Here is a 56,527-nt window from a genome sequence, read left to right on the forward strand (position 1 = left end):
GCCGATGATAGTGGACGGACGTCTGTGAAAGTAGGTCATCGTCAGGCTTTTATTCCGCAAAACCCCACAGGTAACCCCTGTGGGGTTTTGTCTTTGGGGCTGCCGCACTGCGCGGGCAGCCCGTGCCCATGAAAAAACCCCTCGCCGGAACTGCCGCGAGGGGTTTTTGTTTTTGCTCCTACGAATAGCCGCCGACTGGCCCGGGCCGTCGCCTACTGCGGCATGTATTGCTGCCGGTCGATCCCGTGGCGCTGCAGTTTGTCGTAGAAGGTCTTGCGGGGAATGCCCAACGATTCGAGCGTGGCCTTGACGTCGCCTTGGTGCGCTTCGAGGGCTTCCCGGATGAGCTGCGCTTCGAAACGTTCCATTCTCTCGGGCAGGCTTTGCGTCGCGCCTGCCGCCGCGGGCACTTCGGGCGCCGGGCCGTTCAGCACGCCCAGCACTACACGTTCGGCGAAATGCGCAAGCTCGCGCACGTTGCCGGGCCAATCATGCGTCATTACGTATTGCTTGATGGATGCAGGCATTTCGGGAATGTCGCGTTGGAAGCGGCGCGATGCGTGGCCCAGGTAATGGGCGAACAGCAGAGGAATATCTTCCCGGCGTTCGCGCAGGGGCGGTATGCGGATCGTGACCACGTTGAGCCGGTAGAACAGGTCTTCGCGGAACTTGGCCCGTATCGCGGGGCTGCCCAGGTCTTCCTTGGTCGCGGCGACCACGCGCAGATCCAGGTTGCGGACGTCGTTGCTGCCCAGGGGGGTGATCTGGCGCGATTCCAGAACGCGCAATAGCTTCACCTGGATGGGCAGAGGCATGCTTTCTATCTCATCCAGGAAGAGGGTGCCGCCGCTGGCATGCTCGATGCGCCCGATGCGCTTTTTCTGCGCACCGGTGAATGCGCCGGCTTCGTGGCCGAAGAGCTCGCTTTCGATGACGCTTTCCGGCAGCGCGCCGCAGTTGATCGCGACCAGCGGGCGGTCGCGGCGGCGGCTCAGGCGATGCAGCGCGGTCGCTACGACCTCCTTGCCGGTTCCGGTTTCGCCTTCGACCAGCACGTCCACGTCGGCGTCCGCGATGTGGCGCAAGGTCTGCTTGATGCGTTGCATGGCCGGTGTAGCGCCGATGAACGGAACTTCGTCCGCCTCGACGGCGAAAGCGGCTTCCCGCAAGCGGCGGTTCTCCAGCACGAGATGGCGCTTTTCCGCCGCGTGGGTGATTGCCGTGATCAGCCTGTCGGCCGCATAGGGTTTGGCCAGGAAATCGTAGGCGCCATCGTGCATGCATTGCACGGCGGTCGCGATGTCGCCGTGGCCGGTAATGAAGATGACGGGAATGTCGGGATCGATATCGCGCACGCGGCGAAAGAGCTGCAGGCCATCGATGTCGGGCATGCGGATGTCGCTCACGACCACCCCGTCGAACGCGCGCGTCAGGGCGGGCAGCGCCGCGCGCGCGCTGGCATGGGCCTCGACGGAAATGCCGTGCAGCTTGAGCGTCTGGGCATTGGCGCGGCGCAGTTCATCGTCATCGTCGATGAACAGGGCGTGGGGCCGGAAAGGCTGGCGGAGATCGTCGTCGGGCGGCGCCGGCGGGGAGAGGGGTAGTTCAGGGGCTTGGGTCATGAGGGGGGCTCGAAGCGATGTCCCGGCCGGGCGCCTTGCGCAGGCTCAGGATGAAGACGGCTCCGCTCTCCGGCGCTTGCGGGGCGGAAGCGAGGTCGGCGGGGCCGGCCACGTCCAGTTCGCCGCCGAACTCGGCGACGATGTCGCGACAGATGACCAGGCCCAGTCCCAGGCCTTCCGGCTTGGTCGTATGGAAAGGGGTGAACAGGCGGGCCCGGGCCTGCGCGGACAGGCCCGGGCCGTTGTCGCTGACCAGAATCCTGACGGTGGCGCCGAGGTCCTGCTGCGTGACCGCGATGCGCCCGTCCTGCCGGCCCTCCAGGGCTTCCAGCGCGTTCTGCAGCAGATTGACCAGCACCTGTTCGAGCGGAATGCGATTGGCCTGCACCAGGTAGTTCTGCGCTTCAGGGGGCCGGTGCAATACGACGCCCTGGCGCCGGGCCCTGGGGCCCACCAGCAACAGCGCGCCTTCCAGGCAGTCCTTCAGGCTGGTCGGCCCTACCGAGGCGCCGGCCTTGCGCGAAAAGGCGCGGAGTTCCCCGGTGATGTGGCCGATGCGTTCGGTCAGCGCGGCGATGGCGCCCAGGTTTTCCTGCGCGGAGCCGTCGTCGTGCCGCCGCAGGAATTCGGCCGCGTTGTCGGCGTAGGCGCGTATCGCGGCCACGGGTTGGTTGATCTCGTGGGCGACGCCGGCCGCGACCTGGCCCAGCAGGGCGAGCTTGCTGGCCTGGACCAGTTCCTCCTGCATGGTGTGCAGGCGCGCGGCGGTGCGCTGGCGTTCGTCCATTTCGTCGACGAGCTGTTCGTTCACGCTGAGCAGCTGGGAAGTGCGTTCATCGACCAGGGCCGTCAACTGCTCGTGTATGGCCGCCTGCTGTTGCGCGCGTTCGCGCTGGCGATGGCGGCGCAGCAGAACGATGCCGACGATCGCGGCAAGCGCGCTCTGAGCCAGCAGGGCGCCCAACTGCGCGTTGGCCGTCGCCTGACTGATGGCCTGCTGCACGGGCGATAACAGGTGCAGCGTCCAGCCGGGGGATTCGACGATGGGCAGTGTCGTGTGCAAAAGCGGCGCGGAAGCCGGAACATGAGGCAACGCCGTGTCGGGGCGGACCAGTTGACCGGTGCTGACTGCCAGCAATGGCGGTTGCAGGGGCAGGGGCTGGAAGGGGGCATCCCCGAATTGCAGGCTGGTGCGCAGCGTCTGCGCCAGATCCGGAGGCAATGGCGCCAGCACGTCGAAGCGCCAGTCGGAGAGGCTGCCCAGCAACACCACGCCGTGTTCGTCGGTAACGAATATGGGAGCGTTGGACTGGCGCCAGTCGGCCTCCAGTTCGCGGAAATCCACTTTCAGCACAACCACGCCCAGCATTGCGCCGTCGACGTCGTCGACCCGCCGCGCGAGGTACAGGCCTGCCTCGTGGCTGATGGTGCCCAGCGCGAAGTGCTCGGCCGAGCCCCGCGTGACCGATCCCTGGAAGTACGGGCGGAATTGGTAGTCCACCCCGACGAAGGTGGCGGGCTCCCGCCAGTTGCTGGCGGCGATCGCGAGGCCCTTCTTGTCCAGCACGTAGATCGCGGATGCGCCGACGCCGCGGCTGAGGGCGTCTAGCTTTTCGTCCAGCGAGGCGATCAGGCCCGGCGTGGGGGTTTGCAACGCCGCGCGCACGTCGACGTCGCGGGTGAGCACGAAGGGCAGCGCCCTGAATTTGTCGAGATTGTTGCGCAGCAGGGCGGCGTTCACCTGGGCTGCGCTGCGCGCTTGCGTCGCCGCATCCTTCAGGGCGCCGTCACGCGCCCAGAGGGTCGCGGCGTGCAGGATGCCCGCCACGATGCCCACGCAGAGCAGGACTCCCGCCGCGCGCCACGGCCAGCCGAGCCTGCGCCACATGGAACCGGGCGAGGGCGGGGATTCCCGCAGCGGGGCGGCCGGGGACGGGGAAGAAACGGGGCGGGGCATGATGTGTGCGGGTTTTCGCACATTCTATATCTTTTTTGTGCGGAATTTCGCCTTCTTGGCCTGGGGTGGGTCTTGGGGGGAGACGAAAACTCCTTACCAATCAATGGCTTGCATTTGGGTTTCAAAAACCCGGGCGTCTGGCACACCTCTTGCATAAGCAAGGGCAAGCCGCGCGGCGCCTCTGCGCGGTGACACTGGCCTGCGGCGCGCCGCGGGCCATAAAACAGATAACGCCCCGTCGCCCGCCGCGCAATGCCGCCCGGAGCAAGGGGCCTTGGTGGGGACAAAACCCAATGATCGACGTGGATCAAGTCGCGCCCGCGCGCAAGCTCAAGTTCTATCAAATCCTTTATGTGCAGGTGATTTTCGCCATCGTTGTCGGGGTGATCCTCGGCGCGCTGAAGCCAGAGCTCGGCCAACAGATGCAGCCGCTGGGCGATGCCTTCATCAAACTGGTGAAAATGATCATCGCTCCGGTGATCTTCCTGACCGTGGCCACCGGCATTGCCGCGATGAGCGACCTGAAGAAGGTCGGCCGCGTGGCGGGCAAGGCCATGCTGTACTTCCTGGCCTTTTCCACGCTTGCGCTGATCGTGGGCATGATCGTCAGCCATATCGTCCAGCCTGGCTCGGGCATGCACATCGATCCCAGCACCCTGGACCAGAAGGCGGTGTCGGGCTATGTGGCCAAGGCGCATGACTCGACCATCACCGGCTTCCTGATGAACGTGATCCCCACGACCATCTTCAGTCCGTTCGTCGGCGGCGATATTCTGCAGGTGCTGTTCGTGGCGGTGCTGTTCGGGATCTCGCTTGCCATGGTGGGCGAGCGCGGCAAGCCGATACTGACGTTCATGACGGCGCTGGCCCAGCCGGTCTTCAGACTCGTCGCCATCCTGATGAAGGCCGCGCCCATCGGCGCCTTCGGCGCCATGGCGTTCACCATCGGCAAGTACGGCATCAAATCCATCGTCAATCTCGCCATGCTGGTGGGCACGTTTTACGCGACGTCCGTGCTGTTCGTGGTCGTCGTGCTGGGGCTGGTCGCCCGCTACAACGGCTTTTCCATCCTGAAACTGGTGCGCTATATCCGCGAGGAATTGCTGCTGGTGCTGGGCACGAGTTCCTCGGAGGCGGCGCTGCCCACCTTGATGCAAAAGATGGAGCGCGCGGGATGCTCGAAGTCGGTCGTGGGGCTGGTGGTTCCCACCGGCTACTCGTTCAATCTGGACGGCACCAACATTTACATGACGATGGCCGCGCTGTTCATCGCGCAGGCTTGCGATATCCCGCTCTCGCTGGGCGACCAGATCCTGCTGCTGCTGGTTGCGATGCTGAGCTCCAAGGGCGCCGCGGGTGTGACGGGCGCAGGTTTCATCACGCTGGCCGCCACGCTGTCGGTGGTGCCCTCCGTGCCGGTCGCCGGCATGGCGCTGATCCTGGGCGTGGACCGCTTCATGTCGGAATGCCGCGCGCTGACCAACCTGGTCGGCAACGCGACCGCCGCGGTGGTCGTGGCCCGCTGGGAAGGCGAGTTGGACAAGGAGCAGCTGCACGCCGCGCTGGAAGGCGAGGTCCAGGCGCCTGCGCCGGCGGCGCAGGCGCCCGCCGCCGAAGCGCCGGTCATCCTGGGAGAACCCCTGCGCCAGGCCTGAGGGCGCGCGCATGAAAAAACCCGCGGCCGTATGCGGTCCGCGGGTTTTTTTCGTCGGGCCGTGTCAGGGTGTCCGGATCCCCGCTGCGCGCAGCAGATTGGCGGTTTCGAACACGGGCAAGCCCATCACGCCGGTGTAGCTGCCGGCGATGCGCGAAATAAAGGTGCCGGCGAGGCCCTGGATCCCATACGCGCCGGCCTTGCCGAAGGGCTCGCCGCTGTCGCAATAGCGGCCGATCTCGTCGTCGGCCAGTTCGCGCATGCGGACTTCGGTAATGGAAACGTCTTCGAGCAGGCGGTCGCCGGTCCAGACCGCGACGGCGGTGCGCACTTCGTGCGCCGCGCCGGACAGCGCACGCAGGATCCGCATGGCGTCGTCCCGGTCAGCGGGCTTGCCCAGCACCTGGCCTGCCAGGATCACCGTCGTATCGGCCGCCAGCAGCGGCAGGCGCGGCAGGCCGCGCTCGTGCATCCAGTCGCGGCCGCGCAGGGCCTTGTCGCGGGCCGTGCGCAGGACGTAGTCGGCGGCGCTCTCGCCCGGGTGCTGGGGCTCGTCCTCGCCGGGAGGGGCGGGCACGAGCAGCACTTCGTGGGACAGGCCGATCTGCGTCAGCAGTTCGCGCCGCCTCGGGCTGGCCGAGGCAAGGTAGAGGCGAGCGGGAGAGGCTTGGGTGGCGGCGGTGTCGGTCATGCGGGAGTGGGAGGGGCGCCAGCGCGGCCGGCTAGGCGCGATGATAGGGATGGTTGGTCATGATGGCCCAGGCGCGGTAGAGCTGTTCGGCCAGCACCACGCGGACCATGGGATGCGGCAGGGTAAGGGAAGACAGGCGCAACTGCCCGCTGCACGAGGCTTTCAGGCCGGCGTCCAGGCCGTCGGGGCCGCCGACCAGGAAGGCGACGTCCTGGCCGCCCGCCCGCCATTGCTCAAGCTTCTGCGACAGCGCCATGGTGGTGAGATCGCGGCCGCGCTCGTCCAGCGCCAGGCGCAGCGCGTTGGCAGGCAGCGCGGCTTCGATGCGCTTGGCTTCCGCCGCCATCATCTGCGCGGGCGTCTTGCCGGTAGTGCGGGGTTCGGGCTTGATCTCGCGCAGTTCCAGCGCGCAATCGGCCGGCAGGCGTTTGGCGTAGTCGTCCCAGGCGGTCTGCACCCAATCCGGCATCCGCGTGCCCACGGCAACGACGATGAGCTTCACGGCGGGCTCAGTAATCCGTGCCGTCGTAGGCGGTGTCGCCGCCGATTGGCGCGGGGCGGGTGGATTCGGGCAGGAGCTTCACGCGCACCGGCTTGTCGCCCCAGATTTCTTCCAGGTTGTAGTACTGGCGGATGGCGGGCTGCATGATGTGCACGACCACGTCGCCCAGGTCGACGACGACCCATTCGCCGGTGTCCTCGCCTTCGATGGTGATCCCGGAAAGGTTGAGCGCGCGCCCGCGGTCAGCCACGCTGGAGGCCAGGGCGCGGGTTTGCCGGTTGGAAGTGGCGCTCGCAATCACGACGCGATCGAACAGGCTGGTCAGATGCGTGGTGTTGAAAACCTTGATGTCTTGCGCCTTGACGTCTTCGAGGGCGTCGATGACGGCGCGTTGGAGTTTTTGTATATCCATAATTGCAAATATAACCCGCGCGCGGTCAGCAGGATGCTGGCTCCGAGGCGTTTTCGGCGCCCGGCGGGTGGGGTTATCGATAAAGATGGTGCGCCGCAATGTACGCGGCGACGGGAGCGGCAAGCAGGCCCTCGGCGGACTCGCCCCGCGCCAGGCGCTGGCGTATCTCGGACGCCGACACCGGCATGGGGGCAAAAGGCAGTTCCTGGAGTTCGCGGCCCAGCGCGCGCAGATGTTCGGCAAGTTCCGGCGGGGCGCTTAGCGGGGTGCCGGGGCGGGTGGCGACGGCCAGGTCCACCAGGCTGGCGATTTGCCGCCAATCGCGCCAGGTGCAGAAATTGGCGAGCTGGTCGGCGCCCAGCAACCAGACGTAGCGCGCGTCCTGGGGCAGGGCGCGCAGCGTGTCTATCGTGTAGGTGGCGCCGCCGCGCTCGATTTCGATCGGATTGAGGGCCAGGCCCGCGTGGCCGGCGATCGCCAACTGCAGCATGTCGCGGCGTTGCTCCGCGGTGGCGTGCAGCGCCGCGCGCTGCCAGGGATTGGCCGCCGGGATCAGTTGCACTTCATCCAGGCCCAGGGCCTGCAACGCGGTCTGCGCGAGCGCGATGTGCGCGACGTGGACGGGGTCGAAGCTGCCGCCCAGGAGCCCGATGCGCTTCAAACCCAGTCCCGCGGTTTGAGGTAGGCGGCCAGTTCGGCCTCGGGCGTGCCGGCTTCAGGATGCCAGTCGTAGCGCCATTGCGCCATCGGAGGCATGGAAAGCAGGATCGACTCGGTGCGCCCGCCGGACTGCAGCCCGAACAGCGTGCCGCGGTCGAACACCAGGTTGAATTCGACATAGCGGCCGCGGCGATAGGCCTGGAAATCGCGCTCGCGCTGGCCGTAGGGCATGCCGCGGCGGCGTTCCACGATCGGCATGTAGCCGCCGAGGAAGGCGTCGCCGACCGAGCGGGTCAGGCCGAACGAAGCGTCGAAGCCAGGGGCGTTCAGATCATCGAAGAAGATGCCGCCGATGCCGCGGGTTTCGTTGCGGTGCTTGAGGAAAAAATACTCGTCGCACCAGCGCTTGTAGCGCGGGTAGTAGTCGGCCCCGTGGCCGGCCAGGGCGTCCCGGCACACGGTGTGGAAGTGGCGGGCGTCTTCCTCGAAGGGATAGTAGGGCGTCAGGTCGAGGCCGCCGCCAAACCAGAAGACGTCGGCTTCGTCGTGGCCGGGGCGGGCGGCCGCGATGAACATGCGCACGTTCATGTGCGTCGTGGGCACGTAGGGGTTGCGCGGATGCAGCACCATGGACACGCCCATGGCCTCCCAGGAGCGGCCGGCAAGCTCCGGCCGGTGCGCGCTGGCCGAGGGCGGCAGCTTGGATCCCTTGACGTGGCTGAACAGCACGCCCGCCCGTTCGAACAGTTCGCCGCCTTCCTGCAGCCGCGACAGGCCGCCTCCGCCTTCGGGGCGCACCCATTCATCGGCGCGGAAGGCGGAGCCCTCCGCGTCTTCCAGGGCGCCGACGATGCGGGCCTGCAAACCGGTGAGGTAGTCCCTGACTGCGGAAACGGGCAAGGCGGTCATTGGCGGTCCGGCTAGGCGTTGGACTTGGATTTCTGCTGCGAGGGCTTGAGCGCGCGCCAGCCGATATCGCTACGGTACTGGCGGCCGTCGAAATGGATGCCGTCGATCGCTTCGTAGACGCGGTCGCGGGCCATCTTGACCGAGTCACCCAGGGCCGTGACGCACAGCACGCGGCCGCCGGAGGTCTTGGTTTCGTCGCCGTCGATCTTGGTGGCCGCGTGGAACACCATGCAGTCCTCGGCGTCGGCGGGCAGGCCGCGGATGACGTCGCCGGTGCGGGGCGTGTTCGGGTAGTTGTGCGCGGCCAGCACCGCGCCCAGCGCGGTGCGGCGGTCCCAGGTGATGTCGGCCTGGTCGAGCGTGCCTTCGACGGCGTGTTCCAGGGCGTCCAGCAGGTCGCTCTTCACGCGCATCATGATGGGCTGCGTTTCCGGATCGCCCATGCGGCAGTTGAATTCCAGGGTCTTGATCTCGCGGTCGGGATCGTCGCCGGGGGCGATCATCAGGCCGGCGTACAGGAAGCCGGTGTACGGGATGCCGTCGCGCGCCATGCCCTGCACGGTGGGCAGGATGATTTCGCGCATGATGCGATGGTGCAGTTCCGGGGTGACGATGGGCGCGGGCGAATAGGCGCCCATGCCGCCCGTGTTGGGCCCCTGGTCGCCGTCCTGCAGGCGCTTGTGGTCCTGGCTGGTGGCCAGGGCCAGCACGTTGCGGCCGTCGCACATGACGATGAAGCTGGCTTCCTCGCCCACCAGGCATTCCTCGATGACGACACGGGCGCCGGCCGCGCCCATGGAGCCATCGCCCAGCATGGCGTCGACCGCGGCATGCGCCTCTTCCAGCGTCGCCGCGACCACGACGCCCTTGCCCGCGGCCAGGCCATCGGCCTTGATCACGATGGGAGCGCCTTCCTGGTCTATATAGGCGTGCGCCTTGGCCGGATCGGTGAAGGTTTCGTAGCGGGCGGTGGGGATGTGGTGCCGGACCATGAAGGCCTTGGCGTAGTCCTTGGAGCTTTCCAGCTGCGCGGCGGCCTTGGTCGGGCCGAAGATCTTGAGCCCGCGGGCGCGGAAGACGTCCACGACGCCCGCGGCCAGCGGCGCTTCCGGGCCGACGACGGTCAGGGCGACGCCTTCGCGCTGCACGAAATCCGCCAGTTCCTCGGCATTGGTGAGCGGGATGTTCTCCATCTGCTCGGCGCGCTGCGTGCCGCCGTTGCCCGGGGCGACATACACCTTGTGTACGCGCGGGGAGCGGGCCAGCCGCCAGGCGAGGGCATGTTCGCGGCCGCCCGAGCCAATTACCAGGAGTTTCATGTTGGGTGATTCTGAAGGTTGCCACTCGGGGCCGGGATGGCCTGGCCCCGATTTACACCCCGGCGCCCAGGCGCCGGGGCAGGAGGATTTACTGCGCTTCGTCGAAAACGACGGTCGTATAGACTTCCTGCACGTCGTCCAGGCCTTCCAGGGCGTCGAGCAGTTTCTGCATCTTGACGGCGTCTTCGCCGGCCAGTTCGGTTTCGTTCAAGGCCTTCATCACGATGCCGTCGACTTCGGCCTTCAGGCCGGCGTCGTCGAAGGCGCGGCGCACCGCGGCGTAGTCGGCCGGCGAGCATACGACTTCGATCACGCCTTCCTCGTCGGTCGTCACGTCTTCGGCGCCGGCCTCGAGGGCGGCCTCCATGACCTTGTCTTCCGACGTGCCGGGCGCGAACACGAATTGGCCGCAATGCTTGAACATGAAGGCCACCGAGCCTTCCTGGCCCAGGTTGCCGCCGTTCTTGGCGAAGGCGTGGCGCACTTCGGCCACGGTGCGGGTGCGGTTGTCGGTCATGCAGTCGACGATCACCGCCGCGCCGCCGATGCCGTAGCCTTCGTAGCGGACTTCCTCGTAGGCGTCGCCGTCGGCGCCGCCCGCGCCACGCTGGATGGCGCGCTGGATGTTGTCCTTGGGCATGTTGGCGTCGGTGGCCTTGTCCCAGGCCATGCGCAAGCGCGGGTTGCTGTCCGGGTCGGGGCCGCCGGCGCGCGCCGCCACGGTGATTTCACGAATGATCTTGGTCCAGAGCTTTCCGCGCTTGGCGTCTTGGCGCCCTTTGCGGTGCTGAATATTGGCCCATTTGCTGTGTCCGGCCATGGCTTCCCAGGAGAAATTGTCTGCAAAAGCGGCATTTTACCGTGACGGCGGGCCATGCGTCCGGGCAGGCTCCGTATGTGTCCTTCTTGCCACGCGCACAATCGGGGCGGCAGGCTCTACACTTGGGCATCCATTCGATTCCCTGGTCCGGAGAGCTGCACATGCCCAACCCCATCGTCATCGCCAAGAATGCACAGACCGAGTTGGCCCTGCTGCCCGCCCTGGCCAACCGGCACGGGTGCATCACCGGGGCCACTGGCACCGGCAAAACCGTCACGCTGCAGGTCCTGGCCGAGTCTTTTTCCCGTATCGGCACCCCGGTGTTCATGGCCGACGTCAAGGGCGACCTGACGGGTATTTCCCAGGCAGGGGCGGCCAGCCCGAAGCTGCTGGAGCGGCTGAAGAACCTGGGCCTGGACGAGCCGGCCTGGGCCGCCAGCCCGGTAACGCTCTGGGACGTGTTCGGCGAGCAGGGCCTGCCGGTGCGCGCCACCGTGTCGGACATGGGGCCCTTGCTGCTTTCCCGCATCCTGGAACTGAACGACACCCAGGAAGGCGTGCTGACCCTGGTGTTCAAGGTGGCGGACGACGAAGGGCAGTTGCTGCTGGACCTGAAGGATCTGCGCGCCATGCTCCAGAACGTCGCCGACCGGGCGGCGGAACTGAAGACCCGCTACGGCAACGTCTCGTCGGCCAGCATTGGCGCCATCCAGCGCGGCCTGCTCGCCCTGGAGTCCCAGGGAGCGGAAACGTTCTTCGGCGAACCCATGCTGGACGTGGCCGACCTGATGCGCACCGATGCCCAGGGCCGCGGCATGGTCAACGTGCTGGCCGCCGACAAGCTGATGCAGGCGCCGCGCCTGTACGCGATTTTCCTGCTCTGGCTGCTGGCGGACCTCTACGAGAAGCTGCCCGAGGTGGGCGACATGGACCAGCCCAAGCTGGTGTTCTTTTTCGATGAGGCCCACCTGCTGTTCAACGACGCCCCGCCCGCGCTGCTGAACAAGATAGAGCAGGTGGTGCGGCTGGTCCGTTCCAAAGGCGTGGGCGTCTATTTCGTGACGCAGAATCCGCTGGACATTCCCGATACCGTACTGGGGCAGCTCGGCAACCGCGTCCAGCACGCGCTCAGGGCGTTCACGCCGCGCGACCAGAAGGCCGTGAAGACGGCGGCCCAGACCATGCGGCCCAATCCTGGCCTGGACATCGAGGCGGCCATTACCGAACTGGGCGTGGGCGAAGCCCTGGTATCGTTGCTGGACGCCAAGGGCCGGCCCATGCCCACCGAGCGTGCCTACATCCTGCCGCCGGCCAGCCGGATCGGCCCGGCGACGGACGCCGAGCGGCAGTCCCTGCGCCAGGGCAATCCGCTGGCCTCCAAATACGAAAAGACCATCGACCGGGAATCGGCCTACGAGGTGCTGGCGGGGCGCGCGGCCCGGCCGGCGGATCCGGCGGGGGCGGCGAAGGACGCGCCCGGCCAGCCAGCGGGCCAGCCGGCAGACAATGGCGGCGGGGGGCTGATGGACAGCCTGAACGAAGTCCTGTTCGGTTCGACCGGGCCGCGCGGCGGCAAGCGCGACGGCGTCGTGCAGACCATGGCCAAGAGCACGGTCCGCTCCATCGCGCGCGAACTGACCCGTGGAATATTGGGCTCCCTGCTGGGATCGAAGGGCCGGCGCTGAGCAGGTTCAGGCCAATCCGATGGAGAAGGGCGCGCCGTTGTTACATGACAGAATTGCTGGTAACGATGGGCGTTCAGATCGTATATATTTGTAAGATGAGGTGTTGTGCACGGCCCGTTTATGCCTATGATTTCGGGTTGTGCATCCCCAGAGAAAAAGAGGAAGACGCGTGGCGAAAAAGCATAAGATTGCAGTAATTCCCGGGGACGGGATCGGCAAGGAAGTGGTCCCGGAGGGCTTGAAAGTGCTGGACGCGGTCGCGGCGCGATTCGGCATCGATTTCCAGTGGGACCATTTCGATTGGAGTTGCGACTATTACGCCAAGCACGGCAAGATGATGCCGGACGACTGGCAGGCGCAGATCGGTAAGCACGAGGCCATTTTCTTCGGCGCGATCGGCTGGCCCGCCACCGTGCCCGACCACGAGGCGCTCTGGGGCTCGCTGTTCAAGTTCCGCCGTGAATTCGATCAGTACATCAATCTGCGCCCCGTTCGCCTGATGCCCGGCGTGCCGTCGCCCCTCAAGGACCGCAAGCCCGGCGAAATCGATTTCTTCATCGTGCGCGAGAATACCGAAGGCGAGTATTCCAATAGCGGCGGGCGCCTGTTTGCCGGCACCGAGCGCGAGGTGGTCATCCAGGAGAGCGTGTTCACCCGCATCGGCGCGGACCGAGTCCTCAAGTTCGCGTTCGAGCTGGCGCAGAAGCGCGGCAAGCACCTGACCGCGGCCACCAAGTCGAACGGCATTTCCATTTCTATGCCATGGTGGGACGAGCGCGTGGCGGACATGGCGGGGAACTATCCCGACGTACGCTGGGACAAATACCACATCGATATCCTTTGCGCGCACTTCGTGCAGCATCCCGATTGGTTCGATGTGGTGGTGGCCTCCAATCTGTTCGGCGACATCCTGTCCGATCTGGGGCCCGCCTGCACGGGGACGATCGGCATCGCGCCTTCGGCGAACCTGAACCCGGACCGCAAGTTTCCGTCCCTGTTCGAGCCGGTGCACGGGTCCGCGCCGGATATCTACGGCAAGGGCATCGCCAATCCGATCGGCCAGATCTGGAGCGGCGCCTTGATGCTCGATTTCCTGGGCTATCCCGACGCGTCGGCCGCCGTCGTGAAAGCCATCGAAACGGTGTTGGCGGAAGGCCCGCGCACGAGGGACATGCAGGGCAACGCCTCCACCTCCGATGTCGGCAGCGCGATCGCGTCGTTGATTGCGGCCGGCTAAGGCAATTCTCGGTTAAGGCCTGTCAGGCTAGTAGATGGAAGATTCAGCTTTTTCCTCCCCCGTCGCCCAAGTGGGCGGCGGACGGGCCGATCGTTTTGTGCGCAAGCTCTTCCGCTTGTTGCGATCGCGCACGCAGAGGCACAACCAGCACTTGTGGCCCTTCGTCAGGATCTGGCGGGACCGCTCGGGCGCAATTTGCGGATTTCGCGCATTCGGCCGTTCGCTGCCGATCACGCCGCTGGAAGAGGGCTACGATCCGGCCGACGAAGAGGTGCACCTGATCCTGAGCGGCCCGTCGGTCGCCCAGATCCCCTACGACCGCCTCGACATCCGCGTGGCGATGGGCGTCAATGGCGCGATCGCGCTGGCCCGCAAATTCGACCTGCCGTTCAAGTACTACTGCATCATCGACCAGAATTTCGTCAGGGACCGCATCGACCTGGTGCGGGAGATCGTCTCGCGCGACTTGACCCTGTACGTCCTGCCGGAAGTGCTGCGCTACATCATGCAGGGCATCCCGCAGGAGTTCATCCGCTGCCGCATCTGCATCATCGAGCTGATTTCCGAACGCGCCTATCAGCGCAGCGTGGCGCCGGCCGTCCTCAAGCGCATGGCGGCGGCGACGCCGGACGTGAAGCTGCTGGATGCCAAGCAGGGCCTGGGATACAGCTTCGACGTGGCGCTGGGCGTGTTCGACGCCGACACCGTGGCCTATGCGGCCCTGCAGGTGCTGGTATCGGGCGGGGCCCGCAACGTGTACGTGCATGGGCTGGACCTGACGCTGCAGAACGGCCTGCGCTTCTATGACGAAGGGCCGACTCCCCAGGCCAGCAGGCTGGCGCGCAATTTCTCGCAACTGATCGAGCCGTCCTTCCGGTTCGCCGCCGCGCAATGGCGCACCCGTGGCGTGTCCGTTTTCAATCTGTCGCCCATCAGCGCGCTGTCGGCCGACATCATCGAGCGCCTGGATTGGCAGGTGCTGCTGAAGGAATAGGAAGAGGATCCGCCGCCGGACGCCAGGCGCGCAACGCGCCCGGCGCCCGCCGGGCGTGTCAGTGCGCGCCGGCAGCCGCCTCGGCCGCTCCGCCGCCGCCCGCCTTGGCCGACCTGGGGCGGGCGAACCACACCAGACCCGTCAGCGCCAGGAAGATGATGGCGGAGGCGTAGAACACGTCTACCGCCGACATGGTGAAGGCCTGGCCGTTGATCATGGCGTCCACCGTGCTCAAGGCCTGCTGGTGCGTCATGCCCACCCCGTTCTGCAGCGTGTTGATCGTGTGGTCGAACGCCTGCTGCCCGGGCTTGGCCGCTTCGGTCAACTGGGCGTGGTGCATGGTGGCCCGGTTTTCCCAGAGGGTGGTGGCGATCGACGTGCCGAAGGCGCCCGCCGTCAGGCGCAGGAAGTTGGACAGGCCGGAGGCGGCGGGAATGCGCCACGGCTCGATGCTGGCGAGCGTGATCGAGGTCAGCGGCACGAAAAACGCCGCCATGGCCGCGCCCTGGATGATGGTCGGGATCATCAGCGTGCGCACGTCGGTCTGCGTATTGAAGCCCGACCGCATGAAGCACACCACGGCGAAGATCAGGAACGCCACCGTTACGAGCTGCCGCGGGTCGCGCGTGGCCAGCATCTTGCCCACGATGGGCGTCAGCAGGATCGCCAGCAGGCCGACCGGCGCGGTCACCAGGCCGGCGTACGTGGCCGTATAACCCATATTGCTCTGCAGCCAGAGGGGCAGCAACACGACGTTGCCGAAGAAAACGCCATAGGCTACCGCCAGCGTCAGCGCGCCGACCGTGAAGTTGCGTATCTTGAACAGGCGCAGGTCCACCACGGGATGGGCGTCGGTCAGTTCCCAGATCAGGAAGAAGACGAATGCCACGAAGGCGGTCGCCGCCAGCGCGATGATGGTGGGGCTGGCGAACCAGTCCAGCTCCTTGCCCTTGTCCAGCATGATCTGCAGCGCGCCTACCCAGACCACCAGCAGCGCGAGGCCGACCTTGTCGATCGGCAGTTTGCGCGTCACCGATTCCCGGTCGCCGTAGATGCGCCAGCTGATCCATGCGGCTAGCAGGCCCACCGGCACGTTGATGTAGAAGATCCAGGGCCAGGTGTAGTTGTCGGAGATCCACCCGCCTAGCAGGGGGCCGGCGACCGGCGCGACCAGCGTGGTCATGGACCACACCGCCAGCGCCATGCCCGCCTTGGACTTGGGGAAGCTGGCCAGCATCAGCGCCTGCGACAGCGGGATCATCGGGCCGGCGACCGCGCCTTGCAGCACGCGGAAGGCAATCAGCGCCTCCAGCGATGGCGAGAAGCCGCACAGCCACGACGCCAGCACGAACAGCAGCGTCGATACCAGGAACAGGCGCACCTGCCCGAAGCGCTGCGTCAGCCAGCCCGTGAGCGGCACCGTGATCGCGTTGGCGACGGCAAAGGAAGTGATGACCCAGGTGCCCTGGCTGGTGCTGACGCCGAGGTCGCCCGAAATCGTCGGAATGGACACGTTCGCGATCGAGGTGTCCAGCACGTTCATGAAGACCGCCGTTGACAGCGCGACGGAACCAATGATGCGCGTCGCGCCTTCCAGGGGCGGGTGGGTGCCCGGCGGCCGGGAGGGTTGGGAGGGCGCTCCCGCGGCCGCGGGCTGGGCGGTTGCGTTCATGATGCGAGATTGGCTTGGATGATCTTGGCGATCATGGCGTCGACTTCGTCATGGGCGGGCTCGAAGGCGCGCGTCGACCAGGCCGGTTCCTTGCGCTCGGCCTGCGTCAGCGGCTCGCCTTCCTGCTTGCCCACGTCGACTTCCACGTCCATCGACAGGCCGACGCGCAGCGGATGCTTCTTCAGGTCCTCGGGATCCAGCGCGATGCGCACCGGCACGCGCTGCACCACCTTGATCCAGTTGCCGGTGGCGTTCTGGGCGGGCAGCAGCGCGAAGGCGCTGCCCGTGCCGGCGTCCAGCCCGGCGATGGTGCCGTGATAGGTCACGGAGCTTCCGTACAGGTCGGCCACCAGCGTGGCGGGCTGCCCGATGCGCATCTTGCGCAACTGGCCTTCCTTGAAGTTCGCTTCCACCCAGACCTGGTCCAGCGGCACCACCGTCATGAGGGCGGAGCCGGGAGCGACGCGTTGGCCGACTTGCACGCTGCGCCGGGCGACGACGCCGCCCACGGGGGCGGGCAGCACGGTGCGAGACTGCGCAAGCCAGGCGTTGCGCAAGCCCGCCGCCGCCTGCCGCACGTCGGGATGGTCGGCCACCGTGGTGCCCTGGGTCAGCGCCTGGTTCGTGGCCAGCTTGGCGCGCGAGGCCGCGAGCGCGGCGCGGGCCTGGGCGAGGCCCGATTGGGCCGATTTCAGCGCGGCTTCGGCATGCAGGATTTCTTCGCCGCTGACGCCGCCGGACTTGGCCAGCTGCTGGCGGCGGTTGACGTCGCTTTGCGCGCGGGTCAGCTCGGCCTGCGCGCGCAGGATGTCGGCGTTGCGCAGGTCGACGTCGGCGGCCAGGGCATCGTTCTGGACATAGATCGTCCGCACCTGGCGGACCGTCTGCGCGAGCTTGGCCTGGGCCTGTTGCAGCGCCACGTCGGTGTCGGCGGGGTCCAGGCGCACCAGCGGCTGGCCGGCCGTGACGGTTTCGGTGTCGTCGGCCTCGATGGCGACGACCGTGCCGGGCACCTGGGGCGTGATCTGCACGAGGTTGCCGTGCACGTAGGCGTCGTCGGTGCTTTCGAAGTGGGCGCCGAACAAGGCCCACCAGATGCCGTAGGCGATCGCGACAAGAATGAAGGCTCCGGTGGCCAGCAGCAGCAGGCGTTTGCGGGCGGGGTTGGTGGCGGGGGTGGCAGCGTTCATGACGTCTGAATCCGGGGATCGTTCAATGGGGGGAGTTCGTGGCGGGCTCGGACCCGGCTGCGGGGGGGGCATAACCGCCGCCCAGTGCGTTCGCCAGGCTGGCGTCGAGCTGATAGGCGCGGATGCGCAGATCGGTGTCGAGGCGGGCCTGGGTCAGCACGCCGGTTTGCGCGATGAGCACGGAGATGTAGTTGCCCATGCCGGCCCTGTAGCGCTTGACGGCCAGTTCATAGGCCGCGTCGATCGCTTCGCGGGCCTGGCGCTGCTGGGCCTTTTCCTGGTCCAGCAGGCGCAGGCCGTCGAGCGCATCGGCCACCTGGCGCACGGCGTCCAGCACGGTCTGGTTGTAGTCCGATACCGCGAGGTCCGCGTCGGCACGGCGGCCCGCCAGATTGGCGTTCAGCTCGCCGCCATGGAAGATCGGCAGCGTGATGGCCGGGCCAACGCCGGCCATGCGGGCGTCGGCGCCCAGCAGATTGCCGGTGCCCATGGCCTGGAAGCCGGCGAACGCCACCAGGTTCACGTTGGGGTAGAACTCGGCCTTGGCGCTGTCGATCGCGTGACGGGCCGCCTCGGCGCGCCACTTCGCGGCGGCCACGTCGGGACGGTGGCCCAGCAGCTCCAGCGGCACGCTGGCGGGCACGCCACCGGCCGGCGCGGTCAACGCCACCGGCTCGAGGGACTGCCCGCGCTGCGGCCCGGCGCCGGCCAGCGCGGCAACCTGGTTGCGCAATTGCGCCAGCGTGGTTTCGGTCTGGGTCAGTTCCACCTTGCCGGCGGCCAGCGACGATTCCGCCTGCTTGACCTCGACCTGGGTGTCCAGCCCGGCCTTGTAGCGGCCCTGGGTCAGCGACAGCACTTCAGCGCGCTGGGCCAGCACCCGGTTCAGGACGTCGCGCTGGGCGAAGGCGTTCTGCAGGTTCAGATAGGCGCGCACCGTGGCGCTGGCCAGCAGATTGCGGGCCGCTTGCGCATCGGCCGCGGCCGCCTGCTGTTCAGACACCGCCGATTTCAGGCGCGAGCGGTTCTTGCCCCAGAAATCCAGCTCGTAGCTGAAGTCCAGGGCCAGCCGGTTGTCGCTGACGACCGAGCCGCCCATCGGGGCGGGGTAGACGTAGTCCTTGGACAGGTGCTCGCGGGTCAGCGAATAGTTGGCGTCCACGCGCGGCAGCAGGGGCGCGCGGGCGGAGCTGACCGCGGCGTTGGCCCTGGCCAGGCGGGCCTGGGCGGCGCTCATCGAGGGGTTGTTCGCCAGGGCCTCGTCCAGCAGGGCGTTGAGTTGCGCATCGCCGTAGCGCTGCCACCATTGCGTGGTGGGCCAGGCGGTATCCTGGCCGGTCAACCCTAGCTTGGACGCATTCAGCGCCGCCACGGGTTCCGGCCCGGGCTCCATCAGCGCGCAACCGCTCAGGGCCAGCACCAATACGGTAGAAAGAAGGCGTTTCATCCTGACTGTTTGCTGAAAGTAATTGATTAATCTGTATTTGCCTAGGCAATTATTATGCCAAATAAAACCCCATCGGATGGGATGGGGCCGGTGAAAGCGCGTATCAGCCGGAGCCGTTGGCAAGCATGCGGCGCAGGAGGTGCATGAGCTGCGAGACCTCGTCGGTCGAGAATCCACGCAGGTGATGGTTCAGCGAGCGGGCGATATTGGCCGGGATTTCGCGCGCCTTCGCCTCGCCCAGTTCGGTGAGTTCGATCTTGACCACGCGGCGGTCTTCCTTGCTGCGGCTTCGCCGCAGCAAGCCCTTGGCCTCCAGCCGGTCCAGCGCGCGGGTCATGGCTCCCGTGTCCATGCCGTTCAGCCGGGCCAGCTCGGCCGGCGTATCGGCGCGGCCGAGAAAGACCATGGCGATGGGGCGCCATTGCATGGCGGTGAGGTCCAGCGGGGCCATTTCCTGGTCCAGCATCCGGTTCAGGGAGTTGTAGACCTGCTTGATGAGGAAGCCGGCGTTGTCTTCCATCATGCAGCGGGCGTCGCTGCGGTAATGGACGGGCGTATCGGGCGTATCGGGCGTAGAGGGGGGAGGCGCAGCATTCATGCGCCGAATTTTACTGCCTAGTCAGTTATTGTCAAGGCTGTATCTTCGTCGCGGTCTGGGCCGGAGGGCTGGCGGGCGCCTGCTTGCGCAGGCCCGACCAGACGATGGCCGCCACGATGAGCGCGGCACCCGCCATCATGCGCGGCGTCGGTTGCTGACTGAACAGCGCCCAGGCGAAGGCGATGGCGTAGACCGGCTCCAGGGCGATGACCAGCCCGGCGCTGCGGGCGTTGAGCCGGGTCAGGCTGGAGACGAACAGGTAGTGGGACAGCCCGGTGCAGAAGATGCCGAGCAGCGCCAGCCAGAAGAGATCCAGCGCCGGCAGGGCGGGCAACTGGCCGGCGGCGAAGGGCAGCATCACCAGCGCCACGACCAGGTTCTGCCAGCACGCCACCTGCATCGGGTCCATGCCCGAGGCCGAGCGCCGGTTGCTCAAGGCCAGCAGCGCGAAGCTCAGGCCGGACAGCAGGCCCCAGGCCAGGCCGATGGTGCCCTGGTCGGCCAGATCGAACGAAGGGGTGACCAGCACCAGCCCGGCGGTCACCAGCCCCAGCAGCAGCCATTCGGCCAGGCGGATGCGTTCGCGGAAGATCAGGCCCTCGAACAGCGTGATGAAGGCCGGGAAACTGGCGAACCCCAGCGTCGCGATGGCGATGCCGCCGACCTTGACCGAAATGAAGAACGTGACCCAGTGCCCCGCCAGCAGGGCGCCCGCCACGACCAGCACGAACAGCTGCGCCGGCGTCAGGGCGCCAAGGAGCGGCTTGCGGCGCATGCGGGCGAAGAGGCCCAGCGAAACGACTGCGAATGCGGCGCGCCCCAGGGTGATCACGGCGGCGCTGGCCTGGATCAGTTCCCCGAATACGCCGGTCAGCCCGAAAAGCACGGCGGCAATGTGGATGTAGGTCAGGGCGCGGTGTCGAGTCATGCGTGGGGAAGCAAAAGGCGGGGCGTGCATTTATTTTTGCACTGAACATAAAATCATCGCATGAATCGCCTCGCCGAGTTTTTGCCGTTAGTCCGTTCTTCCAGCCGCGCGGCTGGTTTTTTCATGGCGACCCTAGGAGCGGTCCTGTTTTCGGCCAAGGCCATCGTGGTCAAGTTCACGTATCGCTATGGCATCGACGCGGTCACCCTCATCGCCTTTCGCATGCTGTTCGCCATGCCGTTTTTCGCGGCCGTGGCCTGGCATCAGTCGCGCCGCGCCTCGCGCGGCGAGATCGCCGTCCTGACGGCCAGGGAACGCCTGCAAGTCTGCGTGCTGGGGCTGCTGGGTTATTACCTGTCCAGCTTCCTGGATTTCCTGGGGCTGCGCTACGTCACCGCCAGCCTCGAACGGCTGATTCTCTTCCTGTCGCCATCGCTCGTGGTGCTGTTGTCGGCATTCTGGTTCAAGCGCCCGGTCGAGCGGCGCCAATGGATGGCCATGGTGCTGTCCTACGTCGGCGTGGTGCTGGTGTTCGCCCATGACCTGTCCTTCGGCGGAAGCGAGGTGCTGTTAGGGTCTTTATTCGTTTTCGGGTCGGCCACAAGCTATTCTGTGTACCTGATTTGTTCAGGGGAACTGATCAAGCGGGTGGGCGCGACGCGGCTGGTGGCCTACGCCATGCTGGTGTCCTGCGTGGCCTGCATCATTCAGTTCTTTGCCGTGCATCCGCCGTCGATGCTGCTCCAGCCTGCCGGGGTTTACGGATATTCCGTGATCCACGCCACGCTGAACACCGTGGTTCCGGTGTTCATGCTGATGTGGGCGGTGGCGCTCATCGGCGCGCCCACCGCTTCGCTGCTGGGCATGGTGGGGCCGGTGTCGGTGCTGTTCCTGGCGTCGTGGTTCCTGCATGAGCCCATCACGGTGTGGCAGATGGCGGGGACCGCATTGGTCCTGGCAGGCGTATTCGCATTGATGGGGGGCGGGGCCGGCAGGCCGGCGTCCGCCAGGCAAGGCGCGGCGCGGCCGCCTCGTTGAATCCGGTTTTCCCGCTCAGTCCGCATTATTTCCAATAGAAAGGAGGCCAGCATGGCCAGCAATCTCGTCAAGGCAATTCGTATCGAGCAACACGGTGGTCCCGAAGTCCTGAAGCTGGTCGAGGTGGAAGTTCCCCCGCCCGCCGCCAATGAAGTCACGATCCAGCAGCACGCCGCCGGCCTGAACTTCATCGATATCTATTTCCGCACGGGCTTGTATCCCCATCCGCTGCCCCACGGCCTGGGCTTCGAGGGCGCGGGCGTCGTGACCGCCGTGGGCGCCGACGTCAAGCACCTGAAGAAGGGGGACCGCGTCGCCTATGGCCAGAGCCCCATCGGCGCCTACGCCCAGGCCCGCAACGTGCCGGCCGCCCAGGTCGTCAAGGTGCCCAAGGGCATTGGCTTCGACGAAGCCGCCGCGTTGATGCTCAAGGGCCTGACGGTGCAATACCTGTTCCGCCAGACCTATCGGCTGCAGGGCGGCGAGACCATCCTGTTCCACGCCGCGGCCGGTGGCGTGGGCCTGATCGCCTGCCAGTGGGCCAAGGCGCTGGGCGTGAAGCTGATCGGCACCGTCTCGAGCCCCGAGAAGGCCGAGCTGGCCCGCGCCAACGGCGCCTGGGAGACCATCGACTACTCCCGCGAAAACGTGGTCGAGCGCGTGCTGGAACTCACCGGAGGCAAGAAGGTGCCGGTGGTGTATGACGGCGTGGGCAAGGACACCTGGGAGACCTCGCTCGATTGCATCGAGCCGCGTGGCCTGATGGTGAGCTTCGGCAACGCGTCCGGCCCGGTGGCGGGCGTCAACCTGGCGACGCTGAACCAGAAGGGCAGCCTCTACGTGACGCGCCCGTCGCTGGGCATACACGTGAACACGCTGGAAAAGCTGCAGGCCGCTTCCGAGGAGCTGTTCGACCTGGTCCTGAAGAAGAAGATCAAGGTCCGCATCGACCAGCGCTATCCGTTGGCGCAGGCCGGCGAGGCCCAGACGGCCTTGGCCTCGCGCAAGACCACCGGCGCCACGGTGCTGATGCTGGACTGATCCGCGCGAGGCGCGACGCGCCCCCCGGGATCGGGGCCGCGCACCGCCTGGCCCGGCGCGTAGCCCGCGCCGGGCTTTTTGTTGCCTGGCGCCGCGTTGGGGGCCGCCCCGCCGCCGAGCCGCCTCAAGGCGGGGCAGCCCCCTTGGGGGGCAGCAAGCATGCGCAGCATGCGCAGCGTGGGGGCCCGCGCCGCCGCCAGGCCGCCCTAAGGCGGGGCAGCCCCCTTGGGGGGGCAGCAAGCATGCGTAGCATGCGCAGCGTGGGGGCCCGCGCCGCCGCCAGGCCGCCCTAAGGCGGCGCAGCCCCCTTGGGGGGCAGCAAGCATGCGTAGCATGCGCAGCGTGGGGGCCAACACCCGTGCGCAGAATGACAAATCGCCATGCACGGCCCGACAAGCCAGCGGCGGGCGCCGTTGCTATTCTGGCTCCGACCTTTTCGTTGGAGTTCCGAATGCCCGCTGCAAGCGCTACCTCCGCCGACCGCCCGGAACTGGGCGCCATCCGCGAGTCCATGCTCATCGACGGCAAGCCGGTGCGCGAAGGGCAGGGCGAGCCCATCGCCGTGCACGATCCCGCCACTGGAGAGGTGATCGCGCATCAGCCCGATGCCGGTCCCGTCCAGGTCGACCTGGCCGTGCAGGCGGCAAGGCGCGCCTTCGATTCCGGGCCCTGGCGCAACATGCTGCCGGCCGGGCGCGAGCGTCTGCTGCTGAAGCTGGCGGACCTGGTCGAGCAGCACGGCAACGAACTGGCCCGGCTGGAAACACTGAACAACGGCAAGCTGCTGGGCGTGGCGCAGGGGCTGGAAGTCGGGTCCGGCGCACAGTGGCTGCGGTACATGGCTGGCTGGGCCACGAAGATCACCGGCGACACGCTGTCGCTATCCATTCCGTTTCCGCCAGGCGCGCACTATAGCGCCCAGACCTTGCCGCAGGCGGTGGGCGTGGTCGGCGCGATCATTCCATGGAATTTTCCGCTGCTGATGGCGATCTGGAAGATCGCGCCCGCCCTGGCAGCCGGTTGCACGGTGGTGCTCAAGCCTGCCGAAGAAACGCCGCTGACCGCGCTGCGCCTGGCGGAACTGGTGTTGCAAGCCGGTTTCCCGCCTGGCGTGGTCAATGTGGTGACGGGGCGCGGCGAGACGGCCGGCGCGGCGCTGGTCGCGCATCCCGGCATCGACAAGATCGCGTTCACCGGCTCCACCGAGGTGGGCAAGCTGATCGGCCGTGCCGCGATGGACGGCATGAAGCGGGTATCGCTGGAACTGGGCGGAAAGTCGCCCGTGATCGTGCTGGACGACTGCGACGTCGATCGCGCCGTACAAGGCGCCGCGGCCGCCATTTTCTTCAACCAGGGCCAGGTGTGCACCGCCGGCTCGCGCCTGTACGTGCAGAAGGGCCTCTACGCCAAGGTCGTCCAGGGGCTGGCCGAGCTTGCCGCCGGCATGAAGCTGGGCTCGGGATTCGATCCGGCCACGCAGATCGGTCCGCTGGTGTCGGCGCGCCACCAGAAGCGGGTCATGGACTACATCGGGATCGGGCGGGCCGAGGGCGGGCGCGTCCTGGCGGGCGGCGACGCCGGCGAGGGCCCGGGGTATTTCGTGCAGCCCACCGTGTTCGCCGATTTGCGGCAGGACGCCCGGATCGCGCGCGAAGAGATCTTCGGGCCCGTCGTCGTGGCGCAGGCCTTCGACACGCTGGACGACGCCGTGCGGCTGGCCAACGACAGCGCCTTCGGCCTGGGCGCGAGCCTCTGGAGCAACGATCTTGCGCGGGTCCAAAGCCTGATTCCGCGCATCGACGCCGGCACGATCTGGGTGAACACGCACAACATGCTGGATCCCAACATGCCTTTCGGCGGGTTCAAGCAATCCGGCATTGGCCGCGAGCATGGCCGCGCCGTGCTGGACCTGTATCTGGAGAAGAAGTCCGTTTGCATGGCGTACTAGAGCGGCGGCGCGGCCCAAGCCGGGAGATACCGGCGGCCCCGCCGTCATGGAACCAAGGGGAAAGGCATGGCAGGCGTGACGGTTGGCCGCATCCGGAGACATGCGGCGCTATTGTTGGCATGCGTGGGAGTGTCGCAGGCGGCATGGGCGGGAGACCCCAGCGCGCGCGACTGGATACCCGCGCCGGTGGGCACCAATCTCATTGCCGGATACCTGGCGGGGCTGCGCTCGTCGGGGCTATATGCGGAAGGCAGGCGGGTGGATGGCGCCTCGGTAGACGTGAACGCGCTGGTGTACCGCCAGATGCACTATCGCGAATTCCTCGGCAAGACGGTGCAGCTCGAACTCATCCTGCCGATGTACCGGACTTCGCTGGACCTGCCCGGCGCGCCGGGCGACCACCAGACGGGCATCGGCGACCTGACCCTGGGCACCGCGATCTGGTTCGTCAACAACGAGCAGACCAAGACCTGGTTCGCCTGGGAGCCGTTCATCGTGGCGCCGGTGGGCCGCTATGACGGCTCGCGCGCCGACGTGTCGCCCGGCAAGAACCGCTGGTCCACCATCCAGGATTTTTCCTTCGTGAAAGGGGTAGGCGAATCGACCTATCTGGAGGCCATCGCGGAGGTGGAAATCTACGGACGCAACACGGATTGGTACGGGCAGACGCTGAAGAAGGATCCCTCGTTCCGCTTCTTCGCCCTGGCCTCGACCAACCTGACCCCCGACACCTATACGGGGGTGCGCTACCGCTACGAGACCGGCGGCCGTGAAACGTCCTCGGGCGAGACCGTCGCCACGCGGGCGCGCAATCACCAGTTGGCCGTCGAGCTCACGCACCAGATCAACGACGCCAACCAGATTCAGATGCAGTACATCCACGACCTGAAGGTCGAGAACGGGCCGCGGATGCGTGGCGTGCAGTTGCGCTATGTCTACGCATTCTAGGAAATCGGATCATGAGACCAGGAGAATATCGATGAATGCGCTTCGTGCCAGATCACGCGCATCGCGGGCCGGGCGGTGGGCGCTGTGCGCCGCCCTGGCGGCCTTGGCGGGGCTTGCCCGGGCGGAACTGCCCGTGGAGGAACTCAAGGGCGGCACCCGCCTGCCGCCGGCCACGCCCCACAGGCTGTACGTGATGGACGCCGTTTTCAATCACCTGGTCGACAGCCGGGTCAACATCTACGACGGCGACACGCGGAAATTCCTTGGAATGGTGCCCACGTCGTTCAATGGCCATATGACGGTGTCCGCGGACGGCAAGGACCTCTACGTGATGACGACCTACTACGAGCGGCTCAACCGCGGCAAACGGACCGATCTGGTCGAAGCCTGGGACGCCGAGACCCTCACGCCCAAGTTCGAGGTGCCGATTCCGCAGAAGCGCGCGCAGGCGCTGAACTACCGCAACTACCTGCGGCAGAGCACCGATGGCGGGCTGCTGTTCGTGCAGAACGCCACGCCCGCTTCATCGGTCACCGTGGTGGACTTGAAGACGCGGCAATTCACGGATGAAATCACCGCGGCCGCCGGGTGCTGGAGCATCATCGTCCTGCCTTCGCGTCCGCGCAGCTTCGCGAGCATCTGCGGCGACGGGGCGTTGCTCACCGTCGACGTGGATGCGGCGGGCAAGCCCGCGGGCCAGCAGCGCAGCCAGCCGATGTTCGATCCGGAGAAGGATCCGATCTTCACCCACACCGAGAACCTCGGCAATACCTTCTATTTCGTTTCCTACAACGGCAATGTCTACAGCGCCGACTTCAGCGGCAAGGAAGCCGTGTTCGGCAAGCCCTGGCCGCTGCAGGACGCCTCTGGCAAGGACCGGGGCTGGCGGCCCGGCGGCTACAACCTGCTGGCCGTGAACCAGGCCAGCAAGCGGCTCTACGTGGGCATGCATCCCAACGGCGCGGAAGGCTCGCACAAGACGCCCGCTTCCGAGATCTGGGTCTACGACCTGGCCACGCGCGAGCGGGTGGCGCGGGTGCCGGGCAGGAACGCGTTGTCGATGTCGGTGTCGCAGGACGACCACCCGCGCCTGTACACGCTGGACGGCGGCAACGTGAACATCTACGACGCCGCGCCGGCCGCGCCCGTTCTCAAGGGCACGATCGAGGCCGCGGGCGAGACCGCGCTGCAGGTCGAGCCGCAACCCCGGGGCGCGCCATGAACGATCCCGTCCTGCTCTATGCCGCGAGCGCGGCGCTGGCCTGCGTGCTGCTCCTGGGCGCGCTGGAAAAACTGAAGGACATGGCGCGATTCTCCGCCGCGGTATCGGCCTATCGCATCCTGCCCGAGGGCTGGAGCCGCGGGTTCGCGTGGGCCTATGTGCTGGCCGAGATAGCGGCTGGAGCGTTGCTGCTGGCGCCGTCGCGCCAGGAGGCGGGCGCGCAGCTGGCCCTGCTGGTGCTGGCAGCGGCCACCGCGGCGCTGGCGTTCAACCTGTCCCGCGGCCTGCGCGACATCGATTGCGGCTGCGCGGGGCCGGCCTCCAGCGGCCCGGGACACGGCGGGGGACTGTCCTGGTGGCTGGTCCTGCGCAACGGGGTCCTGGCGTCATGGGCGGCGCCCGCGCTCTTCGCCGCGGCGGGCGGATCCCGCGGCCTGCAATGGGCGGACGGCGCCGCCGTTTTCGGGTTCGCGATGTCCGCGGTGGGCCTGTACTTCATCGCCAATCACCTCTTGGCTTCGCATCTCAAGCTGCGGAATCTTTGAAGGAGTTTCATATGGATGCCTTGATCATTTCCAACTTCCTGCTTTGGGGCGTGGTGCTCTGCCTGGTGCTGGTCATCCTGGCGCTATCGCGGCAGATCGGCGTGCTGTACGAACGCGTCGCGCCGATGGGCGCGCTGACGATGGACAAGGGCCCCGGCGTGGGAGAACCCGCGCCGCGCTTCGAGCTTGCGGATCTGCTGGGCCGCCGCATCACGGTCGGCGAACGCGGTCAGCATAGCCAGCTGCTGTTCTTTCTTTCCCCGACGTGCCCGGTCTGCAAGAAGCTGCTGCCCATCCTGAAATCGGTGGCCGGCACCGAAAACGCATGGCTGCGCATCGTCCTGGCCAGCGACGGCGAAATGCCCGAGCACCTGGCCTTCTACAAGCAAGCCGGACTGGAACGTTTTCCGTACCTGCTTTCGGCCGAGCTGGGCATGAAGTTCCAGATCAGCAAGCTGCCCTATGCGGTGCTGATCGACGAGACCGGCACCTTGCGCGCGAAGGGCCTGATCAATTCCCGCGAACAGCTGGAAAGCCTGTTTACGGCCAAGGAACTGGGCGTGGCGTCGGTGCAGGAGTTCCTGGCCGCCGGCGCGCTGGACGAAACCCGGATTTCCCGCAAGGAGAGCGGCAATGCACTGGCTGGATAAACTTGGAGAGCGCGCCACGCGCTCCGTCGCGCACGCCACGTCCCGGCGCAGCGTGCTCAACCGCATCGGCAAGGCGCTGGTCGGAACGGCCTTTCTGATGCCCGTGCTGCCCGTGGCGCGTTCGGCGCCCGCGGAGGCCCGGAAGCCGCAGATGGACGACACCGCCTGCGACTACTGGCGCTATTGCGCGGTGGACGGTTTCCTGTGTTCCTGCTGCGGCGGCAGCATGACTTCCTGCCCGCCAGGCACCTCGCCATCGGCGGTGTCGTGGGTGGGAACCTGCCACAATCCGCTGGACGGCAAGGACTATCTCATCAGCTATAACGATTGCTGCGGCAAGGCCGCTTGCGGCAAATGCATGTGCGCGTCGGCGGAGCGCGAGCGTCCCGGCTACCAGATGTTCCTGCACAACGACGTGAACTGGTGCATGTCCAACGAGTCTTCCATTTTCCACTGCACCACCTCGGTGATCGTGGGCCTGGCCAAGGCGAAGCCGAAGCCATGAGGCGCGGGGGGCGGCGGCCGGGGGCGGGATGGCGGCGGCGCTGCGCCGTCGCCATCCTGCTCTGCGCAACGCGGTCCGCGGCGGGCGAGGGCGCGGCACAGGAGGCGACGGCCGGGCAGCTGCGGCAGGCCGTCCGCGCCGACTACGTTCTGCAGTGCGCGGGCTGCCATCGCGTGGACGGCCGCGGCAGCAGCCGCCATGGCATTCCGGACTTCCGCAACTCCGTCGGCGCCTTCGTGCGCCTGCCCGCTGGCCGCGAGTATCTGATCCGGGTGCCGGGCGCCGCGCAATCGCAGCTGGACGACGCGGAACTCGCGGCCGTATTGAACTGGGTTCTGGAGGAGTTCAGCGCGGCGCAATTGCCCGTGGATTTCCGCCCGTACACCGGGCAGGAGGTCGCGGCGGCCCGGCCGCGTCGCTACGAAGACGTGGTGCCGGTGCGTCACGGACTGGCGCAATCGCTGTCGGAGCAAGGATTCGATCTGGCTGAGTATTCCTATGGCAGCGACAGAAAACCCTAGCAGGACGGCAACTTAGGGGTTGTTACCGATACTCCGCCCCGCCGCCCGGTGCTAGAAAGAGTCAGCATTCCGGAGTCGCCATGTCCCAATCCCTATTGCGCAGCGCGCCCAGGCATTTCCTGGATTGCGCAAGCTGGCAGGAAAGTGTCAGCGATACCTTCGTTCCCCTGGAAGTGTCCGCCATGTTTCCCGCGCGTTTCCGCAACAGCGTGGCGGTGGACTCACTGGGCTGGATGCAGGTCAGCGAACTGCGCAGCAGCGCGCAGCGCGTGCGCCGCAGCAAGCTGCAGGCCGACCAGTCCATGGCGGCGGGCTATAAGGTGACGCTGCAGTTGTCGGGCCGCAGCGAAATCCGCCAGGCAAGGCGCAACGCCTTGCTGATGCCCGGCGAGTGGGGCATCTACGACACGACCCGGCCGTACGAGGTCGATGTGGACGACGGCGCGCATTTTCTGGTGATGCAGGTGCCGGGCAAGCACGTCGACGCCTGGCAGCCCTTCATGCAGAACGCCGTGGCCCGCTGCTTCAGCGCCCGCCAGGGCTGCGGGCGCATGGCCATGGACCTGCTGCGCGTGGCGCTGACCGAGCACGCGCACCTGTCGGAGAGCGCGTCGCGCGACGCGGCGAACGCGGTATTGCAGATGATGGGCCTGAATATCAGCGAGCAGGCCGGCGCATTGGCCGAACAGGACCAGGCCGAGCTGCGCCAGGCGCAATTGCGGCGCGTGCAGCAGCACATACTGGAAAACCTGCATGATCCGGCGCTGTCGCCGGCCAGCGCGGCGGCGGCCTTCCGGGTGTCCAGGCGGTATCTGTACAACCTGTTCGCGCAAGCGTCCACCACGCCCGCGGACTTCATTCTCAGCGCCAGGCTGGAGCGCTGCCGCGACACGCTTTGCGATGCGGCGCAGGCGGCTCGGCCGATAGGCGACATTGCCTATCGATTCGGTTTTTCAGACGCCGCGCGTTTCAGCCATGCGTTTCGCAAGCGCTTCGGCGTGTCGCCGTCGGAATACCGGCGCCAGGAACGCTAGCGCCCGCGCGGGGCCGCCGGCGCAGCGGGCGGCTCCGGCAGCGGCCGGTCAGAGCGGTTCGTCGTTGATCAGGTCTTCCTTGCCGTAGAACTTCACGCCGATGTGGATGCGGTCCCGGCCCTGCGAACGGCGGTGGCGATTGGTGTCGCGCAGCGAATAGACGCAGCCGCAGTATTCCTGCTGGTAGAAGTTCTCGCGTTTGCTGATTTCGATCATGCGGGCCGAGCCGCCGCCCTTGCGCCAGTTGTAGGTCCAGTAGACCAGGTCGTCGTAGCGCGCCGCGGCGCGTTCGCCGCAGCCGTTGATCTGGTTCATGTCCTTCCAGCGCGAAATGCCCAGCGAGCTGGTGATGGTGTCGAAACCATGCTCGTGCGCATACAGCGCGGTGCGTTCGAAACGCATGTCGAAGCAGACCGTGCAGCGTTCGCCGCGCTCGGGCGAGTCTTCAAGCCCCTTGACGCGGTCGAACCAGTTGTCCATGTCGTAGTCGGCGTCGATGAACTCGATGCCGTGCTGCTCGGCGAAGCGGATGTTCTCCTGCTTGCGGATTTCGTACTCTTTGACCGGATGGATGTTCGGGTTGTAGAAGTAGATCGAGTAATCGATGCCCGAGGCCGTCATGGCTTCCATGACTTCGCCGGAACAGGGCGCGCAGCACGAGTGCAGCAGCACCTTGCTGCGGCCGGCGGGCAGGTCGAGTTTGGGGCGCACGAGATCGGACATGGCTTGCAAGCAGGAAAATGCGGAAAAGTCCTTATTTTACGACGAGTTGCCGCAAGCGCGGCGGCACCGCTCGCGGCCCCGGGAAAGGGCTCATCCCAGCACCGCCGCCCAGAGCTCGCGCACGGCGGCCCGCTCCTGCTGCAACTGGTCGGGCGGGACGCGCGCTTTTTCCACGCCCTGCAGGCGCAGCTGGTGCTGGGCGCGGCGCAGCGTGCGGTAGGCATCGCCCGCGCGGGCGGCGAGCTCGGGCGCGATCAGCCCCGCCTCGCCCGCCAGGCGCAGCAGGGCGATGTTGCCCAGGTTGCGCACCAGCTCCGGATGCGTGCCCGAATGGCAGAGCACCAGGTACTGGGTGACGAATTCCACGTCGACCATGCCGCCCCGGTCGTGCTTCAGGTCGAACAGCTGGCTGCCGTTGGGATGGCCCGCGTTGATCTTTTCGCGCATCGCCAGCACTTCCTCGCGCAGCGCCGCGGCGTCGCGGGGCAGCACCAGGATGTCTTCGCGGATCCGTTCGAAGCGGGCGCCGATGCCGGCGTCGCCGGCCGCATGGCGCGCCCGGGTCAGCGCCTGATGCTCCCAGGCCCAGGCGTGCTTGTGCTGGTATTGCTCGAAGGCTTCGACCGACACGGCCAGCAGGCCGGCGTCGCCGTCCGGCCTCAGGCGCAGGTCCACCTCGTACAGCCGGCCCGAGGAAGTCATGGTCGAAAGCCAGGACGTCATGCGCCGGCCCAGCTTGGCATAGACCTCGGCGGCGTCCTCGCGCGGGTCGTCGAACAGGAACACCAGGTCGAGGTCAGACGCGTAGCCGAGTTCCTTGCCGCCCAGCTTGCCGTAGGCGATGACGGCGAAGCGCGGCTCGGCGCCTTTCTGGCGATTCACCAGCGGCCAGGCGCGGCGGATGGTTTCGGTCAGCAGCAGGTCGGCGAGCGCGGACAACTGATCTGCCAGTTTTTCCACCGTGAGCTCGCCCTCCAGATCCTGCGCCAGCAACTGGAAGCTGGCCTGGCGCTGGACGTCGCGCATCAGGTTCATCTGCCGCTCGATGTCGGGGTCGCCGTCGGGCAGTTTGCATGCGTCCAGGTCGGCGGTCAGCTGGCGCGCGATCTGAGCGAAGTCCAGCGGTTCGAACAGGGTGCGCCAGTCGATCAGGCTGTCCAGCAGCAGGGGGTGCTGTGTCAGGTATTGGGCGGCCCACGGGCTGGCCGCGACCATGCGGGCCACTCGGGCCAGGGTATCGGGGTATTCGGCCAGCAGGGCCAGGTAGGCGCTGCGCTGCGCGATTTTCTCGATCAGGTCGAACAGGCGCACGGCGGCTTCCAGCGGAGCCGGCGTCTGCCGGGCCGCGCGCAGGGCGGCGGGCAGCAGGACGTCCATCCGCTTGCGGCTGCTCTCGGGCAGGCTGCGTATCCGATGACTGTTGAGCAGGGTTTCGGTGCGGCGCAGGAGGTCCTGCGCGGACTCGCCGAACGCCTGCCTGATCTGCCCGGCGAGTTCGCAGTTGTCGTCCGGGTCGTCCTCGGTGGACGAGGCCTGGACGGCGCCCGGCGCGGGCGGCGGCTCCTCGGTTTCGCCCATGCCCATGATGCGGAACACGTTGCGGAAAGTCTGCGAGACGAATTCGCGGTGCGCGGCCAGGGTGCTTTCGAAGTCTTCAGGGCGCATGCCCAGGGCGGCGGCCAGGCCGGCGCGCTGGGCGGGATCGCCGGGCAGCAGATGGGTCTGCGCATCCTCGCGGTACTGCAGGGCGTGCTCGGTGCGCCGCAGGTAGCGGTAGGCTTCTTCCAGGCGCCGGGCGTCTTCCTCGGGCATCAGGCCCGCGACGCTCTCCGCGTGGAGCGCTTCGAGCAGGCCGCGTTTTTGCAGGGCCGGCATGCGGCCGCCGCGGATCAACTGCGCAAGCTGCACGACGAATTCGATTTCGCGGATGCCGCCGTCTCCCAGCTTGATGTTGTTGGCGCTGTCGATGCCGCTGCGCGCGTGGGCGCGGCGCTGCCAGTCCTGGCGGATGCGCTCGCGCAAGGCGCGCAGGGCGGCCAGGGCATCGAAGTCGAAATACTTGCGGTAGACGAAGGGCACGCGCAGGCTTTCCAGCTGCCGCGCCTGGGCGGCGCTGTCGCTGCCTTCGAAAGCCTGGGCCGGCATCAGGCGCGCCTTGAGCCAGGCGTAGCGTTCCCATTCGCGGCCCTGGCCGATCAGGTAGTGCTCGAGCGCGTCCAGGCTCCAGGCGAGCGGGCCGGAGTCGCCGTCGGGGCGCAGCCGCAGATCGGTCCGGAAGACCTGCCCGTTGGCGTCCACTTCCGACAGCACGGGCATCATGCGCCGCGTCAGGCGGCCGTAGAACTCGTGGTGGCTGATGCGGCGCGGGCCATCGGTTTCGCCCTCTTCGCCGTACAGCATGATCAGGTCGATGTCGGAGGACACGTTCAGTTCGCAGCCGCCCAGCTTGCCCATGCCCACGATCAGCATTTCCTGCGGCTTGCCGGTGGCGGGATCACGAGGCACGCCGTGGACGGCGGCCAGGTCGGCCGCCACGCTGCGGTATGCCGCGGCAACCGCGGTATCGGCCAGGGCGGTCATGGCGCCCACGACCTCTTCGAGCGGAGCCTGGCCCGCCAGGTCCCGGACGATCAGCACGTTGAAGACGCGCTCGCGCAATTTGCGCAACACCATGCGGCAGGTATCGACCGGCAGCACCTCGGGAGCCTCCGGCCCGGCCAGTTCGGCCTGCCATTCGGCGATGCGGGCGGGCGTGACCGCCAGGGGCACGGCCTGTTCGAGCCAGGCGGCCAGGTCCGGATGGGCATCCAGTCGGCGGCGCAGATGGCCGGACCAGGCAAGGGCGGGGGCGAGCAGAGAGGGCGTGGACATGGCGAAAGGGGCGGCGGAATGGGCGCGTTTCAGGTATAAGTGGGGACGATACCGCAAGACCATTCTCCTGCCCACCGATCCGTGTCTGTTTCAAAAAAGGACCCCACGCCTGACCCGCAACCCGGGTCTGTCGCCCCCCAAGGGGGCCGTTCGTCCTGGGCGGGCCCGGCGGCAAAAAAAACGCTCTGCTGCCTGTTCTGGGTGACGCTGGCCATCTACGGCATTGCGGCCGCAGGCGTGCTGGGCGTGCGCTATTGGGTCCTTCCAAGAATAGATCAATGGCGCCCGCAGATCGAAGCGTACGCCAGCCAGGCGCTGGGCTCGCGGGTTGCCATCGGGGCCATCGAAGCGAACTGGCAAGGGTTGAATCCCCGGCTGGACCTCACTGCCGTCCAGGTCTACGACGACGCGGTCGATCCGGTGCTGACCTTGCCGTCCGTGTCGGCGGTGCTGGGCTGGCGCAGCATCCTGGCCCTGTCTCCCAAGCTGGTCAGCCTGCAGGTCGAACGGCCCGAGATTTCGCTGCGGCGCGACGCCTCCAACCATCTTTGGGTCGCGGGCCAGGACATAGACCTGAACGCGAGCGATCATGGAACGGACCTGGATCATCCCGCCTTGCGCTGGCTCGGCGCTCAGCGGGAGCTGCGGGTCCGCGGCGCCACCATCCGCTGGCAGGACGAGCTGCGCCAGGCGCCCGAGCTCACGCTTTCAGGTGTGGATTTCCTGGCGCGCAACGGCAGCCTGTCGCACCGCTTCGTGCTCCGCGCCGCGGCGGGTGAGGCGCTGGCGCGCAACGTCGAGCTGCGTGGAGAGTTCAACCGCAACCTGTTCGCGGTGAACTCGGCCAACCCGGGCAACTGGAGCGGGCAGCTCTATATGCAAGTGGACGACGCCGAGCCTCTCGCCTGGGCGCCCTGGTTCGATCTGCCCCCGGTGGCGGGCCGAGTGGCCGCGCGCGCCTGGCTGCAGCTGGAGCGGGGCAAATTCACGGAACTGACCGCGGATACCGCCCTGCGGGGGGCGCGCTGGACGGCTGCGGCGGATGGCCCCGGCTTCAACGCCGGCTATGCGCAGGCGCGCATCCAGGGCCTGCCCGGCGATTTCGTCCAGCTCGATGGCGTGCCGCTGGCGCGCAGCCCGGGCGCCGCGGCCGTGTCCCTCAGCGGCAAGGCCGACCAACTGGCGGTGACGCTGCCGGGCGTGTTCGCGGACCCGACGGTGAGGGCGCGCGAAGTCGCGCTGGACGCCAGCATCAAGGGGCCGGATGCGAAGCGCTGGTTCGTCGACGTTGCCCAGCTGCGCCTGGAAAACGACGATATCGACGTCCGCTTCCAGGGACAGTGGCAGCGCGAAGGCAAGACGGCGGCGGGCAGCGTCGACATGCGCGGCACGATGGTGCGCGGCTCCATGCCGGCCATTCACCGCTACCTGCCGCTGGACGTCAACGCGGACGCGCGCGAATGGCTGGCGACCGGCTTGCCCGCCGGCGAGATGCAATCCGCCTCGATCACGCTCAAGGGCGATCTGGATGAGTTTCCCTTCGGCGATCCCGCCTCGCAGGGCGAGTTCGTCATCGCGGGCGCGTATGCCGGCGCCAAGGTCGATTACGCGCCGGCCCGCGGCCACCGCAAGGGGTGGCCGATGCTGGAGAACCTGTCCGGCAATTTCCGCATCGACAAGGTCAGCCTGGCGCTGGACAGCGCGGGCGGCGCGGTGGCCCATGTCGGGGCCGGCCAGACGGTGACGCTTGGGGCCGTGACGGCCAGCATTCCCAATATGGAGGAAAACTCCGAACTGCTGCTGACCGGCGAGACGTCCGGTTCCGTGCTGGCCTATCTGGCGCTGTCGGCGAATTCTCCCCTGGGCGAGTTGCTGGACGGGGCCTTGGAGGAGGCCCGGGGGACCGGCGATTGGCGGGTGGGCCTCAAGCTGAAGGTGCCCTTGCTGAACACGGACGACACCCAGGTGCAGGGCAGCATCCGTTTCGCGGACAACAGTTTCACTTTCATGCCGGAAATGCCCATGCTCAGCCAGATGCGCGGGGACCTGGAGTTTTCGGAGAAGGGAGTCGAGACCAAGGAGATCCGGGCTCAATTCCTGGGCGGGCCCGCCAGGATCTCCGGCCGGCTGGCCCAGGGCTCGGATGCGCTGCGGTTCGAGGGCACGCTGGCCGGGCCGGCGCTGACCCAGTTGAGCAATACGCCGTCCATGTCGCGCTTTTCGGGCAAGGCCGCCTACAAGGGCAAGGTTGGCTATCAGCGGGGCGGCGCGGTGGATATCTCCGTCGAGTCCGACCTGGTGGGCATGGCGATCGATATGCCCGCCCCGGTCGGCAAACCGGCCCAGGCCTCGCAAACGCTGAAGGTGCAGTGGGGCCCCGCCCAGAACCGGGGCGCCCAGAACAGGCGCTGGCTAACCGTCGGCCTGGGCGAGGGCGTCAATGCGCTGTTCGAGCGCGCGCCATCCGAGGGCGCGTCTTCCTATTTCACGCGCGGCGCGCTGGGGATCGGCCGGCCGGCCAGTCTGCCGGAGCGGGGGCTCAGCCTGAACGCCAGCCTGCCGGAACTGGACCTGGACGCCTGGGAAACAGTGTCCGACGGGTTCAGCCCCGCCGCCGGCAAGGGCGAGGCGAAAAGCAAGGCCGCCGCGCGGCCCATGCTGCCCGAGGCCGAGCGGATCAGCCTGGCGGCGGGGATGCTGCGCACCAGCGGCTATACGCTCAATGACCTGACCGTGTACGCCACGCGGCCCGGGCCGGCGCAATGGCGCGTGGACCTGCAGTCTCGCCAGGCCGCGGGTTCGCTGGAATGGCGCGAAGCGTCGGGCGCCATTGCCGGGCAGATCACCGCGCGCCTGAAGCACCTGTCGCTGGGCGGGGAAGGCGATACCAACGATGCCGATGAGGCCCTGTCGTCCGGCAGCGACCTGTCGGACATTCCCGCGATAGACCTGCAAGCCAAGGAATTCAGGCTTTACGGCAAGAACCTGGGCGAGCTCCAGGTGCTGGGCACCAACCTGGAGCGTGGCCGCCAATGGCGGCTGGACAAGCTTTCCATCGTCAATGAGGCGGCCTCGCTGAACGCCACCGGCAATTGGCGGCTGGAGGGCGCCGACCGCGGACTGACCGTGGATGCGTCGATGAAATACGAGGACATCGGCAAGTTCATGGACCGCATCGGCTTCGAAAAGGTGGTCTCGGGCGGGCAGGGCACGATGAAGGGCACGGCCACATGGCGCAATCTGCCGTGGACCCACAAAGTCGAGGACCTGGCGGGCGAAGTCGACGTCAGCCTGGACAAAGGCCGTTTCATGCACGTCAATTCCCGCACGGCCCGCCTGCTGGAGCTGCTGTCCCTGCAATCGTTGCAACGGCTGGCGAGGCTGGACGTGAATCCGACCAATCTGCTGCGGGATGGCTTTCCCTTCGACACCATCCGCGGCCGGGTGAACGTCAAGGACGGCGTGGCGTCCACCGAGGGCTACAAGATCAACGGGCCCGTTGCCGCGATCGTACTGGCGGGGGGCGTGAACATCATCCGCGAACGCTGGGACCTGAAGGCGGTGGTGATCCCGAATCTGGACGCCAGCGGCGCGGCCATGGTGACGGCCCTGGCGGTCAATCCGCTGATCGGCCTGGGAGCGTTCGTGACCCAATGGCTGCTGAAGCAGCCGCTGGCGCGCGCCATGACCATGGAATATGCGGTGACGGGCAGCTGGGACGACCCCAAGATCGAACCGATCGAGTCTGGCGGCAAGCCCGTGGCCGCGGACAAGCAGACCAAGCGCCCCGAGACGCCGGGCAAACTGGAAGATTTCCTGGGCAACTAAGCCCCGGCCGGGTGCTGACTCCGCCGCAATGAAAATGGATGCCCCACGAGCCAAGCCGCGCGGATCCGGCTCCGCCGGTCCGCGGCGGCGCCCCCCTGGGGGGAAGCGCGCGGCGCTTCGGGGGAAATTACTTCTTTTTCATCATGTCGAAGAATTCGGCATTGGTCTTGGTGGCGCGCATCTTGTCCAGGATGAACTCCATGGATTGGACTTCGTCCATGTCGTGGATGAACTTGCGCAGCACCCAGACCTTCTGCAGCAGGTCCGGCGCGATCAGCAGTTCTTCGCGGCGGGTGCCCGACTTGTTCAGGTTGATCGAGGGGTAGACGCGCTTTTCAGCCAGGCGGCGCTCGAGGTGGACTTCGGAGTTGCCCGTGCCCTTGAACTCTTCGTAGATGACTTCGTCCATGCGGCTGCCGGTTTCGATCAGCGCCGTGCCCAGGATGGTCAGCGAACCGCCTTCCTCGAGGTTGCGGGCCGCACCGAAGAAGCGCTTGGGGCGCTGCAGCGCGTTGGCGTCCACGCCGCCGGTCAGCACCTTGCCGGAGGCCGGCACCACGGTGTTGTAGGCGCGGGCCAGACGGGTGATCGAGTCCAGCAGGATCACGACGTCCTTCTTCATTTCGACCAGGCGCTTGGCCTTTTCGATGACCATTTCGGCAACCTGCACGTGGCGGGTGGCGGGTTCGTCGAAGGTCGACGCCACCACTTCGCCGCGCACGGTGCGCTGCATTTCGGTCACTTCCTCGGGGCGTTCATCCACCAGCAGGACGATCATGACCGCGTCGGGGTAATTCGTGGTGATGGCGTGCGCGATGTGCTGCATCATCACGGTCTTGCCGGACTTGGGGCTGGCGACGATCAGGCCGCGCTGGCCCATCCCGATGGGGGCGAAGACGTCGAGGATCCGGCCGGTAAGGTTTTCCTCGCTCTTGATGTCGCGTTCCAGGCGGATGACACGGTTCGGATGCAGCGGCGTCAGGTTCTCGAACATGATGCGATGCTTGATCGCCTCGGGCGCCACGCCGTTGACCTTGTCCACCTTCACCAGGGCGAAATAGCGCTCGCCATCCTTGGGGGTGCGCACTTCGCCTTCGATGGAGTCGCCGGTGTGCAGATTGAAACGGCGGATCTGCGACGGGGAAATGTAGATGTCGTCGGTGCTGGCCAGATACGAGGTTTCCGGCGAGCGCAGGAAACCAAAACCGTCGGGCAGGACTTCAAGAACGCCGTCGCCGAAGATCTGCTCGCCCTGCTTGGCGCGCCGCTTCATGATGGCGAACATCAGTTCCTGCTTGCGCAGGCGGTTGGCGTTCTCGATTTCCAGGCCAGCGGCCATTTCGAGCAGCTGCGAGACGTGCAGCGCCTTCAGTTCGTTGAGGTGCATCGCGGTGAGTGTTGGGGGAAAAGTAAAGGAGGGTTCTGGCGGCGCGCCACGGACGGGCTCGCGCGGTATTGAATGAGCGCCGCCACCAGGGCGGCGCCTTCGTTCACAGCACGCAGTTTACAACGCGCCGTCCAGGAATGCGGTGAGTTGCGACTTCGACAGCGCGCCAACTTTGGTGGCGGCGGCTTGGCCGTCTTTAAAGAGCATAAGGGTGGGAATGCCGCGGATGCCGTACTTGGCGGCGGTGCCCTGGTTTTCGTCCACGTTCAGCTTGGCGATCGTCAGGCGGCCGGCGTATTCGTTGGCGACCTCTTCCAGGATCGGGGCGATCATCTTGCAGGGGCCGCACCAGGCAGCCCAGTAGTCCACCAGCACCGGCTGGCCGGACTTCAACACATCGGCATCGAAGCTCGCGTCACTGACGTTCTTGATTTGGTCGCTCATGATGGTGATTCTCGGTTCGGCAGCAAAAGGCGCGCAAAAAAGGGACGCGCCTTGCCGTTTTTCTTGTTTGTGGAATGGATTAAAGCATACCACTGTCAATAACAACAGGCATACCACTGTTAATAACAACAGGGTTTGCCGGATTTGTGTAGGATGTTGCGGCGCAGTTGTCGCGATCCGGGCCATGCAGCCCCGATGCGCCGGCTGTGACTGTCATCATCCTACCGAATTCGAAGGTGGTCAGGTCGTGCGCATCCCACCGGGAGCCGCGCAGAACCTGGGCTTATCCGTAAAATGTCGGTTTTTTTCCACAGATGTTGGGGATAACTTGGCCACTCCACGTTACACCGAGGCGTCCATTCGCGTCCTGAAGGGGCTGGAGCCCGTGCGCCAGCGCCCGGGCATGTACACCCGAACCGAAAACCCGCTGCACGTCGTGCAGGAGGTCATTGATAACGCCGCAGACGAGGCATTGGCCGGCTACGGCAAGCAGATCCAGGTCACGTTGCACACGGATGGCAGCGTTTCCGTCGAGGACGACGGGCGGGGCATTCCCGTCGGCCTGCATCCCGAAGAGCACGCTCCCGTCGTGGAACTGGTGTTCACCCGCCTGCACGCGGGCGGCAAGTTCGACAAGGCCGGCGGCGGCGCCTACGCCTTCTCCGGCGGCCTGCACGGCGTCGGCGTCTCCGTCACCAATGCGCTGGCCACTCGGCTGGAAGTCGTGGTGTGGCGGGATGGCGCGGTCAACCGGCTGGTCTTCAAGGGAGGCGACGTCGCCGAGCCCCTGGCCCCCTACGACCAGGGCGGCCGCAAGAAGTCCGGCACCCGCGTGCGTGTCTGGCCGGATGCGAAGTACTTCGACAGCCCCAACATTCCGCTGGGCGAGCTGACGCACCTGTTGCGCAGCAAGGCCGTGCTGCTGCCCGGCGTGAAAGTGTCCCTGATCAACGAGAAGACCGGCGACACCCGCAGCTGGCAGTACCAGGACGGCCTGCGCGGCTATCTGTCCGAGGCGCTGTCGGGGGCGGAACTGATGGTGCCGTTCTTCGAGGGCCAGCAGTACGCGGGCGCCGACCACGAGAATTTCGCCGAAGGCGAGGGCGCCCAATGGGTGGTGGCCTGGACGGAAGACGGCAACGCCGTGCGCGAGTCCTACGTCAACCTGATCCCCACGCCGGCCGGCGGCACGCACGAGTCCGGCCTGCGCGAAGGCCTGTTCGGCGCGGTCAAGGGCTTCGCCGAATTGCACAGCCTGCTGCCCAAGGGGGTGAAGCTGCTGCCCGAGGACGTCTTCGCGCGCGCCAGCTTCGTGCTCTCGGCCAAGGTGCTGGATCCGCAGTTCCAGGGCCAGATCAAGGAACGGCTGAACAGCCGCGACGCGGTGCGCCTGGTGGGCGGCTTTTCCAAGAGCGCGCTGGACCTGTGGCTGCACAGTAATGTCGAATACGGCAAGAAACTGGCCGAATTGGCCATCCGCCAGGCCCAGGCGCGCCAGCGCTCCGCCCAGAAGGTGGAAAAGCGCAAGAGTTCCGGCGTGGCCGTGCTGCCGGGCAAGCTGACCGATTGCGAATCCAGCGACGCGTCGCGCACCGAAGTGTTCCTGGTCGAGGGCGACTCCGCCGGCGGCTCCGCCAAGATGGGCCGCGACAAGGAATTCCAGGCCATCCTGCCGCTGCGCGGCAAGGTGCTGAATTCCTGGGAAGTGGATCGCGACCGGCTTTTCGCCAACAACGAAATCCATGACATTTCCGTGGCCATCGGCGTGGACCCGCATGGTCCCGGCGACACGCCGGACCTGTCCGGCCTGCGCTACGGCCGCATCTGCATATTGTCCGACGCGGACGTGGACGGCTCCCACATCCAGGTGCTGCTGCTGACGCTGTTCTACCGGCATTTCCCCAAGCTGGTGGAAGCGGGGCATGTGTTCGTGGCCAAGCCGCCGCTGTTCCGCCTGGACGTGCCGGCGCAGGGCAAGCGCCCGGCGCGCAAGATCTACTGCCTGGACGACGGCGAGCTCGAAGCCGCGCAGGACAAGCTGCGCAAGGAAGGCGTGCGCGAAGGCGCCTGGGCGGTCAGCCGCTTCAAGGGCCTGGGCGAAATGAATCCCGAGCAGTTGTGGGAAACCACCATGAACCCGGATACGCGCCGCCTGCTGCCGGTAGGCTATGGCGATCAGTCTCCCGAAGACACCACCCGCATGTTCGACATGCTGATGGGCAAGGGCGAGTCCTCGCAGCGCCGCGCCTGGATCGAAGAGAAGGGCAACCTGGCGGAGCTGGACATCTGATGGCCGGATCCGCGTCCGGGCAAGCCCGCATGGACGTCGACCTGACGGCCGACGACTACGCCGACTTCGCCGTCTACGTGTACAAGCGGCCGGAGCTGCGCCGCCGCCGCTACCGTTCGCACCTGCGCTTCGCCATCCTGATGATCGTGGCGCTGCTGGCCTACCTGGTCTGGCAGACCTGGGACGGCAAGGGCCCGAACTGGGGCCAAGTGCTGCCGATGTACTTCCAGGGGCTGGCGGTGGGCCTGGGCATCCTCGGCGTGCTGGCGCTGGCCTATGAATACGTGCTGCCCTCCCTGGTGAGGAAGAACACCCGGCGCATGCTTGCCAGGCAGCCCGACGAGCTGTTCCTGGGGCGGCACCAGCTGGATTTCGGCCCCGAGGGCATCACGGATTCCACCGTCACCGCCTCCGGGCGCATGAACTGGTCCGACGTGCGGCGGGTCGAGGAAACCCCGGAGCATCTCTACGTCATTCTCGGCACCCTGCAGGGCGTGATCATCCCCAAGCGCGGGCAGGACGCCGCCACGCTGGACGCGGTGCGCGGCCAGTTGCGCGCGCACGTCGCCGATACGCAGCTGATGCCGTCCGCGACGGCGCGCTGACGCCGTTCCGATGAATTTGTCTACCTGAAACCATCATGACCGACAGCAATCAACCCGGTTTGTTCGATTCCACCCCGCCCAACGGCGAGGGCGATGCCGCCATCACCCTGGCGCGCTACGCGGAACAGGCCTATCTGGACTACGCCGTTTCCGTCGTGCGGGGCCGCGCCCTGCCGGACGTGGGCGACGGGCAGAAGCCCGTGCAGCGCCGCATCCTGTTCGCCATGCAGGCAATGGGCCTGTCCGCCGGCGCCAAGCCGGTGAAGTCCGCGCGCGTCGTGGGCGACGTGCTGGGCAAGTATCACCCGCACGGCGACCAGGCCGCCTATGACGCCATGGTGCGCATGGCGCAGGATTTTTCGCTGCGCTACCCGCTGATCGACGGCCAGGGCAACTTCGGTTCGCGCGACGGCGACAACGCCGCCGCGATGCGATACACCGAAGCCCGCCTGACGCCCATCGCCAAGCTGCTGCTCGACGAGCTGGACGAGGGCACCGTGGACTTCGTGCCCAACTACGACGGCAGCCAGCAGGAACCCCAGATGCTGCCGGCGCGCCTGCCCGTGATGCTGCTCAACGGCGCATCGGGCATCGCGGTCGGCATGGCCACCGAGATTCCGCCGCACAACCTGCGCGAAGTGGCCCAGGCCTGCGTGGCGCTCATCCGCCACCCCCAGATGCCGGACGCCGAATTGCACGCGCTGGTTCCGGGCCCCGATTTCGCGGGCGGCGGGCAGATCATCACCCCGCCCGAGGACATCGCCCAGATCTACGCGTCCGGCCGAGGCTCGCTGAAGGTGCGCGCCCGCTGGCAGTTCGAGGAAATGGCGCGCGGCCAATGGCAGCTGGTGGTCACCGAATTGCCTCCGGGCACCTCGGGCCAGAAGGTGCTGGAGGAAATCGAGGAAATCACCAATCCTAAGGTCAAGACCGGCAAGAAGAGCCTGACGCCCGAGCAGACCCAGGCCAAGGCGGTGATGCTGAACCTGCTGGACGCCGTGCGCGACGAGTCGGGCAAGGACGCCGCCGTGCGCCTGGTCTTCGAACCCAAGACCTCGCGCGTGGACCGCGACGAATTCGTCAACACGCTGCTGGCGCAGACCAGCATGGAAAGCAGCGCTTCGGTCAACCTGGTGTGCATCGGCACCGACGGGCGTCCGCGCCAGAAGGGCCTGCGCGACATCCTGGTCGAGTGGCTGGCGTTCCGCACCAATACCGTGGTCCGCCGCACGCGCTTCCGCCTGGACAAGGTCATCGACCGCATCCACGTGCTGGAAGGCCGGATGGTCGTCTACCTGAACGTGGACGAAGTGATCCAGACCATCCGCGAATCCGACGAACCGCGCGCCGCGCTGATGGAACGCTTCAAGCTGTCCGAGCGGCAGGCCGAGGACATCCTCGAAATGCGCCTGCGCCAGCTGGCCCGCCTGGAAGGCTTCAAGATCGAACAGGAACTGGCCGACAAGCGCAAGGAGCAACTCAACCTGCAGGAACTGCTGGACAATCCTTCCGCGCTCAAGCGCCTGCTGATCAAGGAAATCGAGGCCGACGCCAAGCAGTACGGCGACGACCGCCGTACGCTGATCGAGACCGCCGAGCGCGCCGTGCTCGAAACCAAGGTGCTGGACGAGCCGGTCACCGTGGTGGTGTCGCAGAAGGGCTGGCTGCGGGCCCGCCAGGGCCACGGCCACGACGCTGCCCAATTCGGCTTCAAGCAGGGCGACGACCTGTACGGCGCGTTCGAGTGCCGCACCACCGACACGCTGATCGCCGTGGGCGACAACGGCCGCGTCTATTCCGTGCCCGTCTCCGGGCTGCCCTCGGCACGCGGCGACGGCCAGCCGGTCACCACCATGATCGACCTGGGGCCGGGCACGCGCATCGTCCACACGATCGCGGCGGCCGCCGACAGCCGCTGGCTGCTGGCTACGCGCGGCGGCTACGGCTTCGCGGCCAAGCTGTCCGACATGGTCAGCCGCCAGCGCGCCGGCAAGCAGTTCATCACGCTGGAAGAGGGCGACGAGCTGCTGCGCCCGGTGCCGCTGTTCCCGGGCGCCACGCAGCTCGCATTGCTGTCGCACAAGGGCAAGTTCCTGGTCTTCGGCCTGGACGAGATCAAGAGCCTGTCGGGCGGCGGACGCGGCACCATCCTGATGGGGCTGGACGCTTCCGACAAGCTGGACCAGACCGTGCCCATCGGCGCGGGCGGCCTGCGCGCCGCGGGCATCTACCGCAACAAGCCGACCGAGGACATCCTGGCCGGCGATGCGCTGGCTCCCTACGTCGGCAAGCGGGCCCGCAAGGGGCGCGCGCTGGACGTCCGGCCCAAGCAGCCGGTGCTGTCCCCGGTGCTGGCGGGCTAGTCCCGCGATGCGCGTCCAACCGGCGGCCGGCGCCGAACGGGCTCCCGCGCGGCTGGCGCAGGTGGACGCGCTGCGCGGCTTTGCGCTGTTCGGCATCCTGGTGGTCAACATCGGGGTGTTCGCCTCGCCGTACTATGGCGCCGGCGTGGCCGATCCGGTGTATTCCCGGCCCGTGGACCTGGCCGTTCGATGGCTGATCGCCTGGCTGTTCGAGACCAAGTTCTACCTGTTGTTCTCGTTCCTGTTCGGATACAGCTTCACCTTGCAGATGGCGGCGGCCGAGCGCAGCCAGGCCGCGTTCGCGCCCCGGTTCCTGCGCCGGCTCGCGGGGCTGGCCGCGCTGGGCGGCGCGCACGCCATGCTGTTCTACCAGGGCGATATCCTGGTCACCTATGCCTTGCTTGGCCTGGGGCTGCTGCTGTGCCGGCACATGGCTCCGAAACGGGCGTTGCGCATCGCGCTGTGGCTCATCGTGCTGGCGTCCCTGGCGTGGGCCGTGCTGGGCGCGCTGGCCTTCCTGGATCCGCTGCCCGCCGATTACGCCGCGCAATACCGGGCGGAGGCGCTGTCGGCCATCGAGGCCTACCGGGGCACCATCGGCACGACCATCGCCCAGCACCTGAAGGAGCTGGTCGAGGCCGTCTGGTTCACGGTGCTCTTCGTGCAGGGGCCGTTCGTCTTCGCCATGTTCCTGGCCGGCTACGCGCTGGGCCGCCGGGAAGCGCTGGCCGACCCGTGGCGCCAGCCCCGGGCGCTGGGCCTGTTGTGCGCGCTGGGTCTGCTGCCGGGCCTCGCCGGTTCGGCGGCGTATGCCACTTCATCCCTGCCTTTCGCGGGCTCGGCCTGGGAGCTGCCGGGGCTGGCGGCCGATCTGCTGACCGCGCCGCTGCTCAGCATGTCATACGCCGCGGCGTTCCTTCTGGCCCTGCGCACGCGCCAGGGCGGACGGCTTGGAGCATGGCTCGCGCCGGCCGGGCGCATGGCGCTGAGCAATTATCTGATGCAGTCCGTCGTCTGCGCCTGCATTTTCACCGCCTGGGGCTTGCGCCTCTTCGGCGCGGTATCGCCGCTGGCCGCCTTTGGGATGGCCGTGGCCCTCTTCGCGGCGCAGCTGCCGCTGTCCGCCTGGTGGCTGCGGCGGCATGCCTACGGCCCGGTGGAGTGGTTCCTGCGCGCGCTCACCATCGGCGCCTGGCCGGCCTGGCGGCGCGCGCGGCCCGGCTGATCAGGCCGCTTCCGTGCGCAGCCGGCGAGCCGGGGCGCCGCCGTCCCGCCGCCCCTGGCGCACCCACATTCCCGCCAGCAGCAGCAGCGCGGGCACGTACACCCAGAAGTCGGACCAGCGTTGCGGGTTCGGCATCTTGATCTCCACCACGTCCCAGCCCTGTTCCCAGCCGGCGCGCTGCGCGCGGCTGCCGAAGCGCAGGCCGCCGATCTGCGTCTGGTTTCCCAGGCGCATCAGCGTCAGCCCCGCCTCGGCCAGGCGCTTGCGGCCCGCGTCCGGCGCGCCCGCGCCCTCGGAGAGTTCGGGCAGGGCGACGGCGACGGTCTTGGTCAGTTCGTCGCCTTCCAGGTTCATCCCGCGCAGCACGGCGATCAGGCGGCCGTTGTCCGGCAGCGAGGCGGCGATCGCCTGCAATTCGGATACGGGCCGGCTTTCGTGGCGCGCCGCGAAGTGGTCCATGAACCAGTCCGGGCGGAATAGCATGAACGTCACCAGCAGCAAGATTCCGACCTCGGCCAACGTGCAGCGTGAGCGGAACCATCGCATGGTGGCCGCCGCGAAGGTCAGCGAGGCGAGCGTGGCGCCGGCCACGACCAGCGCGAGCTCCCAGCCATAATCGACGTCGATCAGCAGCAGCATGGGGTTGAACACGAACATGAAGGGCAGGATGGCCGTGCGCGCCGCGTAAGTGACGCCCTGAATGCCGGTCTTGATCGGATCCTCGCCCGAAATCGCGGCGGCCGCGAAGGTGGCCAGGCCTACCGGCGGCGTGATGTCCGCCATGATGCCGTAATAGAAAACGAACATGTGCACGGCGATCAGCGGAATGACCAGGCCATTCTGGGCGCCCAGCTCCACCACCACCGGCGCCATCAGCGTCGCCATGAGGATGTAGTTGGCCGTCGTGGGCATGCCCAGCCCCAGGATCAGACACACCACCGCCGTGAAGATCAGCATGAGCAGCACGTTGCCCATCGACACGAGTTCGACGAAGGCGGTCATGCGCAAGCCCAGGCCCGTCAGGGTGATGGCGCCGACGATCAGCCCGGCCGTGCCGCAGGCGATGGCGATGCCGATCATGTTGCGGGCGCCGTCTTCCAGGCCGCCGATGGCGTCGCGCCAGCCCTGGCGCCAGGCCGCGCCGGCGGGTTGCCCGCGGAACCCTGCGATCAGCGGGCGCTGCGTCACCATCTGGAACAGCATCGCCATCGCCGCCCAGAACGCGGACAGGCCGGCCGATAGCTCTTCCACGCTCAGGCACCAGACCAGGATGCCGATGGGGATCAGGAAATACAGCCCGGCGCGCACGGTGGGCCAGGGCTGCGGCCGCACGGGGTGGTTGATGTCGATGTCCTGAGGCAGGTCCGGATGGCGCGCCGCGATGCGCAGCAGCCACAAGTAAAGCGCCGCCAGGATGGCCAGCAGCACCCAGGTGGCGGCGGCGCCGGCCACTGCCTGTATGCCGGTGCCGATCCAGTAGACCGCGCCCATCACCACGAGCGTGCCGCTGACGCCCATGCCCCATCCGGCCAGCTTCTGCAGCGGCGTGCGGGCGGGGCCGGAGGCCATCATCGGCTGGATCCCGAGCTTGAGCGCTTCCAGGTGAACGATATAGAAGAGCGCGATGTAGGAAATCGAGGCCGGCAGGATCGCGTGACGGATGATGTCCGTATAGGGGATGCCGACATACTCGATCATCAGGAACGCGGCCGCGCCCATGACGGGCGGCATGATCTGGCCGTTGACCGAGGACGCGGTCTCGATCGCGCCCGCGCGCACACCGCCGTAGCCGGCCTTTTTCATGAGCGGAATCGTAAAGATGCCGCCGGTCACCACGTTCGCGACCGACGAGGCCGATACCAGCCCATTGACGGCGGAGGACACCACGGCCACCTTGGCCGGGCCGCCCCGCAGGTGGCCCAGCAGCGCGAACGACACCTGCATCATGTAGTTGCCGGCTCCGCACTTGTCCAGCATGGAGCCCAGCAGCACGAAGATGAATATGTAGGACACCGATACGCCCAGCGCCACGCCGTAGACGCCCTCCGTGGTGAGCCACATGTGGGACATCAGGCGTTCCAGCGACGCGCCCCGGTGCGCCAGCACATCGGGCAGCCAGGGGCCGGCCAGCGCGTAGGCGACGAACACCAGGCCCAGCACCGTCATGGGCAGGCCCAGCGCGCGGCGCGTCACTTCCAGCAGCAGCGCCAGGCCGATGGCGGCCGTGGCCACGTCCATGGTCGTGGGCTGGCCGGGGCGGCCCGCAAGCTCGTTATAGAAAAGGTACAGGTAGCTGCCGCAGAAGCCGGCCATCAGCGCCAGCGCCCAGTCGTACCAGGGCATGCGGTCGCGCGCCGATCGTTTGCTGGCTGGATAGGCCAGGTAGCCCAGGAACATCGCGATGCCCAGATGCAGGGCGCGTGCCTCGGTGTCGTTGAAAATGCCCCAGTTCAGCGAGAACGGCAGCGGGGAGGCGTACCAAAGCTGGAATAGGGACCAGATCAGCGCGCCGATGGCCAGCGTGGCGCCCGCGACGCCGCGGACGTTGCGGCCTCCGCGGTCGGCGTCGGCGACGAGCTGTTCCAGGTCCGGGGCCGGCGAATGCGGCTCTTGTGTCATGAATTTCCCCTACATGTCATTGCGCGCGCCACGGTGCGGCGCGCGTTGCGCCCTTGCGCGCGGTGGCCGCGCGCAAGGGGCGGCAGCCGCGGGCCCCGCGCGTGGCGCGGCCCGTCCGGCTTGCCGGCAAGCGGCCCTGCCGGCTTAGAGCAGGCCCTTTTCCTTGAAGTACTTTTCGGCGCCGGGATGCAGGGGCGCCGACAGGCCGTTCTTCACCATGTCCGCGGCCTTCAGGTTGGCGAAGGCGGGGTGCAGCTTCTTGAAGTCGTCGAAGTTGTCGAACACGGCCTTGACCACCGTATAGACGGTGGCTTCCGGCACGTCGGCCGACGTGACGAAGGTGGCCGTTACGCCGTACGTCTTGGTTTCGGCCGGGTTGTTCGGGTACAGCCCGGCCGGGATCGTGGCGTGAGCGTAATAGGGGTATTTCTCGACCAGCTTGTCGACCGCGGGGCCCGTGAGCGACACGAGCTTGGCGCCGCAGCTGGTGGTGGGATCCTGGATGTTGGCCGACGGGTGGCCGACGCCATAGAAGAAGCCGTCGATCTTGCCGTCGCACAGCGCGGAGCCATGCTCGTCGGGACGCAGCTCGGAGGCGAGCGAGAAGTCCTTCATTGTCCAGCCCATGGTGGCCAGCAGCTCTTCCATCGAGGCGCGGGTGCCCGAACCCGGGTTGCCGACGTTGAAGCGCTTGCCCTTCAGGTCCTCGAAGGTCTTGATATTGGCCTCCTTGCGCGTCACGACGGTGAACGGCTCGGGATGGATCGAGAACACGGAGCGCAGCTTGTCGAAGGGGCCGGCCTGCTTGAACTGGCCTTCGCCGCGGTAGGCGTTGTAGCCGACGTCGGACTGCACGACGCCCAGGTCCAGTTCGCCTGCCTTGATGGTGTTGGCGTTGAACACCGAGCCGCCGGTCGATTCGACCGAACAGCGGATGCCATGGGAGGAGCGGTCCTTGTTGACGAGGCGGCAGATGGCGCCGCCGGCGGCATAGTAGACGCCGGTGACGCCGCCCGTGCCGATACTGACGAACTTCTGTTGAGCGGCGGCGGGAGCCGGCGCCGCGGACAGCAATGCCGTGGCCAGGCCCGCCGCGGCGAGCGACCAGCCATTGCGTAGGCCCAAGGGGTGTTTGACGGACGTGGTCATGCAAACTCCTTTTGGGGGTTTTCCCCGTGAGATTGCCGGTCTTTGCCGGCGGTTGGCGCATCCCGCGAGCCGCGGAACGCCCTGTGCGAATCTTCACGTGCCCGCGCGAGGCGGGCGCAGGCGCGCAGCGGATGCCCCCCGCTGCGCCGGCAGGCGCCGCGCCTAGGCGCGCGCCTGCGCGATGGCCGCGTCGATGGCGCCGGCCAGGCGTTCGGTCAATTGGTCCAGTTCGTCGTCCGTGACGATGAAGGGCGGAGCGAGCAGCACGTGGTCGCCCTGGCGGCCGTCGATCGTGCCGCCCATCGGATAGACCATCAGCCCCCGCGCCATGGCTTCGCGCTTGATGCGCGCATGCAGCGAGAGCGCGGGGTCGAATGTCTGCTTGGTTGCGCGGTCCTGCACCAGTTCCACGCCCATGAAAAGGCCGCGGCCCCGGATGTCGCCCACTTGCGGGTGGTCTCCCAGCGCGCGCTGGAGCCGGTCGCGCAGGCCCGAGCCTTGTTCGCGCACGCGCGCCAGCAGGCCGTCGCGGCGGATCACGTCCTGCACGGCGAGCGCCGCGGCGCAGGCGACCGCGTGGCCGAGGTAGGTGTGGCCGTGCTGGAAGAAGCCGCTGCCTTGCTGCATGGCTTGCACGAGGCGTTGCTGCGCCATGACGGCGCCGATGGGCTGGTAGCCGCCGCCCAGGCCCTTGGCGATGGTGATCAGGTCGGGCGTCACGCCTTCCTGCTCCACGGCGTACAGCGTGCCGGTGCGGCCCATGCCGCACATCACTTCGTCGGCGATCAGCAGCACGCCATGGCGGTCGCATACTTCACGGACCCGGCGGAAATAACCGGGCACCGCGGTGACGGCGCCGGCGGTGGCGCCCACCACGGGCTCGGCCACGAACGCCATGACAGTGCCGGGGCCCAGCCGTTCGAACGTTTGTTCCAGTTCCTGGGCCAGGCGTTCGCCGTACTGCTCGGCGCTTTCGCCTTCGCGCTGGTCGCGGTAGGCATAGCAGGGCGAGACATGCTCCACCTCGATCAGCAGGGGGGCGAATTGCGCCCTGCGCCAGGCATTGCCGCCCACCGCCAGCGCGCCCAGCGTATTGCCGTGGTAGCTCTGCCGACGCGCCACGATGTGGCGGCGCTCGGGTTGGCCGATCTCCACGAAATACTGGCGGGCCATTTTCAACGCCGCTTCCACCGCTTCCGAGCCTCCCGACACGAAATAGGCGTGCGAAATGCCTTCCGGCGCGTCGGCGACCAGGCGGTCGGCCAGGCGCTCGGCGACTTCGGTGGTGAAGAAGCTGGTGTGCGCATAGGCCAGGGCGTCGATTTGCGCGTGCATGGCCGCCTGGATGTCGGGATGGTTGTGCCCCAGGCAGGAAACGGCGGCGCCGCCCGACCCGTCGAGATAGGCGCGGCCGGCGCTGTCATAGACCCAGGCGCCTTGGCCGCGCACGGCGACAGGGGGCGTCTGGCGTAGGGAACGATGCAGGACGTGAGTGGTGTTGCTCATGGGACGATTCCGCAAAGCAGGGGTTGGAGACGGATCCGGGTGTCAGGAGGTCCGGCGGCCTTGGCCGCCGGACCAGTAGATGTTGTCGCTGAGCAGACGCTGCTCGACCTCGGTCAGGCGGCTGAGCACTTCGTCGCCGCCGCGCGCCGTCAGGCGCGCAATCAGGTGTTCGGCCAGGCCCAGCAGGCCGGCGGTGGTATGGAAGAACGATCCCGGGCCCTGGCGCGCCGGCCGCGCCCGCACGCCGTCGCGATCGGGCGGGGCGAAACGCAGCGTATGGCGCGCGTCCACCGCGAGCGGCGACAACGGGTCGTCGGTCAGCGCGACCAGGCCCACGCCGCGTTGGGCCGCCTGGCGCGCCAGCCGGACGGTGGCGGTGGGGTAGGGGGCCTGCGAAATCACGATCAACGCGTCGCCGGCGCCGAGGTTGTCTGCCTGTTCCGCAGGGGCGCCGCCCAGACCGTCGATCAGCACGCTGTTGCGGCGCACCAGCTGGTAGGCGTAGCGCATCTGGAAGGCGATGCCGAACGCCGAGCGCGTTCCCAGGAAACCGACTTGCCTCGCCTCCAGCAGGGTCTGCACGGCCGCGTCGAAGGCGGAAGGCGGGTTCAGCGCGCATACGGAGCCCATGGCCTGGATCTGGTATTCGGTCAGCACGTCGTGCCCGGGCGGGGCGGGCTCTCCGGCGGCGGCCTGCAGGGCGGCGGCGCGATCGCGCAACCCCGGCTTTCCCTTCCCCGCCAGCGCCTGCTGGAAGGGGTGGCGAAAATCTTCGTAGCTGGAGTACCCGATGGCCCGCGCCAGCCTCAGCATCGTCGCCGGAGCGACGCCCAGCGCCTGGGCCTGGCGCCGCATCGACCACAGGCCCACTTCGGCGGGATGCGCCACGACCCAACGCGCCGCCCGCTGCAACTCCGGCGGCAGATGTTCCAGTTTCTCCTGGAGGGCGGGCAGCAGGTCCGACGGCAGGGACATATCGGTGGCAGGCAATTTGAAAAAACACATGATAAATCTGCGAACAATTAAAAAACATATGTTTTTTATAGGGGCTTCCACCTAGGCTCCCGGGGGACAAGCCCGCCACGGTATCCCCGTTCGCAAGTCCATGAATCTTGCTGTCATCCGCCGCAAATTCGTATTCATTTATTTACATCGTGCCGGGGTGTTTTTGTTTGACTCGAATAGATCGTGCGCATATCATTTGTATAGAAATGAATTTCACCCAAACCACTTTTCCCATGACTGACGCCGCGAAACCCGATCCCTCACAGCAGTACGACCTGCGCATTTTGCGAGCCTTGCGCCGCATCACGCGTTCGATCGCGTTGCATTCGCGCCAGCTGTCCGCCGTCAGTCACATCACCGCGCCGCAACTGATGTGCCTGCGCACCGTGATCGGCAATGGCCCCATGACGGCCACCGCCATCAGCCGCGAGATGCACGTCAGCCCCAGCACGGTGGTGGGCATCCTGGATCGCCTGGAAGACAAGGGCTTGATCCGCCGCGAGCGCGGCCGCGAAGACCGCCGCATCGTGTTCGTCACGGCCACGGAAGCGGGGCGTGAACTGGCGCAAGGCGCGCCTTCGCCGCTGCAGAAACACCTTGCCGACGCGCTCAATGCGCTGCCGGAACTCGAACAGGCCACCATCACGCTGTCCCTGGAGCGCATCGTGGCGCTCATGGAGCAGGACGGCCAGGCCGCCGTCGACACGCATGGCGATGTGTCGTCGCCCATCCTTGAAGTGCCCACGGGCGGGGCACCCCCAGAATCGGGAATCGTCGCATGAAGAAAAACGAACTGGATACCCCAACTCTCTCAAGTGCCGTGGCGCCGGCGGTCAGCGCGCAGACCCATACCATGCGTCTGCCCGACCGCAAAGACGGCGCCGCCATCCACCGCCTCATTTCCGAGTGCCCGCCACTCGACCTGAATTCCCTCTACGCGTACCTGCTCCTGGCTGAGCACTTCCGCGACACCTGCGTCCTGGCCGAAAGCTCCGGCGGACGTATCGACGGTTTTATCTCCGCTTATGTGATCCCGGCCCGGCCCGACGTTCTGTTCGTCTGGCAGGTCGCGGTGCACACCCGCGCACGCGGCCATCGGTTGGGCCGCGCCATGCTTCGCGAGCTCTTGCGCCGCAAGGGTCTCGAGCATGTCCGCTATCTCGAAACCACGGTGGGGCCTGACAACCAGGCATCGCGCCGCAGCTTCGCCGGCCTGGCCAGCGAACTGGGCGCCCACGTTTCCGAACAGCCGTTCTTCGACCGGCAACTTTTCGGCGGCGCGGACCATGACGACGAGATGTTGTTGAGGATAGGTCCGTTCGCCTTGCCGACCCCCTAGGGGTGGCGCAAGCCCAGCGGTCTTATCGACTACCGGGATGGTTGGCCGATCCGGACGCGCACAGGCGCCCGGAGGGGGCTGGCCGTCTGTCAACTTATGAGATGAAAGGGAGGATTAATCATATGGACTTGAAAATCTTTGACCGGATGGAGTCGGAGGTGCGGGGCTACATCCGGTCGTTTCCCGTGATCTTCAGCCAGGCCAGGGGTTCGACGCTGATCGATGAGGAAGGCACCGAGTACATCGATTTCTTCAGCGGCGCCGGCACCCTCAACTACGGCCACAACAATCCTGTTCTCAAGGAAAAACTGCTGGAGTATGTGCAATCGGACGGCGTCGTCCACGGCCTGGACATGGCCACCAGCGCGAAGAAGCGTTTCCTGGAGACCGTGGAGCGCGTGCTGCTCAAGCCGCGCAACTGGCAGTACACCCTGCAGTTCACCGGTCCGACGGGGACCAACGCGGTGGAAGCCGCGCTGAAGATCGCCCGGCAGGTCAAGGGACGCCCGAACGTGATTTCGTTCACACACGGCTTCCACGGCGTCAGCGGCGGCTCGCTGGCGGTGACCGCCAACATGAAGTTCCGCGAAGCCTCCGGCTACGCGCTGGGCAACACCAGCTTCATGCCCTACGACGGATACTTCGGTCCGGACGTGGACACCATGGCCTACCTCGAGCGCATGCTGGAGGACCCGAGCAGCGGCATGGACAAGCCTGCCGCCGTCATCGTGGAAACGGTGCAGGGAGAAGGCGGCGTGAACGTCGCCACCCTGCGCTGGCTGAAAGAGCTGGAAAAGCTCTGCAAGCGCCACGACATGCTGCTCATCGTGGACGACATCCAGGTCGGCTGCGGCCGCACCGGCACGTTCTTCAGCTTCGAGGCCGCCGGCATCCGGCCCGACATCATCACCTTGTCGAAATCGCTGTCCGGTTTCGGCCTGCCGATGTCGCTGGTGCTGATGAAGCCCGAATTGGACGTCTGGAAGCCGGGCGCCCACAGCGGCACGTTCCGCGGCAACAACCTGGCCTTCGTCACGGCGACCCAGGCGCTGGAAACCTACTGGACCAACAGCGCCTTCGCCGCCGATATCCAGCGCAAGGAGCGCCAGGTGCGCGACTGGCTGGAGAACCTGGTGCACAGCTATCCCAACGCCGGCCTGTCGGTGCGCGGCCGCGGCCTGATCCAGGGGCTGGTATCCAACGCCACGCCCGCCCTGGCCAACCGCATCGCGCAGAACGCCTTCAAGAAGGGTGTCGTGATCGAAACCTCGGGCGCGCAGGACGAAGTGCTGAAGCTCCTGCCCGCGCTGACGATCGAGGAAGAGCTGCTGGCCAAGGGCCTGGAAGTGATCGAGGCCAGCGTCGCGGAGGCGCTCGCCGAAGAGGGGCAGTCCGCCCGCATCCTGAAATTTGGAGGAAAACGTCAATGATCGTACGCAATGTCAAAGATGTGATCGGCACCGCCGATGAGGTCCGCACCGATACCTGGGTCAGCCGCCGCGTGCTGCTGAAAAAGGACGGGATGGGGTTTTCCTTCCACGAAACCACCATCTTCCCGGGCGGCCGCACCCACATCCACTACAAGAATCATCTTGAAGCGGTGTGGTGCATCGAGGGCGACGGCTCCATCGAGACCATTGCCGACGGAAAGAAGTACGACCTGGGCCCCGGCGTGGTCTACGCGCTGAACGAGCACGACGAGCACTGGCTGTGCGGCGGCAAGGAGCCGCTGCGCGTCATCTGCGTGTTCAACCCGCCGCTGACCGGCCAGGAAGTGCATGACAAGGAAGGCGTCTATGCATTGCCCGAGGCCGAGGCCCAGGTCGCCTGATACAAGGAGGTACGCATGATCTCACCTGCACAGGATCCGTATGCCTCGCGTACGGATCGAAGTTCCGCAATCATCGCCCGGCAGGATCCGGTGGTCTACGAGAACGGCCAGTATGCCAACGCGCTGAACGCCGACCAGATCGGGCAGTACGAGCGCGACGGTTTCATCCTCTTGGAGAACCTGTTCACCGACGATGAAATCCGCGCGCTGTCGTCCGAGGTCGAGCGCATGACGCGCGACCCGTCGATCATCCGTCGCGAAGAGTCCATTACCGAGCCGGGCAGCAACGCCGTGCGCTCCATCTTCATGGTGCACGTGCTCAATCCCTTCCTGGCGCGCCTGGTGCGCGATCCGCGGCTGGTCAACGTGGCGCGGCAGATTCTCGGGTCCGAGGTGTACATCCACCAGTCGCGCGCCAACATGAAGCCCGGCTTCAAGGGCAAGGAGTTCTACTGGCACTCCGATTTCGAAACCTGGCACGTCGAAGACGGCATGCCCTCGATGCGCGCCCTCAGCTGCTCGGTGCTGCTGACCGACAACAACGAGTGCAACGGCCCCTTGATGCTCGTGCCCGGATCGCACCGGCAATTCATCTCGTGCGTGGGCGAAACGCCCAACGAGCACTACAAGCAGTCGCTGAAAAAGCAGGAGTATGGCGTGCCGGATCCGGTCAGCCTGCAGCTGCTGGTGGAGCAGGGCGGCATCCGCTCCATGACGGCCAAGGCCGGCTCGGTGGTCTTCTTCGACTGCAACACGATGCACGGCTCCAACAGCAATATTTCGCCGTGGCCCCGCGCCAACGTGTTCATGGTCTACAACAGCATGGAGAACACCTTGAGTCCGCCCAAGTACGGGCTGACGCCGCGTCCCGAGCACATCGCGACGCGCAAGGCGTTCAAGGCGGTCACGCCGCTCGACACGCTGAAGCTGGTCGGCGGCTGATCCGCCGCCATTGAAAAAAGCCCGGGCCCGGCCCGGGCTTTTTTTGCTGCGCCGCTGCGGCGCAAAAAAGGTCCTTCGAGGGCAATGAGCCGAACGCGCGGCTCGGTACGCCTCTGCTATTCTTGGCGCACCCCTCTATCTTGGAACCGGTCCGCCATGTCTGCCCGCATCCTCAGCCTGCACATCTACCCGCTCAAATCGTGCGCGGGCATCGACCTCGCCGAATCCCCCATCGATCGCGCCGGCCTGGCCTACGACCGCCGCTGGATGTTGATCGGCGAAGACGGGCAGTTCATGACGCAGCGCCAATGGCCGGCCATGGCGCTGATCCGCACGGCGATCACGGAGAACGCCCTGCGCCTGTCGGCGCCCGGCATGCCCGACCTGGACGTGGCCCTGGATGGCTCGGGCCTCGAATCCGGCGCCGAGGACGTCACCGTCTGGAAGGACACGATCGCGGCGCGGCGCGAATCCGCAGCCGCCGGCCGCTGGTTCTCGGAATTCCTCAAGACCCCGTGCCGGTTGTACAAGGTGGACGCGGCCGCGCGGCGGCCGGCCAAGCTCGATTGGGTGTCGCGCTGGACCGAGGCGCATCCCGATCTGGCCGGGATTTTTTCCGGTGACCATCATTTCGGCTTTGCCGACGGCTTC

The 56,527-nt window shown here is 67.0% G+C and carries 47 protein-coding genes (1 of these 47 cut by a window edge); 25 read left to right on the plus strand and 22 right to left on the minus strand.

Features of this window, described 5'->3' with window-relative positions:
* Window positions 1–212 precede the first annotated feature (212 nt).
* Together ACN6PJ_RS23080 and ACN6PJ_RS23085 are read right to left on the minus strand one after the other, a co-directional pair.
* Window positions 213–1,622 carry a sigma-54-dependent transcriptional regulator gene (locus ACN6PJ_RS23080; RefSeq protein WP_427998126.1) on the minus strand — a complete coding sequence of 470 codons (1,410 nt, stop codon included), beginning with the start codon at window positions 1,620–1,622 and terminating at the stop codon, window positions 213–215.
* On the minus strand, window positions 1,606–3,579 hold the full coding sequence (locus tag ACN6PJ_RS23085; protein ID WP_427998127.1) for a sensor histidine kinase: 1,974 nt from the start codon (window positions 3,577–3,579) through the stop codon (window positions 1,606–1,608). The genes ACN6PJ_RS23080 and ACN6PJ_RS23085 overlap by 17 nt, the downstream gene beginning before the upstream one ends.
* 293 nt (window positions 3,580–3,872) lie before the next feature.
* Between ACN6PJ_RS23085 and ACN6PJ_RS23090 the strand changes: the two genes are divergently transcribed.
* Entirely contained in the window at window positions 3,873–5,234 is a 1,362-nt protein-coding gene (locus ACN6PJ_RS23090) for a dicarboxylate/amino acid:cation symporter (RefSeq protein ID WP_427998128.1), read from the plus strand.
* A gap of 63 nt (window positions 5,235–5,297) precedes the next feature.
* Here ACN6PJ_RS23090 and ACN6PJ_RS23095 read toward each other — a convergent pair whose 3' ends face one another.
* From ACN6PJ_RS23095 to ACN6PJ_RS23125, 7 genes are all read right to left on the minus strand, one after another.
* A complete protein-coding gene (locus ACN6PJ_RS23095) occupies window positions 5,298–5,924 on the minus strand; it encodes a Maf family protein (protein ID WP_427998129.1) in 627 nt (208 codons plus the stop codon).
* A gap of 31 nt (window positions 5,925–5,955) precedes the next feature.
* Window positions 5,956–6,426 (minus strand): 23S rRNA (pseudouridine(1915)-N(3))-methyltransferase RlmH, encoded by a 471-nt coding sequence (gene rlmH / locus ACN6PJ_RS23100; RefSeq protein ID WP_427998130.1) that lies wholly within the window; start codon window positions 6,424–6,426, stop codon window positions 5,956–5,958.
* A 7-nt stretch (window positions 6,427–6,433) separates the two neighbouring features.
* Window positions 6,434–6,838, minus strand: coding sequence for a ribosome silencing factor (gene rsfS / locus ACN6PJ_RS23105; RefSeq protein WP_427998131.1), 405 nt, complete (start codon window positions 6,836–6,838; stop codon window positions 6,434–6,436).
* A gap of 73 nt (window positions 6,839–6,911) precedes the next feature.
* Window positions 6,912–7,499 (minus strand): nicotinate (nicotinamide) nucleotide adenylyltransferase, encoded by a 588-nt coding sequence (gene nadD, locus ACN6PJ_RS23110; RefSeq protein WP_427998132.1) that lies wholly within the window; start codon window positions 7,497–7,499, stop codon window positions 6,912–6,914.
* Complete coding sequence (hemF, locus tag ACN6PJ_RS23115) at window positions 7,496–8,407, minus strand: oxygen-dependent coproporphyrinogen oxidase (protein WP_427998133.1); 912 nt, start codon at window positions 8,405–8,407, stop codon at window positions 7,496–7,498. Before hemF ends, nadD begins: the two co-directional genes overlap by 4 nt.
* An 11-nt stretch (window positions 8,408–8,418) precedes the next feature.
* Entirely contained in the window at window positions 8,419–9,726 is a 1,308-nt protein-coding gene (purD, locus tag ACN6PJ_RS23120) for a phosphoribosylamine--glycine ligase (RefSeq protein WP_427998134.1), read from the minus strand.
* A gap of 88 nt (window positions 9,727–9,814) precedes the next feature.
* Window positions 9,815–10,546 (minus strand): YebC/PmpR family DNA-binding transcriptional regulator, encoded by a 732-nt coding sequence (locus ACN6PJ_RS23125; RefSeq protein WP_043541385.1) that lies wholly within the window; start codon window positions 10,544–10,546, stop codon window positions 9,815–9,817.
* Between the two features lie 161 nt (window positions 10,547–10,707).
* Here ACN6PJ_RS23125 and ACN6PJ_RS23130 point away from each other — a divergent pair, with 161 nt between their 5' ends.
* From ACN6PJ_RS23130 to ACN6PJ_RS23140, 3 genes are all read left to right on the plus strand, one after another.
* Entirely contained in the window at window positions 10,708–12,231 is a 1,524-nt protein-coding gene (locus ACN6PJ_RS23130; protein WP_427998135.1) for a helicase HerA-like C-terminal domain-containing protein, read from the plus strand.
* 169 nt (window positions 12,232–12,400) lie between these two features.
* Window positions 12,401–13,468, plus strand: a complete 1,068-nt coding sequence (locus ACN6PJ_RS23135) for a tartrate dehydrogenase (RefSeq protein WP_427998136.1) — start codon at window positions 12,401–12,403, stop codon at window positions 13,466–13,468.
* A gap of 34 nt (window positions 13,469–13,502) precedes the next feature.
* Window positions 13,503–14,462 carry a hypothetical protein gene (locus tag ACN6PJ_RS23140; RefSeq protein ID WP_427998137.1) on the plus strand — a complete coding sequence of 320 codons (960 nt, stop codon included), beginning with the start codon at window positions 13,503–13,505 and terminating at the stop codon, window positions 14,460–14,462.
* A 58-nt stretch (window positions 14,463–14,520) separates the two neighbouring features.
* Here ACN6PJ_RS23140 and ACN6PJ_RS23145 read toward each other — a convergent pair whose 3' ends face one another.
* The 5 genes from ACN6PJ_RS23145 to ACN6PJ_RS23165 all read right to left on the minus strand — a co-directional run bounded on the left by ACN6PJ_RS23145 (window position 14,521) and on the right by ACN6PJ_RS23165 (window position 20,297).
* Entirely contained in the window at window positions 14,521–16,134 is a 1,614-nt protein-coding gene (locus ACN6PJ_RS23145) for a DHA2 family efflux MFS transporter permease subunit (RefSeq protein ID WP_427998138.1), read from the minus strand.
* Window positions 16,131–17,324 (minus strand): HlyD family efflux transporter periplasmic adaptor subunit, encoded by a 1,194-nt coding sequence (locus ACN6PJ_RS23150; protein ID WP_427998139.1) that lies wholly within the window; start codon window positions 17,322–17,324, stop codon window positions 16,131–16,133. Before ACN6PJ_RS23150 ends, ACN6PJ_RS23145 begins: the two co-directional genes overlap by 4 nt.
* A gap of 22 nt (window positions 17,325–17,346) precedes the next feature.
* On the minus strand, window positions 17,347–18,771 hold the full coding sequence (locus ACN6PJ_RS23155; RefSeq protein ID WP_427998140.1) for an efflux transporter outer membrane subunit: 1,425 nt from the start codon (window positions 18,769–18,771) through the stop codon (window positions 17,347–17,349).
* Between the two features lie 103 nt (window positions 18,772–18,874).
* Window positions 18,875–19,369 (minus strand): MarR family winged helix-turn-helix transcriptional regulator, encoded by a 495-nt coding sequence (locus ACN6PJ_RS23160; RefSeq protein WP_427998141.1) that lies wholly within the window; start codon window positions 19,367–19,369, stop codon window positions 18,875–18,877.
* Window positions 19,370–19,400: 31 nt separating this feature from the next.
* Entirely contained in the window at window positions 19,401–20,297 is an 897-nt protein-coding gene (locus tag ACN6PJ_RS23165; protein WP_427998142.1) for a DMT family transporter, read from the minus strand.
* A gap of 60 nt (window positions 20,298–20,357) precedes the next feature.
* Here ACN6PJ_RS23165 and ACN6PJ_RS23170 point away from each other — a divergent pair, with 60 nt between their 5' ends.
* The 10 genes from ACN6PJ_RS23170 (at window position 20,358) to ACN6PJ_RS23215 (ending at window position 29,749) form a co-directional block, all read left to right on the plus strand.
* Entirely contained in the window at window positions 20,358–21,335 is a 978-nt protein-coding gene (locus ACN6PJ_RS23170) for a DMT family transporter (protein ID WP_427998143.1), read from the plus strand.
* Window positions 21,336–21,386: 51 nt separating this feature from the next.
* Window positions 21,387–22,376 (plus strand): quinone oxidoreductase family protein, encoded by a 990-nt coding sequence (locus ACN6PJ_RS23175; protein WP_427998144.1) that lies wholly within the window; start codon window positions 21,387–21,389, stop codon window positions 22,374–22,376.
* 451 nt (window positions 22,377–22,827) lie between these two features.
* Entirely contained in the window at window positions 22,828–24,324 is a 1,497-nt protein-coding gene (gene styD, locus ACN6PJ_RS23180) for a phenylacetaldehyde dehydrogenase StyD (RefSeq protein ID WP_427998145.1), read from the plus strand.
* A gap of 66 nt (window positions 24,325–24,390) precedes the next feature.
* Window positions 24,391–25,272 carry a transporter gene (locus tag ACN6PJ_RS23185; RefSeq protein WP_427998146.1) on the plus strand — a complete coding sequence of 294 codons (882 nt, stop codon included), beginning with the start codon at window positions 24,391–24,393 and terminating at the stop codon, window positions 25,270–25,272.
* Window positions 25,273–25,303: 31 nt separating this feature from the next.
* On the plus strand, window positions 25,304–26,494 hold the full coding sequence (locus ACN6PJ_RS23190) for an amine dehydrogenase large subunit (RefSeq protein ID WP_427998147.1): 1,191 nt from the start codon (window positions 25,304–25,306) through the stop codon (window positions 26,492–26,494).
* Window positions 26,491–27,039 (plus strand): MauE/DoxX family redox-associated membrane protein, encoded by a 549-nt coding sequence (locus ACN6PJ_RS23195; protein WP_427998148.1) that lies wholly within the window; start codon window positions 26,491–26,493, stop codon window positions 27,037–27,039. The genes ACN6PJ_RS23190 and ACN6PJ_RS23195 overlap by 4 nt, the downstream gene beginning before the upstream one ends.
* A gap of 11 nt (window positions 27,040–27,050) precedes the next feature.
* Window positions 27,051–27,689 (plus strand): methylamine dehydrogenase accessory protein MauD, encoded by a 639-nt coding sequence (mauD, locus tag ACN6PJ_RS23200; RefSeq protein ID WP_427998149.1) that lies wholly within the window; start codon window positions 27,051–27,053, stop codon window positions 27,687–27,689.
* Entirely contained in the window at window positions 27,673–28,194 is a 522-nt protein-coding gene (locus tag ACN6PJ_RS23205) for a methylamine dehydrogenase light chain (RefSeq protein ID WP_427998150.1), read from the plus strand. The genes mauD and ACN6PJ_RS23205 overlap by 17 nt, the downstream gene beginning before the upstream one ends.
* Window positions 28,191–28,715 carry a c-type cytochrome gene (locus ACN6PJ_RS23210; protein WP_427998151.1) on the plus strand — a complete coding sequence of 175 codons (525 nt, stop codon included), beginning with the start codon at window positions 28,191–28,193 and terminating at the stop codon, window positions 28,713–28,715. The genes ACN6PJ_RS23205 and ACN6PJ_RS23210 overlap by 4 nt, the downstream gene beginning before the upstream one ends.
* Before the next feature lie 80 nt (window positions 28,716–28,795).
* Complete coding sequence (locus ACN6PJ_RS23215) at window positions 28,796–29,749, plus strand: helix-turn-helix domain-containing protein (RefSeq protein ID WP_427998152.1); 954 nt, start codon at window positions 28,796–28,798, stop codon at window positions 29,747–29,749.
* A 48-nt stretch (window positions 29,750–29,797) separates the two neighbouring features.
* Here the strand turns inward: ACN6PJ_RS23215 and ACN6PJ_RS23220 are convergent, their stop codons facing one another.
* Complete coding sequence (locus ACN6PJ_RS23220) at window positions 29,798–30,472, minus strand: epoxyqueuosine reductase QueH (protein ID WP_427998153.1); 675 nt, start codon at window positions 30,470–30,472, stop codon at window positions 29,798–29,800.
* A 90-nt stretch (window positions 30,473–30,562) separates the two neighbouring features.
* Complete coding sequence (gene glnE / locus ACN6PJ_RS23225; RefSeq protein ID WP_427998154.1) at window positions 30,563–33,343, minus strand: bifunctional [glutamate--ammonia ligase]-adenylyl-L-tyrosine phosphorylase/[glutamate--ammonia-ligase] adenylyltransferase; 2,781 nt, start codon at window positions 33,341–33,343, stop codon at window positions 30,563–30,565.
* A 192-nt stretch (window positions 33,344–33,535) separates the two neighbouring features.
* Between glnE and ACN6PJ_RS23230 the strand changes: the two genes are divergently transcribed.
* Window positions 33,536–37,171 (plus strand): YhdP family protein, encoded by a 3,636-nt coding sequence (locus ACN6PJ_RS23230; protein ID WP_427998193.1) that lies wholly within the window; start codon window positions 33,536–33,538, stop codon window positions 37,169–37,171.
* 127 nt (window positions 37,172–37,298) lie between these two features.
* Here ACN6PJ_RS23230 and rho read toward each other — a convergent pair whose 3' ends face one another.
* Both rho and trxA read right to left on the minus strand, forming a co-directional pair.
* The gene (gene rho, locus ACN6PJ_RS23235; protein WP_043541410.1) at window positions 37,299–38,558 is read right to left on the minus strand and encodes a transcription termination factor Rho; all 1,260 of its coding nucleotides are present in this window, start codon (window positions 38,556–38,558) and stop codon (window positions 37,299–37,301) included.
* Window positions 38,559–38,675: 117 nt separating this feature from the next.
* Entirely contained in the window at window positions 38,676–39,002 is a 327-nt protein-coding gene (trxA, locus tag ACN6PJ_RS23240) for a thioredoxin TrxA (RefSeq protein WP_062681965.1), read from the minus strand.
* A gap of 328 nt (window positions 39,003–39,330) precedes the next feature.
* Here trxA and parE point away from each other — a divergent pair, with 328 nt between their 5' ends.
* From parE to ACN6PJ_RS23260, 4 genes are read left to right on the plus strand one after another with little or no spacing between them, the layout of a single operon-like run.
* Entirely contained in the window at window positions 39,331–41,292 is a 1,962-nt protein-coding gene (gene parE / locus ACN6PJ_RS23245) for a DNA topoisomerase IV subunit B (RefSeq protein WP_427998155.1), read from the plus strand.
* A complete protein-coding gene (locus tag ACN6PJ_RS23250) occupies window positions 41,292–41,897 on the plus strand; it encodes a YcxB family protein (protein ID WP_427998156.1) in 606 nt (201 codons plus the stop codon). Before parE ends, ACN6PJ_RS23250 begins: the two co-directional genes overlap by 1 nt.
* Window positions 41,898–41,932: 35 nt before the next feature.
* Window positions 41,933–44,260 carry a DNA topoisomerase IV subunit A gene (gene parC / locus ACN6PJ_RS23255; RefSeq protein ID WP_427998157.1) on the plus strand — a complete coding sequence of 776 codons (2,328 nt, stop codon included), beginning with the start codon at window positions 41,933–41,935 and terminating at the stop codon, window positions 44,258–44,260.
* Between the two features lie 7 nt (window positions 44,261–44,267).
* Entirely contained in the window at window positions 44,268–45,485 is a 1,218-nt protein-coding gene (locus ACN6PJ_RS23260; RefSeq protein WP_427998158.1) for a DUF418 domain-containing protein, read from the plus strand.
* On the opposite strand, the gene ACN6PJ_RS23265 is transcribed toward ACN6PJ_RS23260, so the two are convergent.
* The 4 genes from ACN6PJ_RS23265 to ACN6PJ_RS23280 all read right to left on the minus strand — a co-directional run bounded on the left by ACN6PJ_RS23265 (window position 45,486) and on the right by ACN6PJ_RS23280 (window position 51,734).
* On the minus strand, window positions 45,486–48,104 hold the full coding sequence (locus ACN6PJ_RS23265) for a TRAP transporter permease (RefSeq protein ID WP_427998159.1): 2,619 nt from the start codon (window positions 48,102–48,104) through the stop codon (window positions 45,486–45,488).
* 144 nt (window positions 48,105–48,248) lie between these two features.
* A complete protein-coding gene (locus ACN6PJ_RS23270; RefSeq protein ID WP_427998160.1) occupies window positions 48,249–49,253 on the minus strand; it encodes a TAXI family TRAP transporter solute-binding subunit in 1,005 nt (334 codons plus the stop codon).
* Window positions 49,254–49,415: 162 nt separating this feature from the next.
* Window positions 49,416–50,759, minus strand: a complete 1,344-nt coding sequence (locus ACN6PJ_RS23275; protein WP_427998161.1) for an aspartate aminotransferase family protein — start codon at window positions 50,757–50,759, stop codon at window positions 49,416–49,418.
* Between the two features lie 42 nt (window positions 50,760–50,801).
* Window positions 50,802–51,734: a MurR/RpiR family transcriptional regulator gene (locus ACN6PJ_RS23280; protein ID WP_427998194.1), complete on the minus strand. Its 933-nt coding sequence runs from the start codon at window positions 51,732–51,734 to the stop codon at window positions 50,802–50,804.
* A gap of 263 nt (window positions 51,735–51,997) precedes the next feature.
* Between ACN6PJ_RS23280 and ACN6PJ_RS23285 the strand changes: the two genes are divergently transcribed.
* The 6 genes from ACN6PJ_RS23285 to ACN6PJ_RS23310 form a co-directional block, all read left to right on the plus strand.
* Window positions 51,998–52,546: a MarR family winged helix-turn-helix transcriptional regulator gene (locus tag ACN6PJ_RS23285; RefSeq protein ID WP_427998162.1), complete on the plus strand. Its 549-nt coding sequence runs from the start codon at window positions 51,998–52,000 to the stop codon at window positions 52,544–52,546.
* Window positions 52,543–53,103 (plus strand): diaminobutyrate acetyltransferase, encoded by a 561-nt coding sequence (gene ectA, locus ACN6PJ_RS23290; RefSeq protein ID WP_427998163.1) that lies wholly within the window; start codon window positions 52,543–52,545, stop codon window positions 53,101–53,103. Before ACN6PJ_RS23285 ends, ectA begins: the two co-directional genes overlap by 4 nt.
* Before the next feature lie 122 nt (window positions 53,104–53,225).
* Window positions 53,226–54,533 (plus strand): diaminobutyrate--2-oxoglutarate transaminase, encoded by a 1,308-nt coding sequence (ectB, locus tag ACN6PJ_RS23295; protein ID WP_043541423.1) that lies wholly within the window; start codon window positions 53,226–53,228, stop codon window positions 54,531–54,533.
* Window positions 54,530–54,934, plus strand: coding sequence for an ectoine synthase (locus ACN6PJ_RS23300; protein ID WP_043541425.1), 405 nt, complete (start codon window positions 54,530–54,532; stop codon window positions 54,932–54,934). Before ectB ends, ACN6PJ_RS23300 begins: the two co-directional genes overlap by 4 nt.
* 15 nt (window positions 54,935–54,949) lie before the next feature.
* The gene (gene thpD / locus ACN6PJ_RS23305; protein ID WP_427998164.1) at window positions 54,950–55,876 is read left to right on the plus strand and encodes an ectoine hydroxylase; all 927 of its coding nucleotides are present in this window, start codon (window positions 54,950–54,952) and stop codon (window positions 55,874–55,876) included.
* A 156-nt stretch (window positions 55,877–56,032) separates the two neighbouring features.
* Window positions 56,033–56,527, plus strand: partial view of an MOSC domain-containing protein gene (locus ACN6PJ_RS23310; protein WP_427998165.1) — the 5' portion only. The gene runs 381 nt beyond the window's last position; the window shows 495 of its 876 coding nt (coding positions 1–495); it begins with the start codon at window positions 56,033–56,035; the stop codon falls past the right edge of the window.

It is taken from the genome of Achromobacter sp., from assembly GCF_050285585.1.
In the GTDB taxonomy this organism is placed as follows: domain Bacteria; phylum Pseudomonadota; class Gammaproteobacteria; order Burkholderiales; family Burkholderiaceae_B; genus Achromobacter.

What these genes read in the sequence shown, in the direction of transcription:
- ACN6PJ_RS23080 (WP_427998126.1), bottom strand. Translation starts at nt 1,622, where the DNA reads ATGACCCAAGCCCCTGAACTACCCCTCTCCCCGCCGGCGCCGCCCGAC.
- ACN6PJ_RS23085 (WP_427998127.1), bottom strand. Translation starts at nt 3,579, where the DNA reads ATGCCCCGCCCCGTTTCTTCCCCGTCCCCGGCCGCCCCGCTGCGGGAA.
- ACN6PJ_RS23090 (WP_427998128.1), top strand. Translation starts at nt 3,873, where the DNA reads ATGATCGACGTGGATCAAGTCGCGCCCGCGCGCAAGCTCAAGTTCTAT.
- ACN6PJ_RS23095 (WP_427998129.1), bottom strand. Translation starts at nt 5,924, where the DNA reads ATGACCGACACCGCCGCCACCCAAGCCTCTCCCGCTCGCCTCTACCTT.
- rsfS (WP_427998131.1), bottom strand. Translation starts at nt 6,838, where the DNA reads ATGGATATACAAAAACTCCAACGCGCCGTCATCGACGCCCTCGAAGAC.
- hemF (WP_427998133.1), bottom strand. Translation starts at nt 8,407, where the DNA reads ATGACCGCCTTGCCCGTTTCCGCAGTCAGGGACTACCTCACCGGTTTG.
- purD (WP_427998134.1), bottom strand. Translation starts at nt 9,726, where the DNA reads ATGAAACTCCTGGTAATTGGCTCGGGCGGCCGCGAACATGCCCTCGCC.
- ACN6PJ_RS23125 (WP_043541385.1), bottom strand. Translation starts at nt 10,546, where the DNA reads ATGGCCGGACACAGCAAATGGGCCAATATTCAGCACCGCAAAGGGCGC.
- ACN6PJ_RS23130 (WP_427998135.1), top strand. Translation starts at nt 10,708, where the DNA reads ATGCCCAACCCCATCGTCATCGCCAAGAATGCACAGACCGAGTTGGCC.
- ACN6PJ_RS23140 (WP_427998137.1), top strand. Translation starts at nt 13,503, where the DNA reads ATGGAAGATTCAGCTTTTTCCTCCCCCGTCGCCCAAGTGGGCGGCGGA.
- ACN6PJ_RS23145 (WP_427998138.1), bottom strand. Translation starts at nt 16,134, where the DNA reads ATGAACGCAACCGCCCAGCCCGCGGCCGCGGGAGCGCCCTCCCAACCC.
- ACN6PJ_RS23150 (WP_427998139.1), bottom strand. Translation starts at nt 17,324, where the DNA reads ATGAACGCTGCCACCCCCGCCACCAACCCCGCCCGCAAACGCCTGCTG.
- ACN6PJ_RS23155 (WP_427998140.1), bottom strand. Translation starts at nt 18,771, where the DNA reads ATGAAACGCCTTCTTTCTACCGTATTGGTGCTGGCCCTGAGCGGTTGC.
- ACN6PJ_RS23160 (WP_427998141.1), bottom strand. Translation starts at nt 19,369, where the DNA reads ATGAATGCTGCGCCTCCCCCCTCTACGCCCGATACGCCCGATACGCCC.
- ACN6PJ_RS23165 (WP_427998142.1), bottom strand. Translation starts at nt 20,297, where the DNA reads ATGACTCGACACCGCGCCCTGACCTACATCCACATTGCCGCCGTGCTT.
- ACN6PJ_RS23170 (WP_427998143.1), top strand. Translation starts at nt 20,358, where the DNA reads ATGAATCGCCTCGCCGAGTTTTTGCCGTTAGTCCGTTCTTCCAGCCGC.
- ACN6PJ_RS23175 (WP_427998144.1), top strand. Translation starts at nt 21,387, where the DNA reads ATGGCCAGCAATCTCGTCAAGGCAATTCGTATCGAGCAACACGGTGGT.
- styD (WP_427998145.1), top strand. Translation starts at nt 22,828, where the DNA reads ATGCCCGCTGCAAGCGCTACCTCCGCCGACCGCCCGGAACTGGGCGCC.
- ACN6PJ_RS23185 (WP_427998146.1), top strand. Translation starts at nt 24,391, where the DNA reads ATGGCAGGCGTGACGGTTGGCCGCATCCGGAGACATGCGGCGCTATTG.
- ACN6PJ_RS23190 (WP_427998147.1), top strand. Translation starts at nt 25,304, where the DNA reads ATGAATGCGCTTCGTGCCAGATCACGCGCATCGCGGGCCGGGCGGTGG.
- ACN6PJ_RS23195 (WP_427998148.1), top strand. Translation starts at nt 26,491, where the DNA reads ATGAACGATCCCGTCCTGCTCTATGCCGCGAGCGCGGCGCTGGCCTGC.
- mauD (WP_427998149.1), top strand. Translation starts at nt 27,051, where the DNA reads ATGGATGCCTTGATCATTTCCAACTTCCTGCTTTGGGGCGTGGTGCTC.
- ACN6PJ_RS23205 (WP_427998150.1), top strand. Translation starts at nt 27,673, where the DNA reads ATGCACTGGCTGGATAAACTTGGAGAGCGCGCCACGCGCTCCGTCGCG.
- ACN6PJ_RS23210 (WP_427998151.1), top strand. Translation starts at nt 28,191, where the DNA reads ATGAGGCGCGGGGGGCGGCGGCCGGGGGCGGGATGGCGGCGGCGCTGC.
- ACN6PJ_RS23215 (WP_427998152.1), top strand. Translation starts at nt 28,796, where the DNA reads ATGTCCCAATCCCTATTGCGCAGCGCGCCCAGGCATTTCCTGGATTGC.
- ACN6PJ_RS23220 (WP_427998153.1), bottom strand. Translation starts at nt 30,472, where the DNA reads ATGTCCGATCTCGTGCGCCCCAAACTCGACCTGCCCGCCGGCCGCAGC.
- glnE (WP_427998154.1), bottom strand. Translation starts at nt 33,343, where the DNA reads ATGTCCACGCCCTCTCTGCTCGCCCCCGCCCTTGCCTGGTCCGGCCAT.
- rho (WP_043541410.1), bottom strand. Translation starts at nt 38,558, where the DNA reads ATGCACCTCAACGAACTGAAGGCGCTGCACGTCTCGCAGCTGCTCGAA.
- trxA (WP_062681965.1), bottom strand. Translation starts at nt 39,002, where the DNA reads ATGAGCGACCAAATCAAGAACGTCAGTGACGCGAGCTTCGATGCCGAT.
- ACN6PJ_RS23250 (WP_427998156.1), top strand. Translation starts at nt 41,292, where the DNA reads ATGGCCGGATCCGCGTCCGGGCAAGCCCGCATGGACGTCGACCTGACG.
- parC (WP_427998157.1), top strand. Translation starts at nt 41,933, where the DNA reads ATGACCGACAGCAATCAACCCGGTTTGTTCGATTCCACCCCGCCCAAC.
- ACN6PJ_RS23260 (WP_427998158.1), top strand. Translation starts at nt 44,268, where the DNA reads ATGCGCGTCCAACCGGCGGCCGGCGCCGAACGGGCTCCCGCGCGGCTG.
- ACN6PJ_RS23265 (WP_427998159.1), bottom strand. Translation starts at nt 48,104, where the DNA reads ATGACACAAGAGCCGCATTCGCCGGCCCCGGACCTGGAACAGCTCGTC.
- ACN6PJ_RS23270 (WP_427998160.1), bottom strand. Translation starts at nt 49,253, where the DNA reads ATGACCACGTCCGTCAAACACCCCTTGGGCCTACGCAATGGCTGGTCG.
- ACN6PJ_RS23275 (WP_427998161.1), bottom strand. Translation starts at nt 50,759, where the DNA reads ATGAGCAACACCACTCACGTCCTGCATCGTTCCCTACGCCAGACGCCC.
- ACN6PJ_RS23280 (WP_427998194.1), bottom strand. Translation starts at nt 51,734, where the DNA reads ATGTCCCTGCCGTCGGACCTGCTGCCCGCCCTCCAGGAGAAACTGGAA.
- ACN6PJ_RS23285 (WP_427998162.1), top strand. Translation starts at nt 51,998, where the DNA reads ATGACTGACGCCGCGAAACCCGATCCCTCACAGCAGTACGACCTGCGC.
- ectA (WP_427998163.1), top strand. Translation starts at nt 52,543, where the DNA reads ATGAAGAAAAACGAACTGGATACCCCAACTCTCTCAAGTGCCGTGGCG.
- ectB (WP_043541423.1), top strand. Translation starts at nt 53,226, where the DNA reads ATGGACTTGAAAATCTTTGACCGGATGGAGTCGGAGGTGCGGGGCTAC.
- ACN6PJ_RS23300 (WP_043541425.1), top strand. Translation starts at nt 54,530, where the DNA reads ATGATCGTACGCAATGTCAAAGATGTGATCGGCACCGCCGATGAGGTC.
- thpD (WP_427998164.1), top strand. Translation starts at nt 54,950, where the DNA reads ATGATCTCACCTGCACAGGATCCGTATGCCTCGCGTACGGATCGAAGT.